47 protein-coding genes and 1 tRNA gene are annotated in these 50,156 nt (G+C 66.7%); 21 read left to right on the top strand and 27 right to left on the bottom strand.

What is annotated here, in order from left to right; all coding sequences use genetic code 11:
* Positions 1-382 precede the first annotated feature (382 nt).
* A complete protein-coding gene (locus tag ACFWU5_RS18120; RefSeq protein ID WP_379267997.1) occupies positions 383-664 on the bottom strand; it encodes a hypothetical protein in 282 nt (93 codons plus the stop codon).
* Positions 665-722: 58 nt separating this feature from the next.
* On the opposite strand from ACFWU5_RS18120, the gene ACFWU5_RS18115 reads away from it, so the two are divergent.
* Positions 723-1,250, top strand: a complete 528-nt coding sequence (locus ACFWU5_RS18115) for a hypothetical protein (protein WP_379267996.1) — start codon at positions 723-725, stop codon at positions 1,248-1,250.
* 38 nt (positions 1,251-1,288) lie between these two features.
* Here the strand turns inward: ACFWU5_RS18115 and ACFWU5_RS18110 are convergent, their stop codons facing one another.
* A complete protein-coding gene (locus tag ACFWU5_RS18110; protein WP_379239886.1) occupies positions 1,289-1,909 on the bottom strand; it encodes a YdeI family protein in 621 nt (206 codons plus the stop codon).
* A 137-nt stretch (positions 1,910-2,046) separates the two neighbouring features.
* On the opposite strand from ACFWU5_RS18110, the gene ACFWU5_RS18105 reads away from it, so the two are divergent.
* Positions 2,047-2,595: a carboxymuconolactone decarboxylase family protein gene (locus ACFWU5_RS18105; RefSeq protein WP_379239885.1), complete on the top strand. Its 549-nt coding sequence runs from the start codon at positions 2,047-2,049 to the stop codon at positions 2,593-2,595.
* A 42-nt stretch (positions 2,596-2,637) separates the two neighbouring features.
* On the opposite strand, the gene ACFWU5_RS18100 is transcribed toward ACFWU5_RS18105, so the two are convergent.
* Genes ACFWU5_RS18100 through ACFWU5_RS18090 form a run of 3 tightly spaced genes read right to left on the bottom strand, consistent with a single transcriptional unit; the run spans position 2,638 to position 5,724 of the window.
* Positions 2,638-3,864, bottom strand: a complete 1,227-nt coding sequence (locus tag ACFWU5_RS18100) for an acyl-CoA dehydrogenase family protein (RefSeq protein ID WP_379267995.1) — start codon at positions 3,862-3,864, stop codon at positions 2,638-2,640.
* 52 nt (positions 3,865-3,916) lie between these two features.
* Positions 3,917-4,495, bottom strand: a complete 579-nt coding sequence (locus ACFWU5_RS18095; protein WP_379267994.1) for a TetR/AcrR family transcriptional regulator — start codon at positions 4,493-4,495, stop codon at positions 3,917-3,919.
* Complete coding sequence (locus tag ACFWU5_RS18090) at positions 4,492-5,724, bottom strand: cytochrome P450 (protein ID WP_379267993.1); 1,233 nt, start codon at positions 5,722-5,724, stop codon at positions 4,492-4,494. Before ACFWU5_RS18090 ends, ACFWU5_RS18095 begins: the two co-directional genes overlap by 4 nt.
* Before the next feature lie 95 nt (positions 5,725-5,819).
* Here ACFWU5_RS18090 and ACFWU5_RS18085 point away from each other — a divergent pair, with 95 nt between their 5' ends.
* Both ACFWU5_RS18085 and ACFWU5_RS18080 read left to right on the top strand, forming a co-directional pair.
* Positions 5,820-6,086, top strand: a complete 267-nt coding sequence (locus tag ACFWU5_RS18085) for a YdeI/OmpD-associated family protein (protein ID WP_379239881.1) — start codon at positions 5,820-5,822, stop codon at positions 6,084-6,086.
* A 168-nt stretch (positions 6,087-6,254) separates the two neighbouring features.
* Positions 6,255-7,064 carry an alpha/beta fold hydrolase gene (locus ACFWU5_RS18080; protein WP_379239880.1) on the top strand — a complete coding sequence of 270 codons (810 nt, stop codon included), beginning with the start codon at positions 6,255-6,257 and terminating at the stop codon, positions 7,062-7,064.
* A gap of 25 nt (positions 7,065-7,089) precedes the next feature.
* On the opposite strand, the gene ACFWU5_RS18075 is transcribed toward ACFWU5_RS18080, so the two are convergent.
* From ACFWU5_RS18075 to ACFWU5_RS18040, 8 genes are all read right to left on the bottom strand, one after another.
* A complete protein-coding gene (locus tag ACFWU5_RS18075; protein WP_379267992.1) occupies positions 7,090-8,046 on the bottom strand; it encodes an exopolyphosphatase in 957 nt (318 codons plus the stop codon).
* Between the two features lie 38 nt (positions 8,047-8,084).
* Positions 8,085-8,600, bottom strand: a complete 516-nt coding sequence (locus ACFWU5_RS18070; protein WP_379239878.1) for a DUF501 domain-containing protein — start codon at positions 8,598-8,600, stop codon at positions 8,085-8,087.
* A complete protein-coding gene (locus ACFWU5_RS18065) occupies positions 8,597-9,160 on the bottom strand; it encodes a septum formation initiator family protein (RefSeq protein ID WP_379267991.1) in 564 nt (187 codons plus the stop codon). The genes ACFWU5_RS18070 and ACFWU5_RS18065 overlap by 4 nt, the downstream gene beginning before the upstream one ends.
* Positions 9,161-9,184: 24 nt before the next feature.
* Entirely contained in the window at positions 9,185-10,471 is a 1,287-nt protein-coding gene (eno, locus tag ACFWU5_RS18060) for a phosphopyruvate hydratase (RefSeq protein ID WP_379239876.1), read from the bottom strand.
* Positions 10,472-10,586: 115 nt separating this feature from the next.
* Positions 10,587-11,315, bottom strand: a complete 729-nt coding sequence (locus tag ACFWU5_RS18055; RefSeq protein WP_379267990.1) for a lytic murein transglycosylase — start codon at positions 11,313-11,315, stop codon at positions 10,587-10,589.
* A gap of 70 nt (positions 11,316-11,385) precedes the next feature.
* Complete coding sequence (locus ACFWU5_RS18050; RefSeq protein WP_379267989.1) at positions 11,386-13,797, bottom strand: ATP-binding cassette domain-containing protein; 2,412 nt, start codon at positions 13,795-13,797, stop codon at positions 11,386-11,388.
* Positions 13,798-13,966: 169 nt separating this feature from the next.
* A complete protein-coding gene (locus ACFWU5_RS18045; protein ID WP_379267988.1) occupies positions 13,967-14,896 on the bottom strand; it encodes an ABC transporter permease in 930 nt (309 codons plus the stop codon).
* Positions 14,896-16,401 carry an ABC transporter substrate-binding protein gene (locus ACFWU5_RS18040; RefSeq protein ID WP_379267987.1) on the bottom strand — a complete coding sequence of 502 codons (1,506 nt, stop codon included), beginning with the start codon at positions 16,399-16,401 and terminating at the stop codon, positions 14,896-14,898. The genes ACFWU5_RS18045 and ACFWU5_RS18040 overlap by 1 nt, the downstream gene beginning before the upstream one ends.
* Positions 16,402-16,701: 300 nt before the next feature.
* Between ACFWU5_RS18040 and ACFWU5_RS18035 the strand changes: the two genes are divergently transcribed.
* The 5 genes from ACFWU5_RS18035 to ACFWU5_RS18015 all read left to right on the top strand — a co-directional run bounded on the left by ACFWU5_RS18035 (position 16,702) and on the right by ACFWU5_RS18015 (position 22,737).
* The gene (locus ACFWU5_RS18035; RefSeq protein WP_379267986.1) at positions 16,702-17,799 is read left to right on the top strand and encodes a TauD/TfdA family dioxygenase; all 1,098 of its coding nucleotides are present in this window, start codon (positions 16,702-16,704) and stop codon (positions 17,797-17,799) included.
* Entirely contained in the window at positions 17,771-18,781 is a 1,011-nt protein-coding gene (locus ACFWU5_RS18030) for an ornithine cyclodeaminase family protein (protein ID WP_379267985.1), read from the top strand. The genes ACFWU5_RS18035 and ACFWU5_RS18030 overlap by 29 nt, the downstream gene beginning before the upstream one ends.
* Positions 18,782-18,894: 113 nt before the next feature.
* Entirely contained in the window at positions 18,895-20,184 is a 1,290-nt protein-coding gene (locus tag ACFWU5_RS18025; protein WP_379267984.1) for a Y4yA family PLP-dependent enzyme, read from the top strand.
* Between the two features lie 20 nt (positions 20,185-20,204).
* A complete protein-coding gene (locus ACFWU5_RS18020; protein WP_379267983.1) occupies positions 20,205-21,233 on the top strand; it encodes a PLP-dependent cysteine synthase family protein in 1,029 nt (342 codons plus the stop codon).
* Between the two features lie 112 nt (positions 21,234-21,345).
* Entirely contained in the window at positions 21,346-22,737 is a 1,392-nt protein-coding gene (locus ACFWU5_RS18015; protein WP_379267982.1) for an MATE family efflux transporter, read from the top strand.
* Between the two features lie 20 nt (positions 22,738-22,757).
* Here ACFWU5_RS18015 and ACFWU5_RS18010 read toward each other — a convergent pair whose 3' ends face one another.
* The 3 genes from ACFWU5_RS18010 to ACFWU5_RS18000 form a co-directional block, all read right to left on the bottom strand.
* The gene (locus tag ACFWU5_RS18010; protein WP_379267981.1) at positions 22,758-24,410 is read right to left on the bottom strand and encodes a protein kinase; all 1,653 of its coding nucleotides are present in this window, start codon (positions 24,408-24,410) and stop codon (positions 22,758-22,760) included.
* Positions 24,411-24,477: 67 nt separating this feature from the next.
* Positions 24,478-25,053 (bottom strand): TerD family protein, encoded by a 576-nt coding sequence (locus ACFWU5_RS18005; RefSeq protein ID WP_266293232.1) that lies wholly within the window; start codon positions 25,051-25,053, stop codon positions 24,478-24,480.
* 39 nt (positions 25,054-25,092) lie between these two features.
* Positions 25,093-25,578, bottom strand: coding sequence for a hypothetical protein (locus tag ACFWU5_RS18000; protein ID WP_379239865.1), 486 nt, complete (start codon positions 25,576-25,578; stop codon positions 25,093-25,095).
* Between the two features lie 212 nt (positions 25,579-25,790).
* On the opposite strand from ACFWU5_RS18000, the gene ACFWU5_RS17995 reads away from it, so the two are divergent.
* A complete protein-coding gene (locus tag ACFWU5_RS17995) occupies positions 25,791-26,372 on the top strand; it encodes a hypothetical protein (protein WP_379267980.1) in 582 nt (193 codons plus the stop codon).
* Positions 26,373-26,376: 4 nt separating this feature from the next.
* On the opposite strand, the gene ACFWU5_RS17990 is transcribed toward ACFWU5_RS17995, so the two are convergent.
* Positions 26,377-27,084, bottom strand: a complete 708-nt coding sequence (locus ACFWU5_RS17990; RefSeq protein WP_379267979.1) for a MazG family protein — start codon at positions 27,082-27,084, stop codon at positions 26,377-26,379.
* Complete coding sequence (gene mfd / locus ACFWU5_RS17985; RefSeq protein WP_379267978.1) at positions 27,081-30,692, bottom strand: transcription-repair coupling factor; 3,612 nt, start codon at positions 30,690-30,692, stop codon at positions 27,081-27,083. The genes ACFWU5_RS17990 and mfd overlap by 4 nt, the downstream gene beginning before the upstream one ends.
* Before the next feature lie 146 nt (positions 30,693-30,838).
* On the opposite strand from mfd, the gene ACFWU5_RS17980 reads away from it, so the two are divergent.
* Positions 30,839-31,462, top strand: a complete 624-nt coding sequence (locus ACFWU5_RS17980; RefSeq protein WP_379267977.1) for a TIGR03085 family metal-binding protein — start codon at positions 30,839-30,841, stop codon at positions 31,460-31,462.
* A 1-nt stretch (position 31,463) separates the two neighbouring features.
* Here the strand turns inward: ACFWU5_RS17980 and ACFWU5_RS17975 are convergent, their stop codons facing one another.
* Both ACFWU5_RS17975 and ACFWU5_RS17970 read right to left on the bottom strand, forming a co-directional pair.
* The gene (locus ACFWU5_RS17975; RefSeq protein WP_379239861.1) at positions 31,464-32,111 is read right to left on the bottom strand and encodes a TetR family transcriptional regulator; all 648 of its coding nucleotides are present in this window, start codon (positions 32,109-32,111) and stop codon (positions 31,464-31,466) included.
* A 160-nt stretch (positions 32,112-32,271) separates the two neighbouring features.
* A complete protein-coding gene (locus ACFWU5_RS17970) occupies positions 32,272-32,910 on the bottom strand; it encodes a TetR/AcrR family transcriptional regulator (protein WP_379239860.1) in 639 nt (212 codons plus the stop codon).
* A 225-nt stretch (positions 32,911-33,135) separates the two neighbouring features.
* Between ACFWU5_RS17970 and ACFWU5_RS17965 the strand changes: the two genes are divergently transcribed.
* From ACFWU5_RS17965 to ACFWU5_RS17940, 6 genes are all read left to right on the top strand, one after another.
* Positions 33,136-33,206 (top strand) — tRNA-Gln (locus ACFWU5_RS17965).
* A gap of 89 nt (positions 33,207-33,295) precedes the next feature.
* Positions 33,296-34,786: a bifunctional UDP-N-acetylglucosamine diphosphorylase/glucosamine-1-phosphate N-acetyltransferase GlmU gene (glmU, locus tag ACFWU5_RS17960; protein ID WP_379267976.1), complete on the top strand. Its 1,491-nt coding sequence runs from the start codon at positions 33,296-33,298 to the stop codon at positions 34,784-34,786.
* Entirely contained in the window at positions 34,783-35,763 is a 981-nt protein-coding gene (locus tag ACFWU5_RS17955; RefSeq protein WP_379239858.1) for a ribose-phosphate diphosphokinase, read from the top strand. The genes glmU and ACFWU5_RS17955 overlap by 4 nt, the downstream gene beginning before the upstream one ends.
* Before the next feature lie 286 nt (positions 35,764-36,049).
* Positions 36,050-36,748: a hypothetical protein gene (locus ACFWU5_RS17950; protein ID WP_379267975.1), complete on the top strand. Its 699-nt coding sequence runs from the start codon at positions 36,050-36,052 to the stop codon at positions 36,746-36,748.
* 13 nt (positions 36,749-36,761) lie between these two features.
* Positions 36,762-37,403, top strand: coding sequence for a DUF2461 domain-containing protein (locus tag ACFWU5_RS17945; RefSeq protein WP_379267974.1), 642 nt, complete (start codon positions 36,762-36,764; stop codon positions 37,401-37,403).
* 48 nt (positions 37,404-37,451) lie between these two features.
* Positions 37,452-37,826: a hypothetical protein gene (locus ACFWU5_RS17940; RefSeq protein ID WP_379239854.1), complete on the top strand. Its 375-nt coding sequence runs from the start codon at positions 37,452-37,454 to the stop codon at positions 37,824-37,826.
* A gap of 42 nt (positions 37,827-37,868) precedes the next feature.
* On the opposite strand, the gene egtD is transcribed toward ACFWU5_RS17940, so the two are convergent.
* The 4 genes from egtD to egtA form a co-directional block, all read right to left on the bottom strand.
* A complete protein-coding gene (gene egtD / locus ACFWU5_RS17935) occupies positions 37,869-38,840 on the bottom strand; it encodes an L-histidine N(alpha)-methyltransferase (protein WP_379267973.1) in 972 nt (323 codons plus the stop codon).
* Positions 38,837-39,715: a class II glutamine amidotransferase gene (locus tag ACFWU5_RS17930; protein ID WP_379267972.1), complete on the bottom strand. Its 879-nt coding sequence runs from the start codon at positions 39,713-39,715 to the stop codon at positions 38,837-38,839. Before ACFWU5_RS17930 ends, egtD begins: the two co-directional genes overlap by 4 nt.
* Positions 39,715-41,007, bottom strand: coding sequence for an ergothioneine biosynthesis protein EgtB (gene egtB, locus ACFWU5_RS17925; RefSeq protein WP_379268002.1), 1,293 nt, complete (start codon positions 41,005-41,007; stop codon positions 39,715-39,717). Before egtB ends, ACFWU5_RS17930 begins: the two co-directional genes overlap by 1 nt.
* A 175-nt stretch (positions 41,008-41,182) precedes the next feature.
* Complete coding sequence (gene egtA, locus ACFWU5_RS17920) at positions 41,183-42,472, bottom strand: ergothioneine biosynthesis glutamate--cysteine ligase EgtA (protein ID WP_379267971.1); 1,290 nt, start codon at positions 42,470-42,472, stop codon at positions 41,183-41,185.
* Positions 42,473-42,593: 121 nt separating this feature from the next.
* Between egtA and ACFWU5_RS17915 the strand changes: the two genes are divergently transcribed.
* Entirely contained in the window at positions 42,594-43,772 is a 1,179-nt protein-coding gene (locus ACFWU5_RS17915; RefSeq protein WP_379239850.1) for an aminotransferase class V-fold PLP-dependent enzyme, read from the top strand.
* Here the strand turns inward: ACFWU5_RS17915 and ACFWU5_RS17910 are convergent.
* Complete coding sequence (locus ACFWU5_RS17910; RefSeq protein ID WP_379239849.1) at positions 43,769-44,323, bottom strand: TetR/AcrR family transcriptional regulator; 555 nt, start codon at positions 44,321-44,323, stop codon at positions 43,769-43,771. The two genes, ACFWU5_RS17915 and ACFWU5_RS17910, sit on opposite strands and share 4 nt — an antisense overlap.
* A gap of 99 nt (positions 44,324-44,422) precedes the next feature.
* Here ACFWU5_RS17910 and ACFWU5_RS17905 point away from each other — a divergent pair, with 99 nt between their 5' ends.
* Together ACFWU5_RS17905 and ACFWU5_RS17900 are read left to right on the top strand one after the other, a co-directional pair.
* Positions 44,423-45,106 carry a lysophospholipid acyltransferase family protein gene (locus tag ACFWU5_RS17905; protein WP_379239848.1) on the top strand — a complete coding sequence of 228 codons (684 nt, stop codon included), beginning with the start codon at positions 44,423-44,425 and terminating at the stop codon, positions 45,104-45,106.
* A 107-nt stretch (positions 45,107-45,213) separates the two neighbouring features.
* Complete coding sequence (locus tag ACFWU5_RS17900) at positions 45,214-46,857, top strand: fatty acyl-AMP ligase (RefSeq protein ID WP_379239847.1); 1,644 nt, start codon at positions 45,214-45,216, stop codon at positions 46,855-46,857.
* A gap of 35 nt (positions 46,858-46,892) precedes the next feature.
* On the opposite strand, the gene pth is transcribed toward ACFWU5_RS17900, so the two are convergent.
* Both pth and ACFWU5_RS17890 read right to left on the bottom strand, forming a co-directional pair.
* Entirely contained in the window at positions 46,893-47,474 is a 582-nt protein-coding gene (gene pth / locus ACFWU5_RS17895) for an aminoacyl-tRNA hydrolase (RefSeq protein ID WP_379239846.1), read from the bottom strand.
* 23 nt (positions 47,475-47,497) lie between these two features.
* Positions 47,498-48,121, bottom strand: a complete 624-nt coding sequence (locus ACFWU5_RS17890) for a 50S ribosomal protein L25/general stress protein Ctc (RefSeq protein WP_379239845.1) — start codon at positions 48,119-48,121, stop codon at positions 47,498-47,500.
* 280 nt (positions 48,122-48,401) lie between these two features.
* On the opposite strand from ACFWU5_RS17890, the gene ACFWU5_RS17885 reads away from it, so the two are divergent.
* Positions 48,402-50,042 (top strand): peptide chain release factor 3, encoded by a 1,641-nt coding sequence (locus tag ACFWU5_RS17885; protein ID WP_379239844.1) that lies wholly within the window; start codon positions 48,402-48,404, stop codon positions 50,040-50,042.
* Positions 50,043-50,156 lie beyond the last annotated feature (114 nt).

The following is a 50,156-nucleotide window of genomic DNA, read 5'->3' as shown; positions in this document are numbered from 1 at the left end:
TAAAACGATTTTGGCAGACAAGGACCGTCGCTCGCGAATCGAGGCGACGAGCTCCTCAGCGAAAGTGCTTATGCCGCAGCTGAATAAGCCTCAATAATTGCTTTACTCACGTCGAGCGTAAACTAAGTACCAATCACCCAATTCTTCCAATGGCGCCGGAGAATCGATCCGTACCACTAACTCCCTAATTTTGCAGTCCGAAAAGTCAGCGATTACTTCAGTGGTGACGCAGCTCATGGACCACCGATCCTCGTCGCTCGTCGCTCCGTCCACGATAAAACAGACAGAAACCAAGTCCCCATCTCGCCGAACCAGCACGCGCCGAAGCGCAGGGAATACTGCGCCCCACAATGCGCGATTCACGGACAGGACAAGACTGACTCTATCGCTCAACATTGGCGATCCTCCAATTCGAATGAAATGCGCCCAGGAGCACAACGTCGCGCATGAAGGCGACCCGTTCGGACACGGGTAGTTCGGTGAGTTGATCCGCATCGCCGTCGTAGATCAAGATGCAATATCCAGGCAGGTGCTGGGTGTCGGCCATGGTTGCCCACCCGGTGCGCATCCGACCCAGCACAGCCGGGTTGGTTCCTTGTCGAGCGGCACCGGACGGGTCTTCCCGGTAGTCGATGACAGCCTCTTCGGGTTCCGTAGCCGACATTTCTGCCCCAGTTCTGCTGTGCGCCATTAGATATCGCGGGGAACCGATGGTACAGCTTGTGGGACTGCGTGATCCGCAGATGATGTGCAGTGCTGAATTAGATCAGCACTGCGAGTACGTTCGGGCGATGAAGCATCTACCGTTCAGCGAGCTCATTCGTAAGCAGACATCGGTCTTTCCGCTGCTGGCTGATTCCGATGTCACGCTCGAACGGCGCGACGCCGAGAATGTTGTTCTGATGCGGGATGAGCGGTATCAGGCGATGGACGGTGCCCTGCGGATCGCCGCTCGCTCTCTCGCACTGCTGGCCAAGACCAATCGGCAGATGGCCGAGGAAGTATTTGCCGAGGAACTGCCCTGGCTCACCTGGCTGCCTTCCGAGCATCGCGCAGAGGCCGTTCACGAACTGCTCGACGATCTCGTCGCCGGTGCCGATACCGGCTTCTACCTGCCGTTCCAGCGAAACCTGATCGCGTGGAAGCACACCGCGCAGATCTACACGGACCCGGCGCTTGTGCGCGATCTCAGCGGACCTTTCGAGCGCACAAACCATGGGGAGATCGGTCGACCCGAGGCGGCGGAGTGAGTGGGGTCGAACGCGGTGGCGAATTGCCGTTGAGATCGTCAGCCGCGGGCGCGTTGGCCGGTGGCGGCTTTGGTGACGATGTCTGCGATTCGAGCTGATCGGGTGGTGTCTCGGGCGGCGCTGACGATCCACCACAGCATTTGTTTGCGGGCGCTGGGAGGGAAGGTGTCCCAGTTGGTTCGGGCTGGTGGGGCTGCGTCCAGTGCTGCGGTCAGGTCTGGTGGTTCTGTGAGGTCTTCGACCTGGTCGAGAATCGTCCACCAGCCATTGGCTTCGGCGGCGGCGATGGCGTGGCGGCCTGCGTCGGTCATGTGGCCGTGCTTTTCCATGTCGGCGGCGCGTTCGCGGTTGAGGCGGGTCCAGGAGCTTTTGGGTCGACGCGGTGTGAACAGTTGCAAGCCGCGTTCTTCGTCGAGGATGGTGGTGGTCGAGTCGATCCAGCCGAAGCAGATGGCTTCCTCGACGGCCTCGGGGTACGGGCAGCGTGGTCGGCCGGTGGTGTTGCGCCACGAGCACAACCACACGCCTCGGACCGACGCGTGGTTGGCCGTGAGCCAGGTTCGCCACTGGGTCCGCGTTTCGGCGTGGAAGATCGGGTAGTCGAATTTCCACGTCGGTGGGTGTGTGGAAACGGGTGGCCCGAGGGGATCTTTCCGCATTTTCTCAGTGTCGCACCGATTGCGGACAGATCCTGTCCGCAATGCGGCGAGCGGCGACGCAGATCACGCTGGGGTTCTGTGGGGTCCCGGCGTAGGTTCAGGGGGAAGCGAACCGTTGACACGAAGGGGTGTTCTCGATGCGGGTGGTCAAGCGAATTCGGGCTTATGTCAAGGTGATTGGGCAGGCTCGGCGGAACAAGGGCGATCTGGTGGGGTGGTTGGGGCGGCGGCCGCAGATTGCGGGGGCGCAGGTGGTTTACGAGACGGCTTTGTTGTTCAGCAACAAGGTGGATCCTCGGTTGAAGGAGTTGGCTGAACTCAAGACGGCCGGGTTGGTGGCTTGTCAGTTCTGTTTGGATATCGGGTCGGCGCTGGCGCATACGTCGGGGTTGAGTGAGCGGCAGTTGACCGATCTGCCTCGGTACAAGACCAGCGATGCCTATAGCGAGTTGGAGAAGTTGGTGATCGGGTTCGCTGAGGCGATGACGGTGACGCCGGCTGTTGAGCTCGATGAGTTGCGGGAGGAGTTGCTGACGCATCTGTCGAAGGCGCAGGTGGCGGAGTTGGCGGCGACTATCGCTTGGGAGAACCAGCGGGCTCGGTTGAATCAGGGGCTCGGTGTGCAGCCGACCGGGATGGCTGATGGGATGGCGTGTGCGATGCCGGAACCTCGGCGGGTGCCGTAAACGAAACCCTCCGGGAGCCTGCGCGGCTCCCGGAGGATGTGCTTACCCGCTGGTCAGACCCTTGGCGATGTGGGTGACCTGGATTTCGTTGCTGCCCGCGTAGATCATCAGGGACTTGGCGTCGCGGGCCAGCTGTTCGACCTTGTACTCGGCCATGTACCCGTTGCCGCCGAACAACTGCACGGCCTCCATCGCGACCTCGGTGGCCGCGCGTGAGGAGTACAGCTTCATCGCGGACGCCTCGGCGAGGGTCACCTTGTCGCCTGCGGCGGTGCGCTCGATGGCGTTGAACACCATGTTCTGCACGTTGATTCGCGCGATCTCCATCTCGGCGAGCTTGAGCTGGATGAGCTGGAACTGCGCGATCTCCTTGCCCCACAGGGTGCGGGACTTGGCGTAATCCACGCACAGGCGGTGACATTCGTTGATGATGCCCAGTGCCAGCGACGCGATGCCGACGCGTTCGACCACGAAAGACTCTTTGGCACTGTCCTTTCCGTCGCCCTTGGCCGGGGTCTCGGTTTCGCCGAGCAGCCGGTCGGGGGTGATGCGGACGTTGTCGAAGAACAGTTCGCCCGTGGGCGAGGAGTTCATGCCCATCTTCTTGAACGGCGGGCTCTGCGTGAAACCGGGCATCCCCTTGTCCAGCACGAAGGTCAGCACCTTGCGGTCGCGGCGGTCGGCGCCGTCCTGTTCGTCCAGCTTGGCGTAGACGATCGTGACGTCGGCGTACGGGCCGTTGGTGATGAAGGTCTTGCGGCCGTTGAGGATGTAGTCCTCGCCGTCGCGGCGGACGTAGGACTTCATGCCGCCGAACGCGTCCGAGCCCGAATCGGGTTCGGTGATGGCCCAGGCGCCGACCTTGTCCATGGTGACCAGTTCGGGTAGCCAGCGCTTCTTCTGCGCGAGGGTGCCGCGGCTGCGGATGGTGCCGACGGTGAGACCCAGGCTCACCCCCATCGAGGCCACCAGACCGAGGCTGACGCCGGCCAGTTCGCTGTTGAGCACCACGCCCATGCTGCCCGCACCACTGAGCCCGCCGCCGGAGCTACCGGAGCCGGTGGTGCCTGCCTCTTCGCGGGCCAGCGCCTTCTCGAGCCCGTCGCGCGCCATCTCGTCCAGGCCGAAGGTGGCGAACAGCTTGCGGATGATGCCGAACGGCGGCAGCGCGCCGCTTTCCAGCTGGTCGACGTGCGGGGTGACCTCCTTGGCGATGAAGCCGCGCACAGCCTCGCGGAACATCAGGTCTTCGTCTGACCACTGGTACATCTCTGGACTCCCGAGGGATCGCCGGAACTTTCTCCCAAATATAGAACACGTTCTATTTCGGTGCGACGAAGTTCCGGGTGATGACCGGTGCGACGAACTCCTCGAGCATGGCGCGTTCGTCGGCGGCATCGCGACCGGGCGCCGACAGCAGCGAGACGATCACGCGGGTGAGCCAGCGGGCCATGCGGCTTCGCTGCGGGTCGGTCAGGCCAGTGGGGCCGAAGATGGTCGCAGCCAGGGCTTCGATGACGTCGGAGTCCTGGCTGATGCGGCCCGCCGTGCCGGAGTCGGCGGGCCGGAACCAGGCGATGAGCAGGGGGTTGGCCCGAACCTGCGCGACCGCGCCGAGCATCGCCGCGATGATCCGTTCGCCGGGGTCGGCGATATCGCGGAACCGCTCGTCGAGCTGGGCGACGATGCGGCGGGTCTCGCGGTGCACGAACGCCAGCCGCACCGCCTGCCGGTTGTCGAAGTAGCGGTAGAGCGTGGCACGGGAACAGCCTGCGGCCCTGGCGATGTCGGCCATGCCGACCGCGGCCACCCCGTGTTCGGCGAACAGTTCGGCGGCCGCGTCGATGATGCGTTCGGCGGCCAGGTCCGCCCGGTCGGTCGCCAACCAGTCACCACTCATGTCGCACTGAACGGCACCGAGACGGGCCAACGCACGTAGTTACCCTGCGACCATCGCACCGCATCGAGGTCGACGGTGAAATCGGGGCACCGGGCGAGCAGTTCCTCGAGCGCCACCCTGGCCTGCATGCGGGCGGCGGCCGCGCCGAGGCAGTGATGGTGTCCGTGGCTGAAGGTGAGGATGCGCTTCGGGTTGCGGCGGACGTCGAGTTCGGCTGCGGTGGAACCGAATTCGCGTTCGTCGCGGTTGGCGGAGCCGTAGAGCAACAGCACGCGACGGCCGGCCGGGATGGTGGTGTCGTGCAGTTCGACATCACGGGTGGTGGTGCGGGCCAGACCCTGCACCGGGGAGGTCATCCGCAGGAACTCCTCGATGGAATCGGGGATGAGCGACGGGTCGTCGGCGAGCAGCGTGCGCTGGTCGGGATCGGCGGTGAGGAGTTGGACCGCACCGCCGAGGTTGCCGGTGGTGGTGTCGTTGCCGCCGGTGATCATCGTGAACGCGAAGCCCAGAATGGCGATCAGGCCGTCATTGTCGCCCTCGGCGCCGAGGCCGGAGGCCAGCAGGTGCGAAATGGTGTCGTCGCCCGGTTCCACGCGGCGACGGGCGATCAGCTCGGTGAAGTAGCCGACCAGCTCGCCCACGGCGGCGAACGCGTTCTGGTCGCCCGCGGCGATCCCGGCGCCCGCGACGGCGCCACCGACGATGTTCTCGGTCCACTCGTCGAACTTGCCGTGGTCGCGTTCGGGCACGCCGAGGTAGTGCGCGACCACCATCGTGGGCAGCGGCTTGAACAGCTCCTCGACGATATCGCCGCCACCGGCCGCGCGCAGTCGCTCGATCCGTTCGACGACGAACCTGCGCACCGCCGGTTCGACCGAATTCACTTGGCGCGGTGTGAATCCCGGAGAAACTCTGCGCCGGAAGTCGGTGTGCTGCGGCGGGTCCATGAAGACGAACGGCTTGACGCCACCGAACCCGGCGGCGGCCAGGTCGATGTAGTCGACGGTCAGGCCCGAGGCCGAGGAGAACGTCTCGGGATCGCGGGCGGCCGCCCACACATCGGGGTGCCGGGACAGCACGTAGAAATCGTCGGATTCCTGCCCTTCGGGGATCACCCGATGGACCGGATCATGCTCGCGCAGTGCGGAATACATGGACCAGGGATCGCGCCAAGTCTCTCCGGAGCGGAGTTCGAACCGCACCGAATGAGACGTCGTTGTGCTCATGACTCCATGGTGAGACATCTGCACCAATTTGTCTAGAACCGGTTCTATTTTCGTCTGTCACCGCAGGTCGAACGTGTGCGCGCTACCGTGGACTGATGAGCAGTCGAGGAGTTCCCGGTGGTGTGGTGCACGAGTTGCCGACGGATCTGCGCACGGCACTGCTCGCGAACCCGCCCGCACTCACCGCCTGGCGCGACATCACCCCACTGGCCCGCAACGAGTTCATCTGCTGGGTCGAGGACGCCAAACAGGACGCGACACGCGCACGGCGGATCCGACGCACCCAAGAGGAGCTCGAGGAGGGCCAGCGGCGGCCGTGCTGCTGGCCTGGGTGCGCGCATCGCGAGCGCACCGGCAGCTGAGCTGGGAATTCCGAGCATCCGGTCCCCGCCGCCGAGGAGATCGAACCGCAGCTCACACCGCGTGTGGCGCCTCGCTCATCGGGATGACCTTGCGTCGGCGGGTAGGCCCGCGGTGGAAGTTGTGCTACCACTGGGTGATCAAAGGCGCGAGGGGGATTTGTGACATCGATGAACCGGGCTGGTTCGGGTGAGCCCGTACTGCTGCTGCACGGCTACACCCTGTCCCATCATTCATGGCACAGGGTTGTCGACAATCTCTCGCGCGACTACGACGTTCTCGCGATGACGATGCCAGGGCACTGGGGCGGGCCGCAGCTGCGACTGCGCGATGTGGGCGTCCGCGGGATCGCCGACGGCGTCGAACGTGAACTCGACAAGCTCGGTTGGGAAACCTGCCACATAGCCGGGAGCTCACTCGGCGGACAGATCGCGTTCGAACTCGAACGCCGCGGCCGGGCGCGATCCCTTGCCGCACTGAACCCCAGCGGAGGATGGAAGCGTTTCTCCTACAACGAGTTTCATCTCGGTCTGGTATTCGTCGCACAATTTCCGCTTGCCGCCGCTGCCCGCATGTTCGGTGATCGAGTAACTACTCGCGAGGTCTTTCAACGCCCGATCATCAGGAACTGCGTCAGCGACATGACGGCGGTCGACCCCGTTGACGCGGCGAACACGATCCGCGCAGTCGCCCACTGCCCCATCTACCTGCCGATGCAACTGGCGTATCTGCGCGATGGACCGCTCACCGACGACGACATCCGTCGTGTCACAGCGCCGACATCGTTGATCCTGTCCGAGTTCGACACCTTCCTCACCCGGAACAAGTCCATGCAGCGGCTGATCGATGAACTGCCCGACCACGTCGAGGAGGTCACCCTCCCGGGTGTCGGGCACATCCCGATGCTCGAGAACCCCGACATCGTCGCCGATGCCCTCCGCACCCACCTGATCAGGGCGGCTGATCAGCAGGCCCAGTGAGTGTCGGCGACCGACGGGAACTACCTCAGGCGGCGTTCACGATGGACATGGCGATGCCGTCGAGGATGTCGTGTTCGCTGACGACGAGTTCGGAGACTCCGGCGCGGCGGGCCAGTTCGTCGGCCAGGACCTCGGTGATGACCGCGCCGCCGCCGATGACGTCGACGCGGCCGGGGTGCATGGGGCCGAGGGCTGCGCGTTCGTCGTGGTTCATGGCGACGAGACGGTCGCAGACGTCGTGGACTTCGGCCAGGGTCAGGCGGGTGAGATGTACTCGCGCGGAGTCGTATTCGGGGAGGTCGAGGGCGACGGCGGTGATCGTGGTCATGGTGCCTGCCACGCCTACCCAGGTGTGGACCTTGTCGACGGGGACTTTCGCGAACGCTTCGTCGAGGCGTTCCTGGGCGAATTCCCTTGCGGCGGTGATCTGGTCGGGTGTCGGCGGGTTGCCGGGCAGACAGCGCTCGGTGATGCGGACGCAGCCGATGTCGGCGGAATAGGCTGCCTGGACACCGTTTTCGTCGCCGACCACCAGTTCGGTGGAGCCGCCGCCGAGGTCGACGACCACGAAAGGACCGGCGTCGGAGGCCAATTCGCCGACTGCACCGGCGAAGGACAGTCGTGCTTCTTCGTCACCGGAGATCACTTCCGCGACCGCGCCGGGCACCACGCGACCGAGCTCGGTGCGGGTCATCGAGAAGAAGTCGTCACGGTTGGCGGCATCGCGAGTCGCGGAAGTCGCGACCATGCGAACCCGCGAAACACCTTCCGCCACCATCACATCGACGTAATCAGCCAAGGCGAGGCGCGTGCGTTCGATCGCTTCGGGCGCGAGTCGACCGGTGGCGTCGACACCTTGGCCCAACCGCACGATCCGCATCTCCCGATGCACATCGGTGAGCCCACCATCGGCGGTGACTTCGGAGATCAGCAGTCGGATCGAGTTGGTTCCGCAGTCCACTGCGGCGATGCGCTCACTCATGGTGTCCTCCAGGTCTGGTGCGCCGGGCACTCCCGCGATTATGCCTGTTCGCCGGGTGCGGCGGGCCAGTCGGCGGGGATCGCGGTGCCGCGGAAGCCCGCGGCGGCGGCCAGGGCGACGGCTTCGTCACCGAAGGGGTTCAGGCCGGGGCCCTTGGCCAGGGAGTGCGCGATCAGTACGTGCAGGCATTTGACGCGGTCGGGCATGCCGCCACCGCTGAAATCGGTGTCCAGGGACTCGATTTCGTTGCGTTCGGCCAGGTAGCTCTCGTGGGCGCGACGGTAGGCGGCGGCCAGTTCCGGGTCGGCGGCCAGGCGTTCGGTCATGTCGCGCATGACACCGGCCGATTCCTGCCTGCTCGCCTCGGCGGTCAGGCGCGGGTCGGTGAGGTAGTACAGCGTCGGGAAGGGGGTGCCGTCGGGCAGGCGGGGCGCGGTTTTGACCACGGCGGGCAGGCCGTCGGGGGTGCGGTAGGCGACTTCGAGCACGCCGCGAGGTTCGCGGCCCAACTGCTTCGCGATGATCTCGAGGTCGCTGGCGTTCGGTGTCGTCACCGGGGTCCTTCCGGGGCTGGTTCGGAGATGCTGCGCCACAGGTCGGTGTACCAGGGGTCGGGCGCCGCGGTTCGGGTGCTCATCGGCGGCGGCGCTGGTGCTTCGATGCCGGGAATCTGCACGATGTAGGGGGTTTCGCCGGGCATCACCAGGCGCAGGCGGTCGCGCGCTTGGGAGCGGATGTAGGCCGGATCCTGTTGTTGCGCACGGCGCGCGCGCAGACCGTCGAGGTCCGCTTCGAGCGCCCGCCGCTGTTCGGCCAGTGCCACCGCTTCGGCACGTTGGCTGAAGTAGGTGCGGGTCGGCACGGCCAAAGTCAGTGCCAGACCGCACAATACGGCCGCCAGGATCACGGCTTTGCCGGTCGACAGCCCCAGGATGGTGTGTTCGCCGCGGTCGAGCTTGCCGGTGGGCTTGCGCTTGGCGGATTCGGGATGGCGGCGCGTGGGGCGTTTGGCCGCGGTGGGGCGGCCGGGCGCGTCCAGCTTGGGGCGGGTGCGCGACGTGCGCCTGTCACCACGTCCACCCGGACTGGTTCCACGCGCACGCCGCTCGGTCATTGCCTACCGCCCCTGTACAACTTTTTAGAATTCGCCGGTGAAACGCGGGAAGGCCACGTCACCGGCATAGCGTGCCGAGTCACCGAGGGCGTCCTCGATGCGCAGCAGCTGGTTGTACTTGGCGACCCGCTCCGAACGCGCGGGCGCGCCGGTCTTGATCTGGCCCGAACCGACGGCGACCGCGAGGTCGGCGATGGTGGTGTCCTCGGTCTCGCCCGAACGGTGCGACATCATGGTCTTGTACCCGTTGCGGTGCGCCAGCTCGACAGCGTCGAGGGTTTCGGTGAGCGTGCCGATCTGGTTGACCTTCACCAGCAGCGCGTTCGCGGCACCCTTGGCGATGCCCTCTTCGAGGCGCTCGGGGTTGGTGACGAACAGGTCGTCGCCGACCAGCTGCACCTTGTCACCGATGGCGTCGGTGAGGGCGACCCAGCCGTCCCAGTCGTCTTCCGACAGCGGGTCTTCGATGGAGACCAGCGGGTACTTGGTGAGCAGGTCCGCGTAGAAGTCGCCCATTTCGGCGGCGGTGCGGATCTTGCCCTCGAACTTGTAACCCTCGCCCTCGGTGTGGAATTCGGTCGCGGCCACGTCGAGAGCCAGCGCGATATCGGTGCCCAGCTTGTAGCCGGCGCGCTCGATGGCGACGCTGATCAGGTCGAGAGCTTCGATGGTGCCCGCGACGTCGGGGGCGAAGCCACCCTCGTCACCGAGACCGGTCGACAGGCCCTTTTCCTTCAGCACGGCCTTGAGCGTGTGGTACACCTCGGTGCCCCAGCGCAGCGCCTCGCGGAAGGTGGGCGCGCCGATCGGGGCGATCATGAATTCCTGCACGTCCACGCCGGTGTCGGCGTGTGCGCCACCGTTGAGGATGTTCATCATCGGCACCGGAAGCACGTGGGCGTTCGGGCCGCCGAGGTAGCGGAAGAGTTCGAGCCCGGAGGACTCGGCGGCACCGCGGGCCACGGCCAGCGACACGCCCAGCAGGGCGTTCGCGCCGAGGCGGGACTTGTCGGGGGTGCCGTCCAGATCCAGCAGGGCCTGGTCGACGGTGCGCTGCTCGACGGCGTCGAGGCCGATGATGGCGGGCGCGATCTCGTCGAGCACACCTTCGACGGCCTTTTGCACACCCTTGCCGCCGTAGCGGTCGCCGCCGTCACGCAGCTCGACGGCCTCGTGCTCGCCGGTGGACGCGCCGGACGGCACGTCTGCCCTGGTCAAGGTGCCGTCATCGAGGGCGATCTCGACCTCGACAGTGGGATTGCCGCGCGAATCCAGAATCTCGCGAGCTCCGACCTGTTCGATAATGGCCACGAAAACTGCTCCTTACGACGGAAGGCACGGTAGGTATCACGGGATGGGGCCGTGCGCTGCCGAGCCTATCGTCTCGGCGGGGTGCGCAGTAACCGGCACTCCGGGCCGGGGCGAACTACACGCGGCGGCCGATGCTGTAGATCGCGGCGCGATCGCGGACCACGCGCATGTATTTGTTGTCCTGGTTGTACGCGAACAGGGCTCGTTGCCAACCGTCTGCCGAGGTCAGGTCGCCGCCGCGGGTGCACAAGTAGCGGGCGGCGGTCAGTGCGGCGTCGTCGATGTTCTGCGGGTCGATCACGCCGTCGCCGTTGGCGTCCACGCCCCAGCGTTTCCAGGTTTCCGGAATGAACTGCAGCGGACCCACCGCGCGGTCGTAGGTGGTGTCGCCGTCGAGACGGCCGCCGTCGGTGTCGCGAATCTCGGCATTGTTGTTGGTGCCGTCCAGGGCGACGCCGATGATCGCCGGGCGCACCACCCCGTCACTGTCGATCCCGGCACCACGATGGGTGCCGTGCCCGCTTTCCACGCTGGCGATCCCGGCGAGGGTGGTCCAGGCGATCCCGCACTCGGGCTTCGACTTCGCCAGCACCGCGGCGGCGTACCCGTAGGCCTCGAGCGCTACAGGTTTGATGCCGACCGCACCGGATTGCTCGTCGGCCCAGCCACGTAACTGCTCCGACGCGCGGCCGGGCGCGTCGACATCGATGGTGGGCAGCGCGACTCCCGGCCCCGGCGGCATGTCGCCGGGAATCGACGCAAGCGAACTGCACCCCGACAGGAGTGCGGTGATCGCGACTGCGGCGAGCACGCCGATTTTTTGCACCGTCACCTGCTCAATCATCCAGATCCACGGCACTTTGTGCACGTCTCACAGCAGGTTCTCAGAGTCGTGGATAACTTCTTGCGCGGGTTCAGCCGAGTAGGTCCGCGGTGGCTTGGTGCGCGGGTGTGGTGAGAACTTGTGTCGGCGTTCCTGATTCGACGACTCGGCCGTGATCGAGGACGAGGAGGTCGGTGCAGTGGCCGCGGACCAGGGTCATGTCGTGGCTGATCAGGATGACGGCGGTGTTGCGGTCGGCGCGGACTCTGTCGAGCAGAGACATGATGGCGGTGGCGGTTTCGGTGTCGAGGGCGGTGGTGATTTCGTCGCAGATGAGCACGGCCGGGTTGGCGGCTAGGGCTCGGGCGAGGGCTACGCGTTGGCGTTGGCCGCCGGAGAGTTGGTGGGGGTGGCGGGTGGTGAGGTCGACGGGGAGGTCGACGGCGGTGAGTAGGGCGGTGATGTGGGCGGGGACTTCGTGTTTGGGGATTCTGGCGATTCTGCGGAGGGGGCGGGCCAGGGTTTGTTCGACGGTTCGGCGGGGGTTCAGTGCTGCGCGGGGGTTTTGGGTGACCAGTTGGATTCCGTTGGCGCCGGGCTTGATTCGGTCCTTGGCTATCTTTTTTCCGCACACTTCCAGCGAACCTGTTTCGGCGGGATGTAGGCCTGCGATCACTCGGGCGAGGGTGGTTTTTCCGGCGCCGGATGGGCCGACCACTGCTAGGGCAGCACCGGCTCGCAGGCTGAGATCGACTTCTTCGAGGACCGTGTGGCCGTGCGCTGTCGCGTTGATTCCCTTGGCGCGCAGGACAATATCGTCTACTGGGTTCCGCCTGGCAATCGGCGAATCGGCACCCGTCGACACGCGGCCTCTGCTCGGATCTGCAGTACCTGCCATCGCGTTTGCGGCCGCCACACGAACTCGAGGATGCCGCTTGCCTTGCCGATCAGCAGGCGCGTTGCTTCTACGGGACCTGCTCGGCGTGTGGCTGCTGTGCTGCGAATCAGTAACTCCGCCTGAATCATTCGCTGCCTGTTCGCTGGGTGGGCGGATTTCGATCACCGTGTCGGCGATGGTGTTGATCGCTTCGGTGTCGTGGCCGGAGAGCAGGACGGTGGTGGCGTGGTCGGTGGCGAGGGTGGAGATCAGGTGGGCGATGTCGGTGCGGAGGGTGCCGTGCAGGCCGGCGAGGGGTTCATCGAGGATGAGGAGTTCGGGGCGGCGCAGGATGGCTCGGGCCAGGGCGACTCGGCGTTGTTGGCCGCCGGACAGGCGGGCGCAGCGGCGACGGAGATGGGTGTGGTCGAGGCCTACCTGTTCGAGGACGGCTAGGCGGTCGGCTTCGGTGCTGGTGGGGGCGGCGTCGGCTAGGACGGCTCGGACGCGCAGGAGCGGGTTGAGTTCGGATCCTGGATCCTGGCCGACGTAGGCGATCTTTTCGCGGCGAAACTTGCGCAGGGCCCCGGCATCCAGCGCGAACACCTCATGCCCGGCGACCAGCACGGTTCCCGCTCCGCGAGCGCCAGTGGGTAGATGCCCGAGCAGCGCACGCATCGCCGTGGACTTGCCCACGCCCGATGCCCCTGTCAGCGCGGTCACCGTGCCCGCCTTCAACCGGAACGACAACGGCGCCAGCAGCACGGCCCCGCTGTCGGCGACAACAGTCAAGTCATCGACTACCGCGGACTCCCCCGAGTCCGCCACCGAAATCCGACCTGCGCTGCCGAAAGAGCTGGTCGTCGCGGGACGGGTCTTCGGCCCACTGGTGACCACCAGGTTCACCCCCACTGCCACGATCGCGATGGCGGCGCTGGGGGCGAGGACCGCCCACGGGTTGAGTAGGAGTCCGGAGGCGTTGTCGCGGACCATGATTGCCCAGTTGTCGGCGCCGAGGGCGGGGACGCCGAGGAAGGCGACGGTGCTGACCAGGTAGATGGCTACTACGAAACGCAAGCCCAGTTGGGTGGTGAAGACGGCGCGCAGATTGGGCAGGATTTCGCGGAAGACCAGGTGGGGCAGGGATTCTCCGCTGGCGATCGCGGCTTCGACGTAGCCGGTGGTGGCGATGGTCGCGGCGGAGGCGGCGAAGAGTCTGGCGCAGTAGGGAACTCCGAACAGCAGGGAAACGGCGATCAGCGCGATGACGCCGCCACCGGGCCAGGCGGTGAGTACCAGCAGGATGCCGAGGACGGCGGGGAGCAGGATCACCAGGTCGCCGCACAATTCGATGATCTTGCCCGCGCGGGGACGTACGGCGGCGACGGCGCCGAGGATGGCCGACAGGACCGTCACCGCGATCGCGATCACCGCGGAAACGGCCAGAAGTTGGGTGCCGCCGGTGAGTAGGTGGCTGAGGACGTCGCGGCCGAGCCGGTCGGTTCCCAGCGGGGCCGTTGCATCGGGTTGCGCGAACGGCATTCCGACGGCTTGCTCCGCTGGATGCGGCGCGAGAAGCGGTCCCACCACCGCGAGCAGCACCACAAGGCCCACACCGACGGCCACCGAGCACCGCCAGAGCGCGGTCCCCCATCTGGACGATTGATCACCAGGCTTTCCGGTAAACATCGGCCGAGTAGAAAAATCCACCAGAGCCTGGTGATCTTGATCCGTGGGGAGATGATCCTGTCGCATTACTCGACCTCCCACTCGGAACCTCGTATTTCGGGCATGTTCATCGCGAGCTCCGGGAGGCCCACGCGCGCACGATGTCGGCGGCGGCCAGCAGCACCATGATCACGATCGCGGTCAGGGCGACCACCGCGGCGACTGTGGTGGCGTCGCGGTCGGCGACGGATCCGGCGAGTACGGCGCCGATGCCGGGGTAGTTGAACAGGGTCTCGACCACCAGGGCTCCGCCGAAGAGCATTCCGACGGAGGTGGCGTAACCGGCGACGATGGTCGGCGCGGCGAACGGCAGCATGTGCCGCAGCAGAATGGTGCGGGCCGGGAGACCGTCCAGCACAGCACTTTCCACGTGCGGTGCCGCGGCGACATCAAGCAGCGCCGAACGCACGACGCGCGCGTTCCAGCCGATCTGCGGAATCGCCAATGCCAGCACTGGCAGCACCAGCATTTCCGGTCCTAGCGGGAACCCGGAGCGACCGGTGATAGTGACGGCGGGCAGCCAACCGGTGGCCAGCGAGAACACCAGGATCAACAACGTGCCGCAGACGAATTCGGGCACCGCGACGGCAATAGTGCTGACCGGCTGCAAGATTCGCGAAACCACAGCCGTCGGACGCATCGCCCACCAGCAGCCCAGGCCCAGCGACAACACGATGGTCAACAGCAACGCGATCCCGCCCAGCAGCAGGGTTTGCGGGAACTTGTCGGCCAGCAACGCGCCGATCGAATTCCCGCGCGCCGTGTGCCCGAAGTCGCCGGTGAACACCCCGGAGATCCAGTCCAGGAACTGCACCGGCAGTGCGCGATCCAGCCCGAGCTCGCGTTCCTTCGCCGCGAGCTCGGCCGCCCCCGCCTCCCTGCCCAGCGCCGATCGCGCGGCGTTGCCCGGCAGCAGATCCACCGCGACGAACACGATCGCCAGCAAGGTCACCAGCAGCGCCAGGCGCCGGAACATCGGCAGGGCAAAGGTTTTCATCACGCCAACCAGGCACGTTCCAGCTGGACCCGCGCGAAGCCGCCGAGTGTGGGCAGGTCGCGCACCGTCGCCACGGCGATGTCGACACCGTCGGCCATGCCCCACACCAGGTAGCCGCCGCGCTCGAATTCGATGCGTTGCAGTTCTCGTACGGCGCGGGCGTATTCGTCGCCGGAGGTGGCAAGGGCTTTGGCGTCGGTGGCGTCGAATTCGGTGTCGCGGAAGGCGGTTTCGTTGCGGTTGGAGGCCGAGGTCATCAGCTTGTCGGCCAGGAACAGCACCGAATCGTTGGTGCCCCACGACACCGTGTACAGCGGGGCGTTGAGCCAGGTCTGGTCGTAGAACGCGGCCGATTCCACCACCTGCACGTCCAGGCGCACGCCGATCTCGGCCAGCTGCGCGGCGATCACCTTCGCGGATTCGACCTCGCCGGGCACTTCGGCCTTGGTGACGAACGGGTAGCTGCGGGCGGTGTCGAAATTCGCTTCGCGGAGAAGGGTTTTCGCGCGGTCGATGTCGCGGTCGCGGCGCAGGGACTTGTCGTACAGCGGGTCGGCGGTGCCGAGGACGTCGGCGGCGACGGTGCCGTAACCGGAGTGCACCTGGTTGACCAGGGCGGTGCGGTCCACACCCAGGCGCAGGGCGGTGCGCACCCTGGCGTCGGCGAACGGGCCGTCGGCCGCGCGCATGGCCACGCCGAGCATGGTGTCGTTCGCGCGCCGGATGACCTGCAGGTCACCACGTCCGGCGGCGGTGCGGCCGGCGATCGCGCCCACGTTGGAGGCGAGGTCGATCTGGCCGCCCAGCGCCGCGTTGCCCAGGGCGGTGACGCTGTCGAACATGGTCACTTCGATGGCGTCGAGTAGCGGTGGCGTGCCGTGCCAGCGGTCGTTGCGCACCAGGCGGGCGTTGCCGTTCTGGTAGGACTCGAGCCGGAACGGGCCGGTGCCGATCGCGGCGGCGAAGTCGGTGGTGTCTTTCGGGACGGTGAACGTCATCAACCGAAGCAGCAGTGGCAGTTGGGTATTGGGTTCGGGCACGGTGAACACCACGCGCTGGGGGCCGTCGGCGACGATGTCGTTTTCAGCCACCGGCATCTTCGACGCGCCGCCCACCGAGCGCAGTCGGCGCATCGACCACACCACGTCGTCGGCGGTCACCGGGGTGCCGTTGTGGAAGGTGGCGCCGTCGGCGATGGTGAAGGTCCAGCGACGGTTGTCGGCGCCGGCTTCCCAGCGTGAGGCCAGGCGCGGGGCGACGTTCGGGTCGCCGCCGGGGACGGTGAGCGCGTCGTAGACCAGCGAGGCGATGAGAAAGTCGCTGTCGTTGCTGAGGTTCGCGTGCGGATCGCGTTCGCTGCGGGAGGCGGTGCCCAGCGCTCCGACGCGCAGGGTGCCGCCGCGCTGTGCGGTGCCGGCTCGATCGTCGCTGGTGCATGCGGCCGCCAGTAGCAGCGCGGTGACGCCGACTCCGGACCGAAACAGCTGCCTGCGCGTGAAACTCATCGTGTTCCTCCTCGAACCGCGCACCGAGATCCCTTTCCCGACGCGGCGAACTCAGGCGAGGCTAGCCTAATACCGCGGCGCGTGGGGACCTTCCCGCCGACTGTCACCGAACCGCAGCGCGACGCGGACACCCCGCTCGACCGCCACATCGGCGAGGCGGGTAGAAAACTACGTTATATAGATCGGCTATTTTCTGGCCGACACGTTAGGTAAGTCTTGCCTAATTCAATTCCAGGCACTACCTTCGCTCATCGAGCCCGATGATCACCCATGATCGACCGATGCGCAGAAGGGAAGCCGGTGAAAAGCGTTCTCTCCGAACGTATTACGTCTCACCAGCCCGATATCGAAACCCGCGAGCTCGACCACGACGCCGCCACGGCGCTTCGCACGCTCGCCGCCGACATTCGCCACCGATTAGGTGACGCGGCACACACCGACACCTTGCACGATCCCGCATTGCTCGCCCAGATCGCCGATCGCGTGGGCGAATTGCCCGACAGCGTCCGGCGCGCCGTCGCACCGCCTGCCACCGCGTCGGGTGCGGCCGTGGTGCGCGGGCTGCGGGTCGACGCCGATTTCGGTGCGACCCCGGCGGATTGGCAGGACGCGGCGCGTCACACGCATCCCGGATCGTTCGAACTCGACATCGCGATGCTGCTGCTCGCGCGGTGTGCGGGCGAACCGTTCGGTTGGCAGGGGCAGCAGAACGGCCGACTGGTCAACAACATCGTGCCCGCGGCGGGCCACGAACACGAGCAGTCCGGCGCGAGCAGCGCCACCTTACTCAGTCCGCACACCGAGGACGCCTTCCACGCCGACCGCGCGAATCTGCTGATGCTGATCTGCCTGCGTAACCCCGACCGGGTGGCCACCACGGTGTCCTCGGTGCGACAGGTTCGCCTGTCCGACGAGGATCTGCGCACACTGACCACGCCGACGTTGCCGATCCTGCCGGACGTGTCCTACGGGACCGGTTTCACCCAGCACGCTCCGCTGCCGACGCTGTGGTTCGACGAGAACGATTGCGCCACAACCCGCTACGACCCCGCCTACACCCCACTCGACGACGCCGACGCGACCTTCCGGATCGCCTACGCCCGACTCACCGCCGAACTCGCCAGGGTCTGCCACGCCCCGGCGCTGGCCCCCGGCGAGATCCTGCTGGTGGACAACGACGTCGCCGTGCACGGGCGCGTGCCGTTCCGCGCACGCTACGACGGGACCGACCGCTGGCTCAAACGCGTGAACATCAGGCTGCCCGAACGACGTCGGCGCGCGCAGGAAGCGGCCGAGAATGGGTATGGGCAACGGGTGGTCGCGCCGTTCCGGGCGACCGCTGATCGGACAGCAGAGCGGGGCAGGGCAGATGAACGAGGATCCGTTGAACAACCGTGACCGCAGCACCCCGTTGCGGGTGCTCTCGCGCAGCGACCTGGCCGACGTGCCGATCAGTCCGGCCGACGTCGTACGCGCCGTCGAGGAGGCCTATCTCGCCTTCGCGGCAGGCGAATCCGACAATCCGCGCAAGCTCAGCGTCGCCGATCCCGGCGGGTCGTCGGTGTCGTACGCGATGTTGGGTCGCGACGGGCGGCGGCGGGTGGTGGCCATGAAGACCTCCTACAAGTTCGATCCCGGGCACGACCGCAGCACCAAGCGGTACTACACGACCATCACGCTCTACGACGACACCACCGGGGCGCCGATCGCGCTGATGGATTGCTCGCGGGTGGGTGCGTTGCGTACGCCCGCGGTGTCGGCGCTGCTGGTGCGGGAGACCGCGCGGCGTGGGTCGGAGAGCGTGTTGCTGATCGGGACCGGGACGCAGGGGCGTAATGCGTTGCCGCACTTGCTTGCCGCCAATCCTGGGTTGCGCAAGCTGATGGTGTTCGGCACGCATCCCGAAGGGCTGGCCGCGGTGCATTCGCAGCTGGCTGACGCGGTTCCGCACGCGCTGCTCGAAGTGGTCGACGACCCGTACGCCGCCGCGGCCACCGCCGATGTGGTGCTTGCTACCGCCGGACCCGGTACCGAGGTGGCGCTCGAATCTTCGCATCTGGCACCGGGTTCGACCGTGGTGCTGGTCGGTTACGGGTTGGCGCCGTCGACGCTGGTGGATGCCGATCGAGTGGTGGCGACCAGTGCGGCGCAGATGGCGTTGACGGGTACCGACATGGTCGGGCCCGATGGGACTCTGCGCGCGGTGGATGCCGAACTGCCGCAGGTACTTACGCGTAGCGCTGTTGCGCGGCGGACCGAGGACGAGAAGATCTTCGTCTACAACAGTGGGCTGGTGCTGACCGATATCGCGGTCGCACATGCGTTGGCTGCCAGGGCAATTGCCGAAGGGCGTGGCACGGAGGTGCCGTTGTGGGACTGACGGACGTGCCGATTGGGAAAGATAGCGCGTCGCCACCCGATATGAGCCTGTCGGCGCGAGTGCCCGCTACCGCTGGACGGCCCGGGAGCGTGGCGGAGCACTGTGCTCCGCCGATGCCCGCTTACGTCGACCCGATCGAGCGGCGGTTGCTTGCTGATCCCGTGCTGCTCGGCGATATCGCCGAGGCGGTCGGTGGGCCGTTTCATGTGCTGTTTCCCGAGCGGGTTTCCTTGAATATAAAGACTTTTCAGCAGGCGTTCACTGCTGCGGGTGTCGATGGGTTCGTGTACTTCGGGAAGAAGGCGAACAAGGCGGCCTGTGTGGCTCGGGCGTGTGCGGAGAGCGGTGCGGGGGTCGATGTCGCCAGTACCGGCGAGTTGGTCGCGGCACTGTCTCAGGGTGTGCGCGGCCAGGATTTGATGGTCACCGGGCCTGCGAAATCGGACGAACTGCTGTGGTTGGCGGCTCGGCATCGGGCGTTGATCGCGATCGACGCGCTCGACGAGCTGAGGCGACTCGGCGAACTGGAGTTGCCGGTGCGAGTGCTGCTGCGGGTGTTGCCCGAGGGTTCGAACAGTCGGTTCGGACTCGATCCGATGGAACTCGAGCAGGCGATTCAAGCCATCAGTGGTTCGATCACGTTGTCCGGCTTCAGCTTTCATCTGTCGGGTTATGACGTGGTAGCTCGCTCCGAGCTCGCAGCCGCACTGGTCGGGCATTGCCTCCGCGCACGGGCCAACGGCCATCCGGCAGACACGATCTCGATCGGCGGCGGCTTCGGCGTCGACTATCTCGATGCTCAGTCCTGGGCAACGTTCCAGAACACGCTCAGCGACAACTGGTTTCATACGAACCCGGCCACCGACTACTACCCGTACCACTTCCCGGTTCCCGGCGCGGCGATGCTCAGAGCCATCCTCGACCACCAAAACCTGGCCGAACTGCTGCGCGACAACGGAATACGTCTAGCCATCGAACCGGGACGTGCCCTACTCGACCGCGCCGGCAGCTCAGTCTTTCGCATACAAGGCGTGAAAACCCGGACAGTACAAGGCAACCCGTACGACATTCTCACCGTCGACGGCACCAGCCTCAGCCTGTCCGAACAGTGGTTCGACAGCGAATACCTCCCCGACCCCGTCCTGTGGCCCACCCGCCCAGGTCGGCTCACCCCCACCTGCGTCGGCGCCACCACCTGCCTGGAGTCCGACCTGCTCAGCCGACGGCGTATCCCGCTGCCTCGCCGCGCACACCTGCGCGACCTGCTCGTCTACCCGAACACCGCCGGGTACCAGATGGATTCCAACGAGTCCACGTTCCACGAACTCCCCCTGCCCCCGAAAGTCGTCCTGCACGCCGCGGCGGACCGCCTGCGCTGGACCTTGGACGCCACTTCCCGCTGATCCCGATGGAGGAAAACCCCATGGCTGTCGTCACGCGCGTGACGGATCTGATCGGCCGCACTCCCCTGTTCGAACTCGCCGTCACCGACACCGGCACGCGGCTGCTGCTCAAGCTCGAACAGTTCAATCCCACCGGCGCCGCCAAGATCAGAATGGCCCGGTCGATGGTGCTCGACGCCGAGCGGCGAGGGTTGCTGGGCGATGGCGGGCATATCATCGAGTCGACGTCCGGGAACACCGGACTCGGCTTGGCGGTGGTCGCGGCCGAACGTGGCTACCGATTCACCGCCGTGGTCGACAACCACGCCTGTAAGGACAAGTTGCGCGCGATGGCAGCCATGGGCACCGACCTGGTGTTCGTCGCCGAACACGGCAGCGACGAACTGGCCACCTCGGCACGCGAGGACCTCGCCGAGGCGATGGCGGCCGCCCGCGACGACGCGTACTTCACCGAACAGCACAACAACGACGCCAACGCGGTGGGGTATTACGCCGTGGCCGAGGAATTGCTGGCCGACGTCGAACGGGTCGACATTTTGTTGTCCGCGGTCGGCACCGGCGGTTCGCTGTTCGGCACCGCCACCCGCTTGCGTGAACTGGGGCTGCCTGCTCGGGTGATCGGTGTCGAGCCGGTCGGGTCGATCGCTTTCGGGGGCGAGGGTGGGCCGTATTGGCAGTCGGGCACGGGCACGCCGCCCGGCGCGACCATCGGCACCGCCGTGGACTACTCGCTGCTCGACGAGGGTGTGAAGGTCAGCGATGTCGACGCCTTCGCGACCGCGCGGGCCGTGGCCAGGACACACGGGCTGTTGATCGGCGGGTCGGCGGGCGGTTCGGTGCACAATGCCTTGGCGCGGCTAGAAGAGTTCCCGGCCGGGTCGACCGTGGTGACGATCGTGTGTGACGGTGGCGAGAAGTACCTCGATACCGTGTTCGACGATGAGTGGATGCGTGCGCGCGATCTGCTCGACGCCGACGCCGAGGCCGCGGTGACCACGCTGCTGCGCCGGTATTCGCCGGTGCGCCACGATGAACTGATGGAGGTCTGAGTGAGCGCGATCGCGCGCTACCCGAACGGCCGGCCCGGAGCGGCCAGGTGACCGCACACGCGCTGCACCGAACCGCACCGACGACACGAACTGCGCCAGTCGGAGCGAACCGGTGACCGTCGCACGCAGTGACGGCGGGGCGCTGGCGAAGCTGGCTACGCCGATCGCGCTCACCCAGTTGGCGCAGATCGCGGTCTCCACGACCAACCTCGCGCTGATGGGCACGCTCGGGGTGCGCGAGGTGGCTGCGGGTGGGTTGGCGCTGGTGCTGTTCAACCAGATCCGGACCATGTGCGTCGGGCTGATCACCGGGACCGGGAATCAGATCGCGGGGGCGCTCGGCGCGGCGGGCAAGCGTGGCGACTGCGCCGACGACGAAGTGCGGGCGGTGGTGCGGGCCGCGTTCGTCATCGCGACCATCGCCGGGTTGCTCGGCGGGGCGCTGTTGATCGGGTTGGGCTGGGTGTTGCCGTGGCTGGGTCAGGACGCGGCGGTGCTCGAACTGGCCCGGCCGATGATGATCGCGCTCGCGCCCGGACTGCTGCCGTGTCTGTGGTTCCAGGTGTTGCGGCAGTACACCGTCGGGATGCAGCGTCCGCAGGCGTTACTGCTGGTCACGCTCGGTTCGGTGGCGTTGAACCTGGTGCTCGCGCTGGCGTTCATCCACGGCTGGGTGGGCATTCCGGCGATGGGTCTGACGGGTGTGGGTATCGCGACTTCGCTGGTTTTCCTGATCACCTTCGGGGTGTTCTGGGCGATGGTGCGCCACGACGAACACCTCGGTCGAACCCTGCCGTCGACGCCGTGGCCGGTGCGCTGGGCGACCGTGCGCGAAGAACTGCGCCTGGGCACGCCGATCGCGCTCACCTACGGGTCGGAAGCGGGCATGTTCTCGGTGCTCGCGCTGGTGATGGGCAGTTTCGGGCCCGCCGCCCTAGCCGCGCACAGTGTGGTCTACCAAATCATCTACATCGTGTTCCAGATGGCGATCGGCCTCTCACACGGTGCGTCGATCCTGGTCAGCCATGCGGTGGCGCGTGACGAATTCAGCCATGCGCGAGCGTTGGCCTGGTTGGCGTTGCGGATGGCCGCGGTGATCGCGATCCTTACCGGTGTCGTCTACGTACTCGCGCCCGACATCGTGCTGGCACCTTTCCTCGACCCCACCGACACCGACACGGTCGCCATCGCACACACCCTGCTGCTCATCGGCATCGTGCTGCAGTTCTTCGACGCCGCCCAGAACATCGGCACCGGGCTGTTGCGCGGGTTGAAGGAGACTTCCGCAGGCTTCCGGCTGTCGCTGGTCGGCTACTGGGGCGTCGGCCTACCGGCGGCTCTGCTGCTCGCGTTCCCGCTGCATCTGGGCGCGGCAGGCGTGTGGTGGGGACTGACGGCAGGCCTGGCGACCACGGCCGCGCTCATGCTGCGCAAGTACTTCGCGCTGCTCGATCAGGCCGGCGTCGCGAGTCCGAGGCGTGTGCCCGTCACACAGACAAGCTGACAACGTCGATCACTTCCCGCTCAGGTGAGTGGGGCATTTCGCCACCAGGTATTCATCGCGTCTATGTCAAGGTTCGGCGTACCAGGACGAGTACCGGACCGCGGCATCGTATACACGATCATGTTGGCTCGAGTGGCATCGCCGGGAAAGGTCGTGATCAGCTTCTGATGCTGGAATCCGCTCGATTCCAGCACCGATAACCGATAGTTCGTGACCGGCACGCCTTGATGTGATTCTGCTGTGCGGGTGTTGACGGGGAGTCCGTTCACCACAGCCTGTACCTCCGCCGGTGATCGGTAGGCAACGATCACGAAGGCTCGTTGACCGTCCCCGCCCCCGAGACAGGTGTATTCCCCAAGCCAATCGCCGAAACCAACGTCATACAGGTCGAGCGCAGTCGGATACTCCGACTTTCCCAACCACGAACACTCGGTATCGAGATACCCCTTCTTCGAAGTCGCCGTCGGGGGCAACATCCGCGGGAAAGTCGAGCGGAGCAGTTCGGCCGTTCGGGTCGCCTCCGCAAGGGCGGCCGCGTTCACCGTCCTGGTGACGACCCAACTCGGCCGTGGCACGTTTGTCGTCGGGGCCTCGACCGCCGACGAGTCGTCGACCACCACTGAGACAAGCGCAAGCCCAGTCCCCACCCCGACTGCGATCACGGACGCGACAAAGAGAGCGACCTGCCACCGACGAGGATGCACAGCCCGTCGAGGTCCGCGCGACTTGCGCGCTACCGGCTGCGCAGGTTCCGGATCGGTCACCACCACCGCTGCCGATGACTTACCGGCCTCCGCCGATTCTCGGTCCACAGGCATCGGATTCGGCACCGAATCCGACACGGGCACTTGCAAACTCGAAGCAGCCGCCGCAGCGAATTCCACGCAGGTAGGAAAACGATGCCGCGGTTGCTTCGAGAGCGCACGCCGGACGACATCGTCGAGCGCACGCGGCAGGTCTGCCCGATAGTCGCTCACTGCCGGCGGATCCAGATGGAGGTGGCCGGTGATCGTCGCCACCGGATCGTCGGCCTCGAACGGCGCACGTCCTGTCAACAGCCGAAACAGCGTGCACGCCAAGGAGTATTGATCGGCGGCACGGTCGAGCGGGATGCCCGCGAGTTGTTCGGGCGAGGCGTAGGACAGGGTGGCGTTGACAGTGCCCGTCGCAGTCAGATGGGTCGCGGTGCCGTGCAGACGCGCGATGCCGAAATCGGAGAGCACCGCGCGCTCGACCGTGCCATCGAACGTGGTCAGCAAGATATTGGCAGGCTTGATATCGCGATGGAGCACATTCATCTCGTGGGCATAGTCGAGGGCGGACGCGATATCGACAATGATGCGAACTGCCCGCCGTGGGTCGAATTCGTGCGACAGAATCCTGCTCGCGTCGGTTCCTTCGACGTAGCGCATGCTGATCCACGGCTGGTCGTTCACCGAACCACGATCGAACACGGTGACAATGCCCGGGTGCTCGAGCAACGCGATCAGATCGGCTTCGCGTTCGAATCGAGCGAGCGTCTCCGCATCAGCGACCAGTTCCCGAGCGAGCAACTTCAGCGCGACGTTGCGCGGAAGTCGTGGATGCCGCGCGAGGTAGACCGTGCCCATACCGCCACGACCGAGTTGTCGAAGGATTGTGTACCCGGCGAAAACGCTGCCTGGCGCCAGCACGGTTCCTCCTCCACAAGGAAAACCGGGCCCACCGCCTTGCGCAATGAACCCGGTCGTACAGTACCTGCTACAGATTCACACCGTAATCGCGAGCGATGCCTGCCAGACCCGAGGCGTAGCCCTGGCCGACGGCGCGGAACTTCCACTCGTTGTTGTGGCGGTACAGCTCGCCGAAGACCATCGCGGTCTCGGTGGAGGCATCCTCGGACAGGTCGTAGCGGGCCAGTTCCACGCCGGTGTTTCCGTCGGTGACGCGGATGTAGGCGTTGCGGATCTGGCCGAAGGACTGGCCGCGGGCCTGGGCGTCGTGGATCGAGACCGGGAAGAAGATGTTGGTGATGGTCGGCGGCGTGGCGGCCAGGTCGACGTTGATCACCTCGTCGTCGCCGTCGCCCTCGCCGGTGAGGTTGTCACCGGTGTGCTCGATGGTGCCCTCGGGCGAGCGCAGGTTGTTGTAGAAGATGAAGTGCTGATCCGACAGCACCTTCAGGTTGGTGCCGGTGGCCAGCGCGCTGGCGTCCAGGTCGTGGTCGGCACCGGTGGTGGTGCGCACGTCCCAGCCCAAGCCGACCGCGACCTTGGTGAGGTTGTCGGTCTGCTTCGACAGCGAGACGTTGCCGCCCTTGGCGAGTGTGACGCTCATGGAGAACCCTTCTGTCCAGATGGTATGCCGTAGAAGAACTTACGCTGCCGGTCCGTTGTCGGCCCAGGTTCGCAGGGTCTCGACGCGACCCTCGAGCGCCCGCAATTCGGTGTCGTCGAGAACGGTGCGCTGGATGCCGCGATCCACGGCGAACGCGGACTGGCGATGGTCGTCGATCACGTCCACGTCCAGCTGCACCGCGGTGTAGTCCTGCGCGTCCGGCATCTGCTCGGCGAGCACCGTCGCCCGGCCCCGCGCACACAACGCCACATTGCCGCCGCCCAGAATCAGCAACGCCACCTCCGGCCGCGCCCGCAACCGCGCCAACGACCCGCGATCGGACTTCAAGCTGATGAGAATCCGCCGATCCCCCGCGCGCACCGGCCACGACACGGGAATCGCGTGCGGCGCCGGGTCGGTGGTGACCAGCACCGCGATGGTTTCCTGCGGCCACACCGGCAGCACCTCGAGCTCGGGATGATCGGTCATCACGTCCTGCTTCGCCGGATCTACCTCTGTACCCATCAATGCCACCTCGACACTCGCCGGACCCCTGCTCCCCGCCGCGAACGACGAGCTGCTTCGAGTCTAAAGCGGTGTGGCCCTTGCCCGCTGGCGCGCGCGGGATTGTCCACAAGATCTCAGCAAGGTCTCAGATCCAGCGAGGACGCCTTGACCGGCGGAGTATCGTTAGCTCATCGGTAACTGACCGTTTGTCGACGACGACAGGGTGAGTCATGAACGTCAGGAAATCGCTGTGCGCAGGGGCGGCGGGCCTGCTCGGGGTCGCTGCTTTCGTTCCCGCTGTGGCCCAGGCCGACCATGGTGGCCCGGATAACGGGTGCGTGCCCTATCACTCGGATCCGAACGACGGCACGCGGCCGTGTGTGATGTCGCGGTTCACGATCGGGCCGACCGCCACCATCGGCGACGACATCTGCGTCGGGCCGGTCACCGCGGGCGGCACGGCCTACGACGGTCCGCTCGTCGGAAACCCGTACGTCCCGAACACTCCGGTCGGTGCCGAACACGTCGTCTCACTGCACCTCACCGCCGGCTTCTGGCTGCTTCCGTCGGTCCCGGTGGGAGCGTGCAATCTGACTGCCACCGTGCATTGGCGCAACCTCGACACAGGTGCGGCGGGCGCGGAAACCCGGTCGGTGGAGCCGTACCTGTGCATCAACGTCTACTGCGAGCCTGAGCTGCTCGACCGCGCATCGCCCACGGTCGATCTCGCCACCGGTCGCGGCCGCGTACACATCGACCTCACGACCAACCACCCCAGCGTTCCTGCCGGTGCAGACATCTTCGTGCCGTGAGCGCTCAGCGTGGCCAGTAGGTGCGCCAGTCGTCGGCGGTGAGAGCTGTGCGAGTGCCCCGGTCGGCTTCGGCGGCGTCCTCGGCCGAGCGAATGGCGTCGGCGAAGGCCAGGGCTGCCTTGCGGAGGCGTTCCTCAGCGGAATCCGGGCCGCCCAACTCGACTACGCGCAGGGTCTGCGGGATCAAGTCGTCGGGCAGGCCCGCTGCGGCGCTGCGGGTTCGGATCTTTTCGGCGAGGGCCAGGGCGGGTTGGGCCATGGCTATGCCGTCCAGGCAGGAGCGGCGGGCCTTCTCCGCGGATTTGCGTTCCTCCCAGGCCTTTTCCTGCGCGGCGATCTTGTCGGCCACCGACGTGCCCTGGGAGAAGTCCGCGTCGGTGAGGTAGGGGCTGCGGTGGACCAGTTTGTCGACCAGGGCTGCGGCTACGTCGTCGACGGTGAATTCGCCTGCGTCCTGGGCTATTCGGGAGTGGAACAGCACCTGTAGCAGTAGGTCGCCGAGTTCTTCCTTGATGGTTTCGGCGTCGCCTGCCCCGATGGCGTCGAGGAGTTCGTAGGTTTCCTCGAGCAGGTAGGGGCGCAGCGAGTCGTGGGTTTGGGTGCGTTCCCAGCCGCCGAAGTTCCAGAGGCGGTCCATGACCTCGACGGCGTCGGCCAGGCCTGCTGCCACTACTGCCGTGTCGGCTTGTTCCTGCGAAACGTCGGGGCTCATCGCTGCGAAGCTTCCGTCGGGACCGAAAGATCCACCATCCCTTGGGGTTTGCCATCCATCACCAGCAGGAAGTCGGCGACGAACTGCAGCACGGCCACGTCGCGCACCCGGTCGGCACCGACACTGTCGGTCACGCGCGGCAGCGGCAGCTGGATGAGGCCGCTGGCGGGACGGTAGGTGGCGGCGGGATACAGGCGCTTGAGCCGAAGTTGTTTGGAATCGGGCAGATCCAGCGGGCCGATCTTCAACGACGGGCCGGTGACCACGATCTCGGACACGTTGTACTCGCGCGCGAGCAGGCGCAGCTTGGCCACCGCTACCAGACGGCCGACCTCCACCGGCAGTGCGCCGTAGCGGTCGACGAGCTCCTCGATCACCGCCGACAGGGCCGTATCGTCCTGTGCGGACGCGAGTTTGCGGTAGGCCTCGAGGCGCAGGCGGTCGCTGGCGATGTAGTCGGGCGGGATGTGCGCGTCGACGGGCAGGTCGATGCGCACCTCCTTGTTCTCCTCGGTGGTGATCGGCTTGCCATCGGCCGCGGCCCGATACGCCTCCACGGCCTCGCCGACCAGTCGCACATACAGATCGAAACCGACACCGGCGACGTGACCGGACTGCTCGGCGCCGAGAACATTGCCCGCGCCACGGATTTCGAGATCCTTCATGGCCACGGCCATGCCCGCGCCGAGGTCGGAGTTCTGCGCGATGGTGGCCAGACGGTCGTAGGCGGTCTCGGTGAGCGGCTTCTCCGGCGGGTACAGGAAGTAGGCGTACCCGCGCTCCCGCGAACGCCCGACGCGACCACGCAACTGGTGCAACTGCGAAAGGCCAAGGGAGTCAGCGCGTTCCACGATCAGGGTGTTGGCGTTGGAGATGTCGAGGCCGGTCTCGATGATCGTGGTGCAGACCAGCACGTCGTATTCGCGCTCCCAGAACCCCTGTACGGTCTTCTCGAGCTGGTCCTCGTTCATCTGACCGTGCGCCACCACCACACGCGCCTCGGGCACAAGATCGCGAATCTTCTTGGCGGCCTTGTCGATCGAGGACACCCGGTTGTGCACGTAGAACACCTGACCGTCGCGCATCAGCTCACGGCGGATGGCGGCGGTGACCTGCTTGTCGTTGTACGCGCCCACATAGGTGAGCACCGGGTGCCGTTCCTCGGGCGGGGTGAGGATGGTCGACATCTCGCGGATGCCGGCCAGGCTCATCTCCAGGGTGCGCGGGATCGGCGTGGCGGACATGGTGAGCACGTCGACGTGGGTGCGCAGCGCCTTGATGTGTTCCTTGTGCTCCACACCGAAACGCTGTTCCTCGTCGACGATCACCAGGCCCAGGTCCTTCCAGCGCACGCCCGTCTGCAACAGCCGGTGCGTGCCGACCACGATGTCGACCGAGCCGTCGGCCAGGCCGGCCAGGATCTCCTTGGAATCCTTGGCATCGGTGAACCGCGACAGCCCACGCACGGTCACCGGGAAGCCCGCGACACGTTCGGTGAAGGTCTGCAGATGCTGCTGAGCGAGCAGGGTGGTGGGCACGAGGACAGCGACCTGCTTGCCGTCCTGCACCGCCTTGAACGCCGCGCGCACCGCGATCTCGGTCTTGCCGTAACCCACGTCGCCGCAGACCACCCGGTCCATCGGGACCGGCTTCTCCATATCGGACTTCACGTCGGTGATGGCGGTCATCTGGTCGACGGTCTCGGTGAACGCGAACGCGTCCTCCATCTCCAACTGCCACGGCGAGTCAGGGGCGAAGGCGTGACCGGGCGCGGCCTGACGAGCCGCGTACAGCTGCACCAGTTCGCCGGCGATCTCACGAACCGCCTTGCGCGCCTTGCGTTTCGTGTTCGCCCAGTCCGACCCACCGAGCTTGGACAGGCTGGGTAGTTCGCCACCGACGTAGCGGGACAGCTGATCCAGCGATTCCATCGGCACGAACAACCGGTCGCCGGGCTGACCGCGCTTGCCGGGAGCGTATTCGATGACCAGGTATTCGCGGCGCGCACCGCCGATGGTGCGTTCGATCATCTCCACGAACCGGCCGATGCCGTGCTGGTCGTGCACCACCATGTCGCCGGAGGTCAATGCGAGCGGGTCGACCTGGTTGCGGCGCTTGGCGGGCAGTCGCTTGCCCTCCGACGGCGCGGTGACCCGGTTGCCGGTGAGGTCGGATTCGGCGACCACCACCAGACCGGCGTCATCGAAGATCAGACCGTCGTGCAGCGAACCACACAGCACCCCAACGACTCCGGGCTCCGGGACGCCGCCGGAAGGCAGCAGTGCGGCGGGCACTTCGGCTTCGCCCAACCGTTCCATCACGCGTTGCGCGGTGCCGTGGCCGGTCACCACGACCACCGCGCGACCACCGGTGGCCACGTGCGCGCGCAGCGACGCGAAGATCGTGGCGACCAGTTCCTCGGACCCGCGCGCGGTGGGCCCCGCCTGCACCGGCAGGGTCACCTCGATCGGATCGCCGGAACTGAGCGGGCTGATCGTCCACCACGGCAGGCCGAGAAGGTCTGCGCTGGTGTGCAATTCGGGCAGGCTGCGGTAGCCGGAGGCGGCCAGGTCGAGACCGTTGGCGCCCAGCGGCGCGTCGCTGCCGAACGAGGCCGCGGTCCACGACGCTTCGAGGAATTCCTCGCCGGTCCGCACGAGATCGGCTGCGCGCGTACGGATCTTCTCCGGATCACACAGCAGCAGCTGGGTGCCCTCCGGCAGCGCCTCGGTGAGCAGGCTGAGCTTGCCCGGCGCCAACACCGGCAGCAGCGCCTCCATCCCCTCGACGGGGATGCCCTCGGCGATCTTGTTCAGCATCTCGACCAGCGACGCGTCGGCTTCGTGATCGGCGGCGACCTCGACCGCGCGTTCGCGCACCGACGAGGTGAGCAGCAGTTCGCGACACGGCGGCGCGACCACGACATCGAGGGTGGTCTCCCCCAGCGACCGCTGATCCGCGACCGAGAACGGGCGGATCTCGGAGACCTCGTCACCCCAGAACTCCACGCGCACCGGATGATCCGCGGTCGGCGCGAACAGATCGAGGATGCCGCCGCGCACCGCGAACTCGCCGCGCTTGCCGACCATGTCCACCCGGGTATACGCGAATTCGACCAGGCGGGAAAGCAATTCGTCGAACTCGTAGTCGCTGCCCACTCGCAGCACGATCGGTTCGATATCGCCAAGACCCGCCGTCATCGGCTGCATCAGCGACCGCACCGTGGTGACCACCACGCGCAGCGGTTCGGGATAGACGGTGTCCTCGGGATGGGCCAGTCTGCGCAGTACTTCGAGCCGGCGACCCACGGTGTCGGGGCCGGGCGACAGCCGTTCGTGCGGCAGGGTCTCCCACGACGGGAACATGGCCACCTGCGGGCCGAGCATCTCGGTGAGTTCGACGGTCAGATCATCGGCCTCGCGGCCGGTCGCGGTCACCACCACCAGGGGGCGCTGGTCGGCCATGGTCGCGGCCACGAACGGTCGCACCGCCGACGGCGCGACCAGTTCCACCCCGGACTTACCGACCAGATCGGTGACCTTCCGCAGCGCGGCGTCACCCGCGACCGCCTCGGCCAGACCGGCGAGCGGAGGACGAAGGGAGGACATTGTTCGCTCCTGAATGCGCAGACGGGAATGGGCGAGGTGACCATCCCGAAGTCTAGTCACCGGGTCCGACAAGTCCGGTGCCGCCGGTAGCGCCCGCCCACACGCGGGTCCGTTCGCCGATGCACGTGCGCGCGTAGGGTGCAAGGGTGAGTCTGGCTCGACGTGAACGACATGCCCTCGCCGACACCATGGCCGCCGCGGGGCCGACCGCGCCGACCCTGTGCGGGACCTGGACCGTGCACGACCTCGCCGCGCACCTGGTGGTCCGCGAACGCAGACCCGACGCCGCCGCGGGCATCGTGCTCAGCCCGCTGGCCGGATATCTCGACGCGAAACAGGCGGAATACGCGCGGAAGTCGTTCCCCGAACTACTCGAGCTGGTCCGCACCGGGCCCCCGTGGTGGTCGCCGCTGCGCCCGGTCGACGCGTTCGCCAACCTCACCGAGATGTTCATCCACCACGAAGACGTCCGCAGGGCCGAACCAGGATGGGAGCCAAGGCAATTGGCTGCCCGCGACGAAGACCGCCTGTGGACCGCACTGCGCGCGGTAGCCCGTACGGCCTATCGCAAGTCACCCGTGCCGGTCGTCCTCGCGACCCCGCAGGGCGCCAGGATCACCGCACATCGCGGCGGCGGCGGCGAAGTCGTGCTCACCGGGCCACCCTCGGAACTGCTGCTGCACGCCTTCGGACGCGACGAAGTCCGGATCGTCCCGACGGGCGCGGAAGCCGACGTCAACGCAGTCCTCGCCACCGACAGAAGCGTATGAACTACACGATGTAGCGACGCAGCCGACGTGCGGCGAACTCCCGGAAGTACGACAGCTTCTCCGACGGCACCAGCGACGGCAGCACGAAATACCAGGCCCGCTCCATCCGCGCCGCCATCTGCTCCATCGACTCGGTCCCGACCGCCACGATGTGCACGCCCGCGATCAGTTCCTGCAGCAGCACCCCGACCACATCCGGGTCCAGGTCGGCGCTGAGGTCGCCCTGGGCGATCGCCCGCTCCGACAGCAACCGGTAGGTTTCGCCCCAGGTCTTGGCGATGTTGTCGCCCTGGGCGCCGCGATAGTCGCCGATCTGGTGGGTGAGCTTGAGCATCGCGCCCACCATCGGATCGTTCATCGACAGATCGGCCACCACGTACGTGATCCCGATGGCCGCTTCCAGCGCGGGGACTCGGGAATCGAAGAAACCCTGGCAGGACCCGATCAGGCGTTCGTTGCCCTGATCGACCACCGCCCGAGCCAGCTCCTCTTTGGAGCCGAAGTGAAAGTACAAGGCGCCCTTGGTCACATTGGACTGCGCGATGATTTCGCTCAGGCTCGCGTTGGCGTAGCCCAAACGGAGAAAGACATCGGCAGCGCCAGCAAGGACGGAGTCGCGGGTGATCTCCGCGCGTGCTTGCCTAGCCATCAGATCCGCCTGTCATCCAATAATCCAGCCATCCTGAAGTAGACCGACATCCCGAAATTCGTTCGACATACCGCCCGGCAGCACCCAAAAGGATGGGTGAACCGTACCACCAGGCAGCAATGCGGCAGCCGAATCAAGGATTCGGTTCCACGTACGCGCGCTATCGTCCGGTTATCCCACCGTTGGTCGGTGTAGTCCCCGTATTCCATTCGGAGCTGAGACCCGGTTCGGCTTCCAAATGACTCAAACCGTTCCAACACAGGTTGACCAGATGCGCCGCGACCACCTCTTTCGGCGGGGTGCGCTCGTCCAACCACCAGGTGGCGGTGGTCGAGACCATGCCGACCAGGGCCTGCGCGTAGAGCGTGGCAAGGCTGGTATCGAGGTCGCGTCGACCGAAATCACCGGCGAGCAGATGCGCGACCTGGTTGACGGCCTCGTTGAGCAGGCTCGAGTACCGGCCGTCGACCGACGGCGCGGGCTGATCGCGCACCAGGATGCGGAAACCGTCGGTGCGTTCCTCGATGTAGGTCAGCAGCGCCAGCGCCACCTGCTCCAACCGCACCCGCGACCGGTTGCGGGTCAGCGAGGAGGTGACCATCTCCAGCAGCATCGACATCTCGCGATCCACCACCACCGCGTAGAGGCCTTCCTTGCCCCCGAAGTGCTCGTAGACCACCGGCTTGGACACCTGCGCGCGCTGGGCGATCTCCTCGATCGAGGTCGCGTCGTACCCGCGCTCGGCGAACAACGCCCGCCCGATCTCGATCAACTGCTGCCTGCGCTGCGTACCGGTCATCCTCGGCCTGGTTGTCCGACCTGGCTCACCAGACGACATGAGCTCCCCCGCCTCTCCGCGTTTTCGACTCACGAGATCAGTACGTGCGTTCCAGAAGGCTAACAACGTCGTTCGAGGTCGGGCACGACAGGCGTGGACAAGATTCGCCCGACGGCGGGATCGTGTGCGAGGATCTAGCCGTGCCGTAGCACAGTGGTGGGCTCTCGCGGCCCACTGGTGTCGCAATCCGCCGTAGTGTAATGGCAGCACCTCTGATTTTGGTTCAGATAGTTCAGGTTCGAGTCCTGGCGGCGGAGCACACGGACACAGTGACGTATCGTCGGCCCGCACCGTCTACCGACCGAACCCGCCACAGCACTCGCTGACAGGCAGCCGAGGGAGATCCATGCCACCGCAGACCGCCGTCGTCGTTCTCGCAGCAGGTGCAGGAACGCGAATGCGGTCGAAGACTCCGAAAGTGCTGCACCCCTTAGCAGGCCGTTCGATGCTGTCGCACGCGCTGCACGCCGCCGTCGAGATCGATCCGACCCACCTGATCACCGTTGTCGGGCACGACCGCGAGAAGGTCAGTGCCGCCGTGGCGGATGTGGGCAAGGAACTCGGCCGCGAGATCGTGTGCGCGCTGCAGGAACAGCAGCTGGGAACCGGCCACGCGGTGCAGTGCGCACTGGGATCGATCCCAGCGGACTTCGACGGCGACCTGCTCGTGACCTCGGCCGACGTGCCGTTGCTGGACGGCCACACTCTTTCCGCGTTGCTCGACGAGCACCGCAGCTATGCCGACCGCCCCGCGGTGACGGTGCTGACCTTCGTGCCCGACGACGCCAACGGCTACGGCCGGATCGTGCGCGACGACGACGGCCAGGTCGCCGAGATCGTCGAGCACGCCGACGCCACCCCCGCGCAGGCCAAGATCAAAGAGGTCAACTCCGGTGTCTACGCGTTCGACGCGTCGGTGCTGCGGACCATGATCGGGCGGCTGTCCACCGCCAACGCCCAGCACGAGCTGTACCTCACCGACGTGCTGCGCCTGGCCCGCGAAGCCGGTCATCCCGTGCACGGCGCGCGGCTGATCGACTCGAACAAGGTCACCGGTGTGAACGACCGGGTGCAGCTGTCGCAGGCGGGCGCCACTCTCAATCGCTACATCCTCGAACGCCACATGCGCGCGGGCGTGACGATCATCGACCCCGCCTCGACCTGGATCGACGCGAGTGTACGAATCGGCCGCGACGCCGTATTGCGGCCGGGTACCCAGCTTTTCGGCACCACCGAGATCGGCGAGGACGCCGAGATCGGACCCGACACCACGCTCACCGACGTGCTCGTCGGGACCGGCGCGAGCGTGGTCCGCACGCACGGCACGCACGCCCAGATCGGCGACGGCGCGTCCATCGGCCCGTTCAGCTACCTGCGGCCCGGCACTGTGGTGGGCGAGGAAGGCAAACTCGGCGCGTTCGTCGAAACCAAGAACGCCTCGATCGGTGCCCACTCGAAAGTGCCGCACCTCACCTACGTCGGCGACGCGACCATCGGCGAGCACAGCAACATCGGCGCGTCCAGCGTTTTTGTGAACTATGACGGGGTGACCAAGCACCACACTGTGGTCGGTTCCCACGTGCGAACCGGCAGCGACACCATGTTCATCGCGCCGGTCACCGTGGGTGACGGGGCGTATACGGGGGCGGGTACTGTACTGCGAAGAAGCGTTCCACCGGGCGCACTTGCCGTGTCGGGTGGACCACAGCGCAATTTCGACAACTGGGTGCAGCGCAACCGTCCAGGAACCGCTGCGGCGCTCGCGGCGGCGGAAGCCATCGCGGCAGACGAGACGTCTTCGAAGACAATCGAGCAAAAGGATGGCAACCAGCAGTGACCGCGTTCTCGATCGACAACCAGAAGAACTTGATGCTCTTCGCCGGCCGGTCACATCCCGAGCTGGCCGAGCAGGTCGCCAAGGAACTCGACGTCGACATCACGCCGCAGACCGCGACCGACTTCGCCAACGGCGAGATCTTCGTGCGGTTCGAGGAGTCGGTGCGCGGTTCCGACGCCTTCGTGCTGCAGAGCTTCCCGGCGCCGCTGAACCAGTGGCTGATGGAACAGCTGATCATGATCGACGCGCTCAAGCGTGGTTCGGCCAAGCGGATCACCGCGGTGCTGCCGTTCTACCCGTACGCGCGCCAGGACAAGAAGCACCGCGGCCGTGAGCCGATCTCCGCTCGCCTGGTCGCCGACCTCCTGAAGACCGCCGGTGCCGACCGCATCATCAGCGTCGACCTGCACACCGACCAGATCCAGGGCTTCTTCGACGGCCCCGTCGATCACATGCACGCGCTGGTGCAGCTGTCGGATTACATCCGCACCAACTACCCGTCGGACAACCTCGCGGTCGTGTCCCCCGACGCGGGCCGCGTGAAGGTCGCCGAGAAGTGGGCCGACGCGCTCGGCGGCACGCCGCTGGCGTTCATCCACAAGACCCGCGACCCGCTGGTGCCCAACCAGGTGAAGTCCAACCGCGTCGTCGGTGACGTCGAAGGCCGCACCTGCGTGCTGATCGACGACATGATCGACACCGGTGGCACCATCGCCGGTGCGGTGAAGGTGCTCAAGGAAGCCGGCGCGGGCGACGTGATCATCGCGGCCACGCACGGTGTGCTCAGCGATCCGGCTGCGGAGCGACTGGCGAACTGTGGTGCCAAGGAAGTTGTCATCACCAACACGCTGCCGATCAGCGAGGACAAGAAGTTCCCGACGCTGACGGTGCTGTCGATCGCGCCGCTGCTGGCTCGCACCATCCGCGAGGTCTTCGAGAACGGTTCCGTGACGGGACTGTTCAACGGCAACGCCTAGTCTTTCGACCTCCAGCACGGCCCTTCGGCATTCGCCGGGGGGCCGTTTCTGGTGGTGCTGTTTCCCGCTCCTGGATATCCCGCGGACGGATTATCCCGCTTTTGGCAATCCTCGCTATGGAATCCCCGCTCACGGGTGCCTCGCGTCGGTTCGGGGACGGTCGGGTGTGCTCGTCGTCGGGGCTGGTCGTTATCGCGTTGGTGTGGCCGATCGGGGGTGACGGGGGTGCGGCGGGCGATACTGGTAGCGGTTAGTTGCACCGATCGCCCCGACCAGGGAGGTTTCGATGAGCACACCGCAGGACCCCGATTCACCTGCCGAGCATCGGCCTCGCCACGCCAAACCTGAGCCATCTGGGCAAGACGAGTCATCCGCGAAGCCCGACGCATCAGCGCGGCGCGAGCTCTCTTCGAAGTCCGATCTTCCGCGGCAGGGTGTGCGGCGCAAGCCGTTGGGGCAGCACGAGCGGCCCGAGGTGTCGTACTCGGCGGTCGATGAACCTGCCGAGCAGAGTTCGTCGGACGAGGGGCAGTCCGAGGTGACTTTTTCGATCTTCGATACCGCGCCGACGTCCGCGGATCGGCGTGCCGAGGACAAGAAGCCGCAGCGACCGGCGGTGTCGTACTCGCTGTCCGATGCTGTCTCGGATACGGCCCCCGATGCCCGCGATGTGCCCGGCGACCACAAACACCCCGAGCGACCTCAGGTCGACTACGGCGGCCTGCCGTCCGACAACGACGACACCGATTCCGGCACCCCCGGCCGACAGACCTGGTCGATGGTCGCGTTCGTTTTCGCGACGATCGCGCTGCTGCTGTTCCCGATCATCTTCGGCGTGCTCGGCATCGGCTTCGGCCTGTACGCCCACAAGAAGGGTGAGAAGCTCGGGTACTGGTCCGCGATCGCGGCCCTGACCTCGCTGCTGGCGGGCCTGGCGATCCGGATCTATTTCTTCGACGCCGCACTGATCCCCGAACAGGACTGAGACACCCGCACCGATGGACGCTTTCACCGGATTCCCGCTCGCCGGCCTGGACTTCTACGAAGATCTCGAGGCCGACAATTCGAAGGCCTTCTGGAACGCGCACAAGCACGTGTACGACGAGTCGGTGCGCGCCCCGATGGTCGCGCTGACCGCCGAACTCGCGGCGGAGTTCGGGCAGGCGAAGATCTTCCGGCCCTACCGTGATGTCCGGTTCTCCGCCGACAAACTGCCCTACAAAACCCATCAGGGCGCGGTGGCCGGCGTCGCGCCCGGCGTCGGCTGGTACGTGCAGATCGGGGCGGCGGGCCTGTTCATCGCGGGCGGTTGCTTCCGTCCGTCGACTGCCGCCTTGGCCGTCCTGCGAGCCACGATCGACGACGATGTGCGAGGCCCGGAACTCGAGAAGATCCTGGCTTCCACCTCGGCCGCCGGCTTCGCACTCGGCGACGACAAGCTCAAAACCAAGCCACGCGGCTACCCCGCCGACCACCCCCGCATCGACCTGCTCCGCTACAAATCGCTGACCGTGCACCGCGACTTCGGCGCACCCGACTGGCTGCCCACCCCCGCCGCCGCGAAAGAAATCCGCCGCGCCTGGAACGAGCTGCGACCGCTGGTCGAGTGGTTCGCGGCGGTCCTGGAAGGCGTCGACTGACTGGCGTGGTTCGTGACGGATGGCCCTTCGAGGCCGATACTGGAACCCATGAGCCGTGAACCGCTGGACATGGACATGGGCGACGACGAACAAGCCGACGAGATCGTCGAGTACGAGCGCTACGTGGAGGACCCGCCCGCCGACTACGTGATCCGCAACCACGAAGCCGACGCCGACGGCTTTCTCGGCATCAACGAGGAAGTCTCCGAGGAGTACTCCGAACGCGGCGCCCGCCACGAGGCGATGGAAGAGGACGAGCGCCCCGCCGAAGAAGTCGCGATGCGCGTAGTCGGCGACGACAACGTCGACGGCGACCTCTTCGACGACGACCGCATCAACGGCGAAGAAGGCGTCGAGAAAGACCTGGAAGGCGACGAAAACCTGATCAGCGGCGAATACCTCGCCGACGAACTCGACCTGTAGTTCGTCCTCTCTGCTGTTCGCCGCGGTCCGTGACCGCGGGGGTCAGCGGCGTTCGGCCAGGGCCAGGATGAAGCGGTTGTCGGGGTCGGTCCAGGTTCGGGTGGGGGTGAAGCCTGCTTTGTCCAGTTCTTCGGTGAGGGACTGGGGGCGGAACTTGGCGGAGATCTCGGTGCGCATTTCTTCGCCTGCGGTGAATTCGACGGTGAGGTCGAGGGCTTTGATGGTGGCGGTCATCGGTTCGGTGGCTCGCAGGCGCATTTCGATCCACTCGTTTTCCGGGTCCCAGATGGCGAGGTGGTCGAATTTTTCGGGGGTGAAGTTCGCGTCGAGGCGGTTGTTGAGCACGTGCAGGACGTTGCGGTTGAACTCGGCGGTTACCCCTGCGGCGTCGTCGTAGGCGGGGACGAGGACGGCGGGGTCGATGACCAGGCCCGCGCCCAGCAGCAGGAGTTCGCCGGGTTCGAGGACCTCGTTGATGCCTGCCAGGAACTGTGCGCGTTCGGCGGGGACCAGGTTGCCGATGGTGCCGCCGAGGAAGGCGATCATGCGGCGGCCGCCGCGGGGCAGGTTGTGCAGGGTGTCGGTGAAGTCGCTGACCACGCCGTGCACGGACAGGTTCGGGTATTCGGCGGCGATCTGGTCTGCGGCGCCTTGCAGCGCGGATGCGGAGACATCTTGCGGGACATAGGTTTTCAGCGAGCCTTCGGCGGTGAGCGCGTCCAGTAGCAGGCGGGTCTTGGCGGCCGAGCCCGAACCCAGTTCGACCAGCACCTCTGCGTGCGCGGCCTGCGCGATCTCGCCGACGACGCTTTCGAGCAGGGCGCGTTCGGTGCGGGTGGGGTAGTACTCGGGCAGTTCGGTGATCTGCTCGAACAGTTCGCTGCCGCGTGCGTCGTAGAACCACTTGGGGGGCAAGGACTTCGGGGTCGCGGTCAGGCCGGTGCGGGCGTCGGTGCGTAAGGCCGTGGTGAGATCGTCGTCGGTGAGGTGGATGTCCAGCAGCGGCGCGGTCATGAACGGGCCCTTTCGGTTGTGGGGCTTTCGAGAGCGTGGAGCTCGGTGATGGTGCAGTGGCCGGGGGTGGCGGTGATCAGTTGGTGATCGGCGATGGGCTGCCAGCGCGGGTCGGCGTCGTAGGGTTCGGAGGACAGCACGGTGTAGTCGTCGGCAACCAGGACCGACAGGGAGTGCCAGCAGGTGGTGGCCCACAGGTGAACTCCGTTGCCTAGCAACAGGTTCAAGCGGGCAGTCGGTTGGTGTCGGAGGACGGTCGCGACGAGCAGCTGTAGGGCGTCGGCCGGGGAGGTGACCGGGCCTTCGGGTGTGATCGCCGCGAGTAGGCCGCGCAACAGCACCCATAGTGCGGCGGAATCGGTGAGCGACTCCGCCTCCAAGAGGACGGCGGGCGAACTGAATAGCGCGCGGCGATCGGAGGATTCGGTCGCAGGAGGCAGCGCGGCTGCGAACACCTCGTTGAGGTCGGCCAGGACTGCGACGAGGATTGTTCGCCAGTCGGGGACGACACCGTTGTGGCTGAAGGCCCAGTGTTCGTCGGTGAAGGGGGCGCAGGCGTTGCGTTCTATCGGCATACCGATGGTGGCCGAGCGGACGGCGGCGATCACCGAGCGGGATTCGAGGTGGCCCAGGACCTCGGCGACGGCGGGGTCGGTCCAGATGGGGGCCTGGTTTCGGTAGCGGGCGACGGTGTCGCGGGCGCCCTCGACGTCCGAGCGACGCCACCACGCGGCACCGAATCCGTCGGCGTTGATCGTGCCGCCCGCGCGCATCTCGCTCGGCGCCCAGGACTGGACGTACAGCGAGTGAGGGCCGCGCATCATCAGTTCGCCGACACGCACGGGCGGGCCGACGTATCCGAGGTGTCTGCACATCAGCGTTCGTCCTCGCGCAGGTCTCGGGCCAGGCGGAAGCCGGCGAAGATCTGTCGGCGGATGGGGTGGTCCCAGTTGCGGAAAGTGGCGCGGCAGGCGACCTCGTCGGTGCCGAAGGAGCCGCCGCGCAGGATGCGGTAGTCACCGCCGAAGAAGACCTTCGAGTACTCGGGGTACGGGAACGCCCGGAAGTCGGGGTACGGCTCGAAACCGGAAGCGCACCACTCCCAGACGTCACCGATGAGCTGGTGCACGCCGGTCGCCGACGCGCCGGCGGGGTAGGCGCCGACCTCGGCGGGTTCCAGGTGGCGTTGGCCGAGGTTGGCCAGGTGTGCGGCGGGTTCGTCCTCACCCCACGGATACCGCCGGGACGCACCTGTTTTCGGGTCGAAGCGGGCCGCCTTCTCCCATTCGGTCTCGGTCGGTAGTCGCTTGCCTGCCCAGCGGGCGTAGGCCTCCGCTTCGAACCAACACACGTGCACCACAGGTTGTTTGGGCCGCAACGGGATTCGTGCGCCGAAGGACATGCGGGTCCACCGGTCGCCGTCGCGTTCCCAGAACTGCGGTGCGACCAACCCCGCCTCTTCCCGATGCGCCCAGCCCCGTTCCGACCACAGTTCGGGGCGGTCGTAACCACCGTCGTCGATGAACGCGAGGTACTGCTCGTTGGTCACCGGGGCGACATCGATCGCGAAGCCCTCGACGTGCACCGGATGCGCGGGGCGTTCGTTGTCCAGCGCCCACGGGTCAGCGGAGGTGCCCATCACGAATTCGCCTGCGGGAACGACTATTTCACCGCCGACCTGTACCTGCGCGACGGGGGCGGGCGGTGCCGACAGCACCGGCGCGCCGATTCGCAATTGGTGCGTGGCGAGCATGGTCTCGTCGTGCTGCTGCTCGTGCTGGGCCACCATGCCGAAGGCAAAGCCGTTGTCCACCAGCTCATTACCGGTCAGGTCGCTGGAATCCAGCACGTCCAGAACCTTGTCGCGCACCGAGCCGATATAGCCGCGCGCCTGTTCGGGATTCAGCAACGGCAGCGAAGGCCGGTTCGACCTCGCATGCTTGAACGCGTCGTACAGCTCGTCGATATCGGCGCGCACCGCCTCGCGCCCGCCCACATCGCGCACCAACCACAGCTCTTCCTGGTTCCCGATATGCGCGAGATCCCAGACCAGCGGCGACATCAGCGGCGAATGCTGCGCGACGAGATCGGCTTCGTCCACGCTGTCGGTGAGCAAGGTGGTGCGTCGACGCGCACGCGACAGGACGTCGGCGATCCTGGCGCGCATTCGGTCGCGATGACTGTGGTCGGCGGGGGCGAAAAGTGTCACGAGTGCGGCTCCGAAACAGATTGTTCGACAATGACTTCGGGCGGTGCAGCGGTCGTGGAGCTCGTCCGCACGCGTCCACGGTGGGTGTGCGGGCAGACGGTGGCCGACGGACCACGCCCAGACGACGATGGACTCACCGCGGTCCGCCTGCACCGTTGCCTGACGAGGCGACCTCGGCCAGCGGACTGCGGCCCGCCCTGCACCGGTTCGCAGCGCGCGCCAATTCCATTGCCGCAGAGGGAGTTCGCGCATGAGCGGCCGCGAGCTCCAGCACATCTACAGCGGCGCGGCGCAATTGCGGGTCCGCTAGTCCGCGGCGGGCCGCAGTCAACCACTCCCCTGCCGTCGGCGCGGCGAGACCAGTCGCCTCAGCCACGACAGCGGGCGTCGACAGCAGCGCGTCGAACAGCGAGATCGGCGTTGTCCACCCTTCGCCGGGTTGCGTGTCGAGGTAGCGGACTTCGAGGTGGCCGGAGGCTCTGACCGGCGGGAACAGGGTCGTCAGGTGGTAGTCCAGGTCGGCGCGGGTCGGGCGACGGCCCACCTCGTCATCGAGCGCGCCGGACAACCAGTCGGCGAAGGTGGCGCCGGGCGGCGGGGACCAGTCGGCGTCGAGGTCGGTGCAGCGCACGCACAACAGGGGAACGTCGAGGGCCCAATGCGCGTAGGAAGTGATCGGGTCGGCCCAATCGGCGACCGGGGGTCGGGTGCGTGAGGGATCGAGGCGCAACCAGGTGCGCATTCGTTGCGATGCCCAGTCACCGGGCGGGACGCCGTGCAGGCGCGGCGAGCAGGCGAAGGCGGCGATGAGCGTGGGGCCGAGCACGTACAGGGCGGTCCAGCGGGCTCGCACTTCGGCGGGATCGGCGCCGGCATCGACGCTGACCTGCGTGGCAGCGGTATTGCACATCATCAGGGCGCCGAACGGGCCGACGCCGCCGAAACGGTCTTCCATCGCCGTGTACCGGGGCATCCGCAGCAAGCGTTGCGCGGGACGGCCCGCGTCGGCGGCGGCGGCGAAAATGCTGATCTGACGGGCGGCGAGCAACTCCCGCAAACGGGTCGCATCAGCGCGCAAATTCTGTGTCAGCGCGGCCGGATCGGCGAACGGTGCGCTGGAAAGTTCTATCTGACCACCGGGTTCGATGGTGACCATGCTCCCGCCGGGCAGTGGAACGGCCGCGGAATCGGGGGCGATGGAGGTCGGTGCGTGCGACCCGAGGGCCGCGGCCAGTTGCTGCAACGAGGGGCGGGAACCGGTGGGTCCGGCGGTGAGCCACTCCAGTTCGGCGCCGATCAGCGCAGGTGGTCCGAGCTTGAAACAGACGCCGCCGACGTACGCCTCCGCGGCCACCCGCGACGATAGTTCGCCCTGGTCAGGCGCGTAATCGGGCCACGAAGAACGTTCCAGGGTGACCGCCATACCAACCTCCACGTGCTGCGTGCTGCCGGGGAACCTGCGTTTCGCTCATTCCAGAGTAGCGACGCCCACCGACAGAAAATGGCGATGAGGACAACGGTTCGAAGGCGTTAAGGTCGGGGCCATGTTGGATCTCGCCGCGATCAGAGCCGCCATCCCAGGACTTTCGCCCGGTCACGTCTTCCTCGACAGTGCCGGATCGTCGCTGCCGCCCGAGGTCGTGCTCGACACGATGATCGCGCACCTGCGGCGCGAAGCCGCGATCGGTGGCTACCAGGCAGCTAACGAGCGGCTGGACGACCTGAACAAGGTGAAGACCTCGATCGGCACGCTGCTCGGAACCTCCGCGGACACCATCGCGCTCAGCGACAGCGCTTCCCGGTCATGGGCCGATTTCGCCTACTCGGTGCCCCTGAATCCCGGCGACCGGATCCTGCTCTCCGGTGCCGACTACGCCAGCAACGCGATCGCCGCCCTGCAGCGCGCGAAGCAGACCGGGGCCACGGTCGAGCGCATTCCCAGCGACGACACCGGCCGCCTCGACACCGACGCCTTGGCGACCATGCTCGACGAGCGCGTGAAACTGGTTTCGCTGCAGCACGCACCCACCAACGGCGGCCTCGTGAACCCCGTCGCGGAAGCCACCAGAATCGCCCACGAAGCGGGCGCACTGGTCCTGCTGGATGCCTGTCAATCCACCGGTCAGCTGCCCATCGACGTCACCGAGCTCGGCGTCGACGCCATGTCGACCACCGGACGCAAGTGGCTGCGCGGCCCTCGCGGCACCGGAATCCTGTATGTGCGTGCGGAATTGGCGCAGTCGATGGAACCCGCGCGCCTGGACCTGCACAGCGCCGAATGGGTGCGCCCCGACGAGTACCGCCTCGCCCCCGACGCCTCCCGCTTCGAATTCTGGGAAGCCGGGTATGCCGCGCGCCTCGGCCTTGGCGCCGCCGTGGACTACCTGCTGGAATTGGGACCCACGCAGGTCTACGAAGCCATCGCCACCCGCGCGGACTACCTGCGCAAAACCCTGCCCGAAATCCCCCGCGTCACCGTGCGCGACCTGGGCACCGAGCACAGCGGCATCGTCTCGTTCACCGTCGACGGCCACGACCCCGAACAGTTGCGCGACCGCCTGGCCGAGCACGCCATCACCGTCACCGTCAGCCACGCGGGCTCCACCCTGTTCGACATGACCGAACGCGCCCTCCCCGCCATCCTGCGCGCCTCCCCGCACTACTTCGTCACCCAGGAGGACCTGGACCGCTTCGTCACCATCCTGGCCGACCTCACCCGCTAGACCCTGGCGAGATGCTCGCGGACGATCCGATCCGCGAGCACCCGCGGATCCTGCTCGGGCGCAACGATTTCCAAGCTCCGATTGACAGCGATCGTGGCCAAACCATGCACATTGGTCCACAGCGCCAGTGCCCGCTGCGGCGCGGACTCGGGCGTCACTTCCGTCACCAATTCGACCACCTGCCCATACAGCGGCTTCGTGACCGCCCGCAGATTCTCCCCGGCCCCCGCCAGCAGATCGTGCCGAAACATCAGCGTGAACATCTGCGGCCGCGTCACCGCGAAATCCACATAATCCACCGCCATCCGCCGCAACCGCTCCCGCGGATCCTCGATCGCGCCGAGCACCACGAACCGCTCCCGCAACTCCCCGAACCCCCGCCCGGCGATCGCGGCCAACAGCGCCGCATGCGTGGGAAACCACCGCCGAGGCGCCCCGTGCGAAACCCCCGCCGCTCGCGCGATGGCCCGCAGCCCGAGCGCACCGAACCCCTCGGTCTCGAGCAGATCGACGCCGACGTCGATCAGGCGCTCGCGCAAGGGTTCAGGCATACCGGCAATTCTGCACACCGCCGCGATCGCTCGATCCATGGCACCGGTAGACAGTGTCTACTAGGGTTCGGTAGACACTGTCTACGGAAGGGCAACCCCGTGTGGTACCTGCTGTGCAAATACGTCCTCATCGGCCCGATACTTCGCCTACTCGGCCGCCCGCAGGTCGAAGGGCTGGAACACATTCCACGCACAGGACCGGTGATCATCGCCGCCAACCACCTGGCCGTCGTGGACTCGCTATACCTCGCCCTGGTGATCCCCCGGCGCCTCACCTTCCTCGCGAAACAGGAGTATTTCGCGGGCACGGGGTTGCGCGGACGGTTCAAGCGGTGGTTCTTCACCGCCGCAGGTCAGGTGCCGGTGGATCGGGCCGGTGGGGATGCGGCGGCTGGTGCGTTGGCGGCGGCTGTCGGGATTGTCGGGCGGGGTGGGGTGTGGGCAATTCATCCGGAGGGGACACGGTCGCGGGATGGGAAGGTCTATCGTGGACGGACCGGGGTGTTGCGCGTTGCCATGGCTACCGGGGCGCCGGTGGTGCCGGTGGTCTTGGACGGTACCGATCGCATGAATCCTCGCGGTCGGAAACTGTTGCGTTTCACCAAGGTACGTGTCACCGTCCATCCCGCTCGGCACTATCCCGCAGCTGCGAAGTGCGATCTCGCAGCTGTGCAGCACGCCCAGGTCAGAGCGGCAACGGACCTGCTGATGCGGGAGATTGCCACGTTATCGGGTAGACCATATGTAGACCGCTACGCAGCGAGCTTTGCTGCGAGGGACTGACTCAGCAGGGGTGCTGGAGGGTCGGTCCGGATCGATACCGGCGGGGCAGGGCGGGATTTCTTCAAGGTACGGCCGTAACCGATCGTTGGCGTAAAGGGAGACCGACGTTGAGCAGGTTCACCGACGAAATGTTTGGCACAGCGTTGACCAGCACGAAGGGGCTGGTCACCGGAGAGCCGGAGTCGCCATTACGGCAGACCTGGGGGGAGATCCATAGTCAGGCGCGACATATGGCGGGTGGTCTGGCCGCGGCCGGGATCGGGCACGGTGACGCGGTCGGCGTGCTGGCCGGTCTGCCGGTCGATATCGCGCCGTCCTGCCAGGCCATCTGGATGCGGGGCGCGTCGATCACGATGTTGCATCAGCCCACGCCACGCACCGACCTCGAGGTCTGGGTGCGCGACACCGAAACGGTGCTGCGCATGATCGAGGCGAAGGCCGTGGTTCTCGGTGCGCCGTTCGCCGCCGCCGAACCGGTGCTGCGCGAACGCGGGATCACCGTGGTGCGGATCGAGGACCTGCACCACGGCGCCGATACCGACCCCGTGCCGACCGTCGAAGGCGATATCGCGTTGCAGCAGTTGACCTCTGGGTCCACCGGATCGCCCAAGGCGGTGCGAATAACCCACGGCAACTTCTACGTCAACGCCTACGCGATGTTCAACCGGGTGAAGTTCCAGCCCGACGACGACGTGATGGTCAGCTGGCTACCGCTGTTCCACGACATGGGCATGGTCGGATTCCTCAGCGTGCCAATGCAATTCGGCGCCGAAGTGGTGTGCGTGACGCCGCTGGACTTCCTGGCCAGGCCACTGCTGTGGGCCGAGCTGATCCACAAATATCGCGGAACCGTCACCGCCGCACCGAATTTCGCGTACTCGCTGCTGGCCCGACGCCTGCGACAGGCCGAGCCGGGCACCATGGACCTGTCCAGCGTGCGCTACATGTGGAACGGCGCCGAACCCGTGGACCCCGACACCATGACCGCGCTCGCCGCGGCCGGGCAACAGTTCGGCCTCAACCCGATGGCCCTGACGCCGGTCTACGGCATGGCCGAAACCACCTTGGCCGTGTCGATCCCCGACCCCGGCCACGGCCAGGTTCTGGACATCATCGACGCGGACCTGCTCGAAGCCGTCGGCAAAGCCGTGCCCATCGCCGAGGACGGCCACCACGGCACCCCCCGCAAGCTGCCGACGCTGGGTCACCTGGTCGACGATCTGGAAGGCCGGGTCGTCGATGCCGAACGTCAACCGCTGCCGGTCCGCTCGGTCGGCGTGATCGAATTGCGCGGCCCCGCAGTCACTTCGGGCTACGTCACCGTCGACGGCTTCCGCCCCGCCCAGGACGCCGACGGCTGGCTCGACACCGGCGACATCGGCTACTTCACCGAAGAGGGCCTGATGGTCGTGTGCGGGCGCATGAAGGACGTCATCATCATGGGCGGCCGCAACATCTACCCCACCGACATCGAACGCGCGGCCCTGCGCGTAGCGGGCGTGCGTCCCGGCAACGCAGTAGCGGTACGCTTGGACGCGGGCGAAAAGCGCGAAAGCTTCGCCGTGGTAGTCGAATCCAACGACTATCAACTCCCCGACGAGGTCAAGCGAATCGAAAAGGAGATCGTGCACGAGGTCTTCGCCGAAGTAGGCGCGCGCCCCCGCACCGTCGCCGTCCTCGGCCCCGGCGCACTCCCGAAAACCTCCTCGGGAAAACTCCGCCGAGCCGCCACCGCGGTCCACCTGCGGTAACGCTGACGGGGCTGCGGTATCCGCAGCCCCCAGGCTTAATGCAAGCTGTTCTGCGCCGCTTCCAGCCCCACCTTCAACAACAACTCCACCGCATCAGCAGCCTGCTCCACGATCACCGGAACCTCTTTTCGCTCCGGCCCCGAAAACGGCTTCAACACATAATCAGCAGGATCCTGCCGACCAGGCGGACGCCCGATCCCGATCCTGGTCCGCAGGTACTCCTTGGTGGTCAACGCCTGCGAAATCGACCGCAGCCCGTTGTGCCCACCCTCACCACCGCCCTGCTTGAGCCGCAACGTCCCGAACGGCAGATCCAGTTCGTCGTGCACCACGATCACCTGATCCACGGGCACCGAGAAGAACTTCGCCAGCGCCGCGACCGGCCGCCCGGACAGGTTCATGTACGTGCGCGGCTTCGCGATCAGGATCTGACGGCCGTCCAGTCGCGCCTGCAGCAGGTCGGCGCCGGACTTCTTGTGCACAGCAAAACGGCCGCCGACGCGCTGCGCGAGCACGTCGGCGACCAGGAAGCCCACATTGTGGCGGGTGCGCTCGTATTCGGGGCCGGGGTTGCCCAGTCCGACTACGAGCGCGGGCCCAGATGATTCGGCGGTCATTGCCCGAATCGTAGTGTGCGGTGTTACGCGGTCTCGGGAGCGGTCTCCGCGGTGACGGCGTCGGGGGCGGTGCCTTCGCCCTCGTCGTCGAGCTGCGACGCGGACGGCGCCTCGATGACGTTGACGATCAGCGCCTCCGGGTCACCGGCGAGGGTGACACCCTCGGGCAGCGCGATGGTGCCGGCCAGGATCTGGGTGCCGGGCGCGATGCCGTCGACCGAGACCTCGATGGTCTCGGGCAGGTTCATCGCGTCGGCCTCGATCGACAGGGTGTTCAGTTCCTGGGTGATCAGGGCGCCGGAGGTGGCCTCGCCGACGACCACGACGTTGACGTCGGTGGTGACGCGCTCGCCACGCTTGACGATCAGCAGGTCGGCGTGCTCGATGTAGCGACGGATCGGGTGGACGACGACCGACTTGGTCATCGCCAGCTGCGGCTCGCCGTTGATCTGCAGGTTGAGGATGGCGTTGGTGCCGTGCAGACGCAGGATCTTGGCGAACGCCTTGGCGTCCAGCGACAGGTGCTGCGGCTCGGCGTGGTGGCCGTACAGCACGGCGGGCACGTTGCCGTCGCGACGGGTACGGCGAGCGGCGCCCTTACCGAATTCGGTGCGGACGGCGGCTTCGATCAGATTGGCGTCGGACATACTGAATGCGCTCCTACGGCTGGTCATGGGTGACCCAACTGGCGGGGTCAAGGTCTGCTCGTCGGACGAAGGAACGAACGAGGACGGCCCAAATACTTCAGCCGAGCCGCGTCGATCACGGTGTGCGCACCAAACGGGCACTCACCCTCGCCGAGACAACCCGCCAACCATACCGCACCCGCATCGCCGGGAAAAATCAGGGCGCACACCCCGACGACCTGGCGATAGGTCCGCCCACTACGCTGGATAGGTTGCCGTCCACTGCGAAAGGTCCCGTCCGTTGACCGAGTCCGGAGAAGTCGTCGCCACCACCCCACGCGGGCTGCCCGCCGAGGTGGCCCGTCGGCGTACGTTCGCCGTGATCTCGCACCCCGACGCGGGTAAGTCGACGTTGACCGAAGCGCTCGCGCTCCACGCCAGGATGATCTCCGAGGCGGGCGCGATCCACGGTAAGGCCGGTCGCAAGTCGACGGTGTCGGACTGGATGGAGATGGAGAAGCAGCGCGGTATCTCGGTGAGTTCGACCGCGCTGCAGTTCAACTACCGGGCCGCCGGGTCCGATATCGACAATGTGATCAACCTGGTCGACACCCCCGGTCACTCCGATTTCTCCGAGGACACCTACCGGGTGCTCACCGCTGTCGACGCCGCGGTGATGCTGATCGACGCGGCCAAAGGCCTCGAGCCGCAGACGCTGAAACTGTTCCAGGTGTGTCGCCATCGCGGCATTCCGGTGATCACCGTGATCAACAAGTGGGACCGCCCCGGCCAGGATCCCCTCGCCCTGCTCGACGAGATCAGCGAGCGGATCGGCCTCACGCCCACTCCCCTGTTCCTGCCGGTCGGCATCGCGGGCGATTTCCGTGGCCTGTTGCGTCGCGGGCCCGAGGGCGAGGCGCAGCAGTACATCCACTTCACCCGTACCGCCGGTGGTGCCACGATCGCCCCCGAGGAATACCTCACCCCCGACGAAGCGGAAGCGCGCGAGGAAGAGGCGTGGACGACCGCGGTCGAGGAGAGCGAACTGCTGTCGGCGGCGGGTCAGGACCACGATCAGGAAATGTTCCTGGCGGGTCAGACCTCGCCGGTGATCTTCGGCTCGGCGATGCTGAATTTCGGTGTGCGGCAACTGCTCGAGACGCTGGTCGAGTTGGCGCCCGCGCCCGGTGCGCGCGCCGATATCGCCGGTAAGGAACGCACCACCGGTGATCCGTTCAGCGCCGTGGTGTTCAAGGTGCAGGCCGGTATGGACACCGCGCACCGCGACCGACTGGCGTTCATGCGGATCGTGTCCGGTGAGTTCGAACGCGGCATGGTGGTCACGCACGCGCAGACCGGTCGCCCGTTCGCCACCAAGTACGCGCTCACGGTGTTCGGCCGCGAACGCACCACGGTCGACACCGCCTACCCCGGCGACGTCGTCGGCCTGGTCAACGCGACCGCGCTGGCTCCCGGGCACACGCTGTTCGTGGAGAAGAAGGTCGAATACCCGCCGATCCCCAGCTTCGCGCCCGAGCATTTCGCGACCCTGCGCGCGCAGAGTGCGGGCAAGTACAAGCAGTTCCGCAAGGCCATCGACCAGCTCGACTCCGAGGGCGTGGTGCAGGTGCTGCGCAACGATGCCCGCGGCGACGCGACGCCGGTGCTGGCCGCGGTCGGTCCGATGCAGTTCGAAGTGGTCACCGCCCGCATGCAGGGCGAGTTCAACGTCGAAACGCAGCTGGACTTCCTGCCGTTCACGCTGGCCCGACGCACCGACGCGGAGTCCGCGCCCGAGCTGGATCGGCAGCGTGGGGTGGAGGTGTTCACCCGCACCGACGGCGCGATTCTGGCACTGTTCAGCGACAAGTGGCGGCTGCAGTACATCGAGAAGGAACACCCGAAGCTCACGCTGGAACCGCTGGTCGCCGCGGCCGACTAACTGTCCCAGACGGCCGAGCCTGGGTGGGTTTGCGCCCGTCCCGCTGTTGCGGGTGCGATTTTTGCGACGAAGGAACAAAAATCGTGCCCGCAACAGCGGGACACAAGGGGGCGC

The organism is Nocardia sp. NPDC058640 (assembly GCF_042716995.1).
GTDB lineage: Bacteria > Actinomycetota > Actinomycetes > Mycobacteriales > Mycobacteriaceae > Nocardia.
This window is presented reverse-complemented; position numbering and strand designations above follow the sequence as displayed.

Coding starts and splice junctions, on each gene's coding strand:
- ACFWU5_RS18110 (WP_379239886.1), bottom strand. CDS start 1,909: ATGCGGAAAGATCCCCTCGGGCCACCCGTTTCCACACACCCACCGACG.
- ACFWU5_RS17945 (WP_379267974.1), top strand. CDS start 36,762: ATGGACGCTTTCACCGGATTCCCGCTCGCCGGCCTGGACTTCTACGAA.
- ACFWU5_RS17910 (WP_379239849.1), bottom strand. CDS start 44,323: ATGCCTGAACCCTTGCGCGAGCGCCTGATCGACGTCGGCGTCGATCTG.
- ACFWU5_RS17975 (WP_379239861.1), bottom strand. CDS start 32,111: ATGGCTAGGCAAGCACGCGCGGAGATCACCCGCGACTCCGTCCTTGCT.
- ACFWU5_RS18030 (WP_379267985.1), top strand. CDS start 17,771: ATGAACGAGGATCCGTTGAACAACCGTGACCGCAGCACCCCGTTGCGG.
- ACFWU5_RS18025 (WP_379267984.1), top strand. CDS start 18,895: ATGCCCGCTTACGTCGACCCGATCGAGCGGCGGTTGCTTGCTGATCCC.
- egtB (WP_379268002.1), bottom strand. CDS start 41,007: ATGCGCGCCAGGATCGCCGACGTCCTGTCGCGTGCGCGTCGACGCACC.
- ACFWU5_RS17990 (WP_379267979.1), bottom strand. CDS start 27,084: ATGAGCCCCGACGTTTCGCAGGAACAAGCCGACACGGCAGTAGTGGCA.
- ACFWU5_RS18020 (WP_379267983.1), top strand. CDS start 20,205: ATGGCTGTCGTCACGCGCGTGACGGATCTGATCGGCCGCACTCCCCTG.
- ACFWU5_RS17915 (WP_379239850.1), top strand. CDS start 42,594: ATGTTGGATCTCGCCGCGATCAGAGCCGCCATCCCAGGACTTTCGCCC.
- ACFWU5_RS18100 (WP_379267995.1), bottom strand. CDS start 3,864: ATGTACCAGTGGTCAGACGAAGACCTGATGTTCCGCGAGGCTGTGCGC.
- ACFWU5_RS17970 (WP_379239860.1), bottom strand. CDS start 32,910: ATGACCGGTACGCAGCGCAGGCAGCAGTTGATCGAGATCGGGCGGGCG.
- ACFWU5_RS18085 (WP_379239881.1), top strand. CDS start 5,820: ATGAGCAGTCGAGGAGTTCCCGGTGGTGTGGTGCACGAGTTGCCGACG.
- ACFWU5_RS17995 (WP_379267980.1), top strand. CDS start 25,791: ATGAACGTCAGGAAATCGCTGTGCGCAGGGGCGGCGGGCCTGCTCGGG.
- ACFWU5_RS18000 (WP_379239865.1), bottom strand. CDS start 25,578: ATGGGTACAGAGGTAGATCCGGCGAAGCAGGACGTGATGACCGATCAT.
- egtA (WP_379267971.1), bottom strand. CDS start 42,472: ATGGCGGTCACCCTGGAACGTTCTTCGTGGCCCGATTACGCGCCTGAC.
- ACFWU5_RS18090 (WP_379267993.1), bottom strand. CDS start 5,724: ATGAGCACAACGACGTCTCATTCGGTGCGGTTCGAACTCCGCTCCGGA.
- mfd (WP_379267978.1), bottom strand. CDS start 30,692: ATGTCCTCCCTTCGTCCTCCGCTCGCCGGTCTGGCCGAGGCGGTCGCG.
- ACFWU5_RS18120 (WP_379267997.1), bottom strand. CDS start 664: ATGTCGGCTACGGAACCCGAAGAGGCTGTCATCGACTACCGGGAAGAC.
- pth (WP_379239846.1), bottom strand. CDS start 47,474: ATGACCGCCGAATCATCTGGGCCCGCGCTCGTAGTCGGACTGGGCAAC.
- ACFWU5_RS18005 (WP_266293232.1), bottom strand. CDS start 25,053: ATGAGCGTCACACTCGCCAAGGGCGGCAACGTCTCGCTGTCGAAGCAG.
- ACFWU5_RS18055 (WP_379267990.1), bottom strand. CDS start 11,315: ATGATTGAGCAGGTGACGGTGCAAAAAATCGGCGTGCTCGCCGCAGTC.
- ACFWU5_RS18080 (WP_379239880.1), top strand. CDS start 6,255: ATGAACCGGGCTGGTTCGGGTGAGCCCGTACTGCTGCTGCACGGCTAC.
- ACFWU5_RS17890 (WP_379239845.1), bottom strand. CDS start 48,121: ATGTCCGACGCCAATCTGATCGAAGCCGCCGTCCGCACCGAATTCGGT.
- ACFWU5_RS18040 (WP_379267987.1), bottom strand. CDS start 16,401: ATGAGTTTCACGCGCAGGCAGCTGTTTCGGTCCGGAGTCGGCGTCACC.
- ACFWU5_RS18075 (WP_379267992.1), bottom strand. CDS start 8,046: ATGAGTGAGCGCATCGCCGCAGTGGACTGCGGAACCAACTCGATCCGA.
- ACFWU5_RS17950 (WP_379267975.1), top strand. CDS start 36,050: ATGAGCACACCGCAGGACCCCGATTCACCTGCCGAGCATCGGCCTCGC.
- ACFWU5_RS18045 (WP_379267988.1), bottom strand. CDS start 14,896: ATGAAAACCTTTGCCCTGCCGATGTTCCGGCGCCTGGCGCTGCTGGTG.
- ACFWU5_RS18065 (WP_379267991.1), bottom strand. CDS start 9,160: ATGACCGAGCGGCGTGCGCGTGGAACCAGTCCGGGTGGACGTGGTGAC.
- ACFWU5_RS18105 (WP_379239885.1), top strand. CDS start 2,047: ATGCGGGTGGTCAAGCGAATTCGGGCTTATGTCAAGGTGATTGGGCAG.
- egtD (WP_379267973.1), bottom strand. CDS start 38,840: ATGACCGCGCCGCTGCTGGACATCCACCTCACCGACGACGATCTCACC.
- ACFWU5_RS17930 (WP_379267972.1), bottom strand. CDS start 39,715: ATGTGCAGACACCTCGGATACGTCGGCCCGCCCGTGCGTGTCGGCGAA.
- glmU (WP_379267976.1), top strand. CDS start 33,296: ATGCCACCGCAGACCGCCGTCGTCGTTCTCGCAGCAGGTGCAGGAACG.
- ACFWU5_RS18095 (WP_379267994.1), bottom strand. CDS start 4,495: ATGAGTGGTGACTGGTTGGCGACCGACCGGGCGGACCTGGCCGCCGAA.
- ACFWU5_RS17940 (WP_379239854.1), top strand. CDS start 37,452: ATGAGCCGTGAACCGCTGGACATGGACATGGGCGACGACGAACAAGCC.